The organism is Shewanella sedimentimangrovi (genome assembly GCF_017354965.1).
Lineage (GTDB): Bacteria > Pseudomonadota > Gammaproteobacteria > Enterobacterales > Shewanellaceae > Shewanella > Shewanella cyperi.
The window spans coordinates 2350030-2407700 of record NZ_CP071502.1 but is presented as its reverse complement, the minus strand read 5'-3'; the positions used below and the strand labels follow the sequence as shown (position 1 = coordinate 2407700).

General features: G+C 55.0%; 47 protein-coding genes, 8 tRNA genes and 1 pseudogene (1 of these 56 running past the window's edge). 32 read left to right on the top strand and 24 right to left on the bottom strand.

Going from position 1 to position 57671, the window contains the following annotated elements:
• Positions 1-38 precede the first annotated feature (38 nt).
• From upp to JYB85_RS10450, 3 genes are all read left to right on the top strand, one after another.
• On the top strand, positions 39-665 hold the full coding sequence (gene upp / locus JYB85_RS10460; protein ID WP_207325978.1) for a uracil phosphoribosyltransferase: 627 nt from the start codon (positions 39-41) through the stop codon (positions 663-665).
• 184 nt (positions 666-849) lie between these two features.
• Positions 850-2418 (top strand): glutamate synthase-related protein, encoded by a 1569-nt coding sequence (locus JYB85_RS10455; protein WP_207379256.1) that lies wholly within the window; start codon positions 850-852, stop codon positions 2416-2418.
• Positions 2419-2506: 88 nt separating this feature from the next.
• Positions 2507-3799: a cytosine deaminase gene (locus JYB85_RS10450; RefSeq protein ID WP_207379255.1), complete on the top strand. Its 1293-nt coding sequence runs from the start codon at positions 2507-2509 to the stop codon at positions 3797-3799.
• A gap of 77 nt (positions 3800-3876) precedes the next feature.
• On the opposite strand, the gene JYB85_RS10445 is transcribed toward JYB85_RS10450, so the two are convergent.
• Positions 3877-5202, bottom strand: coding sequence for a Na+/H+ antiporter family protein (locus tag JYB85_RS10445; protein WP_207379254.1), 1326 nt, complete (start codon positions 5200-5202; stop codon positions 3877-3879).
• Between the two features lie 286 nt (positions 5203-5488).
• On the opposite strand from JYB85_RS10445, the gene JYB85_RS10440 reads away from it, so the two are divergent.
• Complete coding sequence (locus tag JYB85_RS10440) at positions 5489-6094, top strand: peroxiredoxin (protein WP_207322766.1); 606 nt, start codon at positions 5489-5491, stop codon at positions 6092-6094.
• 78 nt (positions 6095-6172) lie between these two features.
• Here JYB85_RS10440 and rnt read toward each other — a convergent pair whose 3' ends face one another.
• Positions 6173-6850, bottom strand: a complete 678-nt coding sequence (gene rnt / locus JYB85_RS10435) for a ribonuclease T (protein WP_207379253.1) — start codon at positions 6848-6850, stop codon at positions 6173-6175.
• Between the two features lie 142 nt (positions 6851-6992).
• Here rnt and JYB85_RS10430 point away from each other — a divergent pair, with 142 nt between their 5' ends.
• The 17 genes from JYB85_RS10430 to JYB85_RS10350 all read left to right on the top strand — a co-directional run bounded on the left by JYB85_RS10430 (position 6993) and on the right by JYB85_RS10350 (position 16023).
• Positions 6993-7862 (top strand): flagellar protein MotY, encoded by an 870-nt coding sequence (locus JYB85_RS10430; RefSeq protein ID WP_207379252.1) that lies wholly within the window; start codon positions 6993-6995, stop codon positions 7860-7862.
• Positions 7863-8592: 730 nt separating this feature from the next.
• Positions 8593-8994 (top strand): tol-pal system-associated acyl-CoA thioesterase, encoded by a 402-nt coding sequence (gene ybgC, locus JYB85_RS10425; protein ID WP_228730077.1) that lies wholly within the window; start codon positions 8593-8595, stop codon positions 8992-8994.
• Positions 8984-9673, top strand: a complete 690-nt coding sequence (gene tolQ / locus JYB85_RS10420; protein ID WP_207379250.1) for a protein TolQ — start codon at positions 8984-8986, stop codon at positions 9671-9673. Before ybgC ends, tolQ begins: the two co-directional genes overlap by 11 nt.
• Positions 9670-10107, top strand: a complete 438-nt coding sequence (tolR, locus tag JYB85_RS10415) for a protein TolR (RefSeq protein WP_207379249.1) — start codon at positions 9670-9672, stop codon at positions 10105-10107. Before tolQ ends, tolR begins: the two co-directional genes overlap by 4 nt.
• A 3-nt stretch (positions 10108-10110) precedes the next feature.
• Positions 10111-11088, top strand: coding sequence for a cell envelope integrity protein TolA (tolA, locus tag JYB85_RS10410; protein ID WP_207379248.1), 978 nt, complete (start codon positions 10111-10113; stop codon positions 11086-11088).
• A gap of 9 nt (positions 11089-11097) precedes the next feature.
• Positions 11098-12423, top strand: coding sequence for a Tol-Pal system beta propeller repeat protein TolB (gene tolB / locus JYB85_RS10405; protein ID WP_207379247.1), 1326 nt, complete (start codon positions 11098-11100; stop codon positions 12421-12423).
• A gap of 24 nt (positions 12424-12447) precedes the next feature.
• On the top strand, positions 12448-12990 hold the full coding sequence (gene pal / locus JYB85_RS10400; RefSeq protein ID WP_207379246.1) for a peptidoglycan-associated lipoprotein Pal: 543 nt from the start codon (positions 12448-12450) through the stop codon (positions 12988-12990).
• Positions 12991-13020: 30 nt separating this feature from the next.
• Positions 13021-13758 (top strand): tol-pal system protein YbgF, encoded by a 738-nt coding sequence (gene ybgF / locus JYB85_RS10395; RefSeq protein WP_207379245.1) that lies wholly within the window; start codon positions 13021-13023, stop codon positions 13756-13758.
• Positions 13759-13895: 137 nt separating this feature from the next.
• Positions 13896-13971: transfer RNA gene (locus tag JYB85_RS10390), tRNA-Lys, on the top strand.
• 23 nt (positions 13972-13994) lie between these two features.
• A tRNA-Lys gene (locus JYB85_RS10385) sits at positions 13995-14070 on the top strand.
• A 35-nt stretch (positions 14071-14105) separates the two neighbouring features.
• Positions 14106-14181, top strand: a tRNA-Lys gene (locus tag JYB85_RS10380).
• A 28-nt stretch (positions 14182-14209) separates the two neighbouring features.
• A tRNA-Lys gene (locus JYB85_RS10375) sits at positions 14210-14285 on the top strand.
• A gap of 36 nt (positions 14286-14321) precedes the next feature.
• A tRNA-Lys gene (locus JYB85_RS10370) sits at positions 14322-14397 on the top strand.
• A 20-nt stretch (positions 14398-14417) separates the two neighbouring features.
• A tRNA-Lys gene (locus tag JYB85_RS10365) sits at positions 14418-14493 on the top strand.
• Positions 14494-14526: 33 nt separating this feature from the next.
• Positions 14527-14602, top strand: a tRNA-Lys gene (locus tag JYB85_RS10360).
• A 36-nt stretch (positions 14603-14638) separates the two neighbouring features.
• Positions 14639-14714: transfer RNA gene (locus tag JYB85_RS10355), tRNA-Lys, on the top strand.
• Between the two features lie 124 nt (positions 14715-14838).
• Positions 14839-16023, top strand: a complete 1185-nt coding sequence (locus tag JYB85_RS10350) for a DcaP family trimeric outer membrane transporter (RefSeq protein ID WP_207379244.1) — start codon at positions 14839-14841, stop codon at positions 16021-16023.
• A gap of 51 nt (positions 16024-16074) precedes the next feature.
• Here JYB85_RS10350 and JYB85_RS10345 read toward each other — a convergent pair whose 3' ends face one another.
• From JYB85_RS10345 to JYB85_RS10320, 6 genes are all read right to left on the bottom strand, one after another.
• Positions 16075-17601: an HD domain-containing phosphohydrolase gene (locus tag JYB85_RS10345; protein ID WP_228730076.1), complete on the bottom strand. Its 1527-nt coding sequence runs from the start codon at positions 17599-17601 to the stop codon at positions 16075-16077.
• Between the two features lie 14 nt (positions 17602-17615).
• Complete coding sequence (locus JYB85_RS10340) at positions 17616-18965, bottom strand: ATP-binding protein (protein ID WP_207379243.1); 1350 nt, start codon at positions 18963-18965, stop codon at positions 17616-17618.
• A 108-nt stretch (positions 18966-19073) separates the two neighbouring features.
• Positions 19074-19331 carry a GrxA family glutaredoxin gene (locus tag JYB85_RS10335; RefSeq protein WP_207322778.1) on the bottom strand — a complete coding sequence of 86 codons (258 nt, stop codon included), beginning with the start codon at positions 19329-19331 and terminating at the stop codon, positions 19074-19076.
• Positions 19332-19388: 57 nt separating this feature from the next.
• Positions 19389-21161, bottom strand: coding sequence for a DEAD/DEAH box helicase (locus JYB85_RS10330; protein WP_207379242.1), 1773 nt, complete (start codon positions 21159-21161; stop codon positions 19389-19391).
• A gap of 334 nt (positions 21162-21495) precedes the next feature.
• On the bottom strand, positions 21496-22341 hold the full coding sequence (locus JYB85_RS10325; RefSeq protein ID WP_207379241.1) for a DUF4886 domain-containing protein: 846 nt from the start codon (positions 22339-22341) through the stop codon (positions 21496-21498).
• Between the two features lie 38 nt (positions 22342-22379).
• On the bottom strand, positions 22380-23078 hold the full coding sequence (locus tag JYB85_RS10320; protein WP_207379240.1) for a class I SAM-dependent methyltransferase: 699 nt from the start codon (positions 23076-23078) through the stop codon (positions 22380-22382).
• Positions 23079-23278: 200 nt separating this feature from the next.
• On the opposite strand from JYB85_RS10320, the gene JYB85_RS10315 reads away from it, so the two are divergent.
• Positions 23279-25453: a winged helix-turn-helix domain-containing protein gene (locus JYB85_RS10315; protein WP_207379239.1), complete on the top strand. Its 2175-nt coding sequence runs from the start codon at positions 23279-23281 to the stop codon at positions 25451-25453.
• Positions 25454-25565: 112 nt separating this feature from the next.
• On the opposite strand, the pseudogene JYB85_RS10310 reads toward JYB85_RS10315, so the two are convergent.
• Positions 25566-26640, bottom strand: a pseudogene (locus JYB85_RS10310) (IS3 family transposase).
• A gap of 634 nt (positions 26641-27274) precedes the next feature.
• Positions 27275-29227, bottom strand: coding sequence for an acetate--CoA ligase (gene acs / locus JYB85_RS10305; RefSeq protein ID WP_207379238.1), 1953 nt, complete (start codon positions 29225-29227; stop codon positions 27275-27277).
• Between the two features lie 176 nt (positions 29228-29403).
• Here acs and JYB85_RS10300 point away from each other — a divergent pair, with 176 nt between their 5' ends.
• Together JYB85_RS10300 and JYB85_RS10295 are read left to right on the top strand one after the other, a co-directional pair.
• On the top strand, positions 29404-32832 hold the full coding sequence (locus JYB85_RS10300; RefSeq protein WP_207379237.1) for a hybrid sensor histidine kinase/response regulator: 3429 nt from the start codon (positions 29404-29406) through the stop codon (positions 32830-32832).
• A 164-nt stretch (positions 32833-32996) separates the two neighbouring features.
• Positions 32997-33452 carry a YaiI/YqxD family protein gene (locus JYB85_RS10295; protein ID WP_207382031.1) on the top strand — a complete coding sequence of 152 codons (456 nt, stop codon included), beginning with the start codon at positions 32997-32999 and terminating at the stop codon, positions 33450-33452.
• Between the two features lie 37 nt (positions 33453-33489).
• Here JYB85_RS10295 and JYB85_RS10290 read toward each other — a convergent pair whose 3' ends face one another.
• From JYB85_RS10290 to ppsR, 4 genes are all read right to left on the bottom strand, one after another.
• Positions 33490-34152, bottom strand: a complete 663-nt coding sequence (locus JYB85_RS10290; protein ID WP_207379236.1) for a response regulator transcription factor — start codon at positions 34150-34152, stop codon at positions 33490-33492.
• 129 nt (positions 34153-34281) lie between these two features.
• Complete coding sequence (locus JYB85_RS10285) at positions 34282-34716, bottom strand: acyl-CoA thioesterase (RefSeq protein WP_207319968.1); 435 nt, start codon at positions 34714-34716, stop codon at positions 34282-34284.
• Between the two features lie 265 nt (positions 34717-34981).
• A complete protein-coding gene (locus tag JYB85_RS10280) occupies positions 34982-36049 on the bottom strand; it encodes a 3-deoxy-7-phosphoheptulonate synthase (protein ID WP_207379235.1) in 1068 nt (355 codons plus the stop codon).
• A 152-nt stretch (positions 36050-36201) separates the two neighbouring features.
• Positions 36202-37014: a posphoenolpyruvate synthetase regulatory kinase/phosphorylase PpsR gene (gene ppsR, locus JYB85_RS10275; RefSeq protein ID WP_207379234.1), complete on the bottom strand. Its 813-nt coding sequence runs from the start codon at positions 37012-37014 to the stop codon at positions 36202-36204.
• A gap of 124 nt (positions 37015-37138) precedes the next feature.
• On the opposite strand from ppsR, the gene ppsA reads away from it, so the two are divergent.
• From ppsA to JYB85_RS10255, 4 genes are all read left to right on the top strand, one after another.
• Positions 37139-39508: a phosphoenolpyruvate synthase gene (gene ppsA / locus JYB85_RS10270; protein ID WP_207379233.1), complete on the top strand. Its 2370-nt coding sequence runs from the start codon at positions 37139-37141 to the stop codon at positions 39506-39508.
• A 90-nt stretch (positions 39509-39598) separates the two neighbouring features.
• Entirely contained in the window at positions 39599-42616 is a 3018-nt protein-coding gene (gene ydiJ, locus JYB85_RS10265; RefSeq protein ID WP_207379232.1) for a D-2-hydroxyglutarate dehydrogenase YdiJ, read from the top strand.
• 5 nt (positions 42617-42621) lie between these two features.
• Positions 42622-43068, top strand: a complete 447-nt coding sequence (locus JYB85_RS10260; protein WP_207319963.1) for a DUF1285 domain-containing protein — start codon at positions 42622-42624, stop codon at positions 43066-43068.
• A 129-nt stretch (positions 43069-43197) separates the two neighbouring features.
• Positions 43198-43611: a MarR family winged helix-turn-helix transcriptional regulator gene (locus JYB85_RS10255; RefSeq protein WP_207319962.1), complete on the top strand. Its 414-nt coding sequence runs from the start codon at positions 43198-43200 to the stop codon at positions 43609-43611.
• A gap of 91 nt (positions 43612-43702) precedes the next feature.
• Here JYB85_RS10255 and JYB85_RS10250 read toward each other — a convergent pair whose 3' ends face one another.
• Together JYB85_RS10250 and JYB85_RS10245 are read right to left on the bottom strand one after the other, a co-directional pair.
• On the bottom strand, positions 43703-44047 hold the full coding sequence (locus tag JYB85_RS10250) for a hypothetical protein (protein WP_207379231.1): 345 nt from the start codon (positions 44045-44047) through the stop codon (positions 43703-43705).
• 204 nt (positions 44048-44251) lie between these two features.
• Positions 44252-45286 carry a Glu/Leu/Phe/Val dehydrogenase dimerization domain-containing protein gene (locus JYB85_RS10245; RefSeq protein WP_207379230.1) on the bottom strand — a complete coding sequence of 345 codons (1035 nt, stop codon included), beginning with the start codon at positions 45284-45286 and terminating at the stop codon, positions 44252-44254.
• 259 nt (positions 45287-45545) lie between these two features.
• Between JYB85_RS10245 and JYB85_RS10240 the strand changes: the two genes are divergently transcribed.
• Positions 45546-45989, top strand: coding sequence for a DUF4826 family protein (locus JYB85_RS10240; RefSeq protein ID WP_207379229.1), 444 nt, complete (start codon positions 45546-45548; stop codon positions 45987-45989).
• Between the two features lie 84 nt (positions 45990-46073).
• Here the strand turns inward: JYB85_RS10240 and JYB85_RS10235 are convergent, their stop codons facing one another.
• The 6 genes from JYB85_RS10235 to JYB85_RS10210 all read right to left on the bottom strand — a co-directional run bounded on the left by JYB85_RS10235 (position 46074) and on the right by JYB85_RS10210 (position 51646).
• Positions 46074-47204: a cupin domain-containing protein gene (locus JYB85_RS10235; protein WP_207379228.1), complete on the bottom strand. Its 1131-nt coding sequence runs from the start codon at positions 47202-47204 to the stop codon at positions 46074-46076.
• A gap of 85 nt (positions 47205-47289) precedes the next feature.
• A complete protein-coding gene (purB, locus tag JYB85_RS10230) occupies positions 47290-48660 on the bottom strand; it encodes an adenylosuccinate lyase (RefSeq protein ID WP_207379227.1) in 1371 nt (456 codons plus the stop codon).
• A 47-nt stretch (positions 48661-48707) separates the two neighbouring features.
• Positions 48708-49328, bottom strand: coding sequence for a high frequency lysogenization protein HflD (gene hflD, locus JYB85_RS10225; RefSeq protein WP_228289585.1), 621 nt, complete (start codon positions 49326-49328; stop codon positions 48708-48710).
• A gap of 4 nt (positions 49329-49332) precedes the next feature.
• Entirely contained in the window at positions 49333-50445 is a 1113-nt protein-coding gene (mnmA, locus tag JYB85_RS10220) for a tRNA 2-thiouridine(34) synthase MnmA (protein WP_207319956.1), read from the bottom strand.
• A gap of 146 nt (positions 50446-50591) precedes the next feature.
• A complete protein-coding gene (locus JYB85_RS10215) occupies positions 50592-51068 on the bottom strand; it encodes an NUDIX hydrolase (protein WP_207379226.1) in 477 nt (158 codons plus the stop codon).
• Positions 51068-51646 carry a pseudouridine synthase gene (locus tag JYB85_RS10210; RefSeq protein ID WP_407695857.1) on the bottom strand — a complete coding sequence of 193 codons (579 nt, stop codon included), beginning with the start codon at positions 51644-51646 and terminating at the stop codon, positions 51068-51070. Before JYB85_RS10210 ends, JYB85_RS10215 begins: the two co-directional genes overlap by 1 nt.
• 437 nt (positions 51647-52083) lie before the next feature.
• Between JYB85_RS10210 and JYB85_RS10205 the strand changes: the two genes are divergently transcribed.
• Positions 52084-54309, top strand: a complete 2226-nt coding sequence (locus tag JYB85_RS10205) for an NADP-dependent isocitrate dehydrogenase (protein ID WP_207379224.1) — start codon at positions 52084-52086, stop codon at positions 54307-54309.
• A 117-nt stretch (positions 54310-54426) separates the two neighbouring features.
• On the opposite strand, the gene cspD is transcribed toward JYB85_RS10205, so the two are convergent.
• A complete protein-coding gene (cspD, locus tag JYB85_RS10200; protein ID WP_207319952.1) occupies positions 54427-54633 on the bottom strand; it encodes a cold shock domain-containing protein CspD in 207 nt (68 codons plus the stop codon).
• 195 nt (positions 54634-54828) lie between these two features.
• Here cspD and clpS point away from each other — a divergent pair, with 195 nt between their 5' ends.
• Both clpS and clpA read left to right on the top strand, forming a co-directional pair.
• The gene (gene clpS, locus JYB85_RS10195; protein WP_207319951.1) at positions 54829-55137 is read left to right on the top strand and encodes an ATP-dependent Clp protease adapter ClpS; all 309 of its coding nucleotides are present in this window, start codon (positions 54829-54831) and stop codon (positions 55135-55137) included.
• Positions 55138-55185: 48 nt separating this feature from the next.
• Positions 55186-57444, top strand: a complete 2259-nt coding sequence (clpA, locus tag JYB85_RS10190; RefSeq protein WP_207379223.1) for an ATP-dependent Clp protease ATP-binding subunit ClpA — start codon at positions 55186-55188, stop codon at positions 57442-57444.
• Between the two features lie 63 nt (positions 57445-57507).
• Here the strand turns inward: clpA and infA are convergent, their stop codons facing one another.
• A protein-coding gene (infA, locus tag JYB85_RS10185) for a translation initiation factor IF-1 (protein ID WP_006081934.1) crosses the window boundary here: on the bottom strand, positions 57508-57671 show its 3' portion. 55 nt of this gene lie beyond the right edge of the window; the window shows 164 of its 219 coding nt (coding positions 56-219); its start codon lies off the right edge, out of view; it ends in the stop codon at positions 57508-57510.

Sequence of the window (57671 nt, the reverse complement as noted above, 5' to 3'; positions counted from 1 at the left end):
AAATTTGCCTAAAACGAGTCAAAAAGCAGGAGAATGACATGAAAGTTGTCGAAGTGAAGCATCCTCTGGTGCGCCACAAGATCGGACTGATGCGCGAAGGTGATATCAGCACCAAGCGTTTCCGCGAACTGGCAGCGGAAGTGGGCAGTTTGCTCACCTACGAAGCCACCGCCGATCTGGAAACCGAAAGGGTGACCATCGAAGGCTGGAATGGTCCTGTGGAAGTAGAGCAAATCAAGGGCAAGAAGGTGACAGTGGTGCCTATCCTGCGTGCGGGTCTGGGCATGATGGACGGCGTGCTGGAGCATATCCCCAGCGCCCGCATTTCTGTGGTGGGCATCTACCGTAACGAAGAAACCCTGGAGCCAGTACCTTATTTCGAGAAGCTGTGCTCCAACGTTGACGAGCGTCTGGCGCTGATTGTTGATCCCATGTTGGCCACCGGCGGCTCCATGATTGCCACCATCGACTTGCTCAAGCAGCGCGGCTGCAAGCAAATCAAGGCCCTGGTGCTGGTAGCAGCTCCTGAAGGCATTGCCGCCCTGGAAAAGGCCCATCCTGATGTGGAGCTTTACACCGCTGCCATTGACAGGTGCCTCAATGAGCACGGCTATATTCTGCCGGGCCTAGGCGATGCCGGTGACAAGATTTTCGGCACTAAATAAGCTGTCAAGAATGTAAGCCGTAAAGCATTTTAAAAAGGCGCCCAGGGCGCCTTTTTTATTGCCCGCATATCGACTTGCCCGCCCATTTGGGCTCCTTCGGGATTTCACGCAAGGGACAGATTTCAGTGGCCTTTCGGGAGAAGGGCCTACACTTGAGTGGACAGTTTCCATTGGAAGTCCGCCCATGACCAAACCCGTAATCGCCAACAACAGGCCGGCCAAGGTGAATCTTGAGGCCGGTAAGGAATACCTTTTCTGTGTCTGCGGCCGCTCCGCCAGCCAGCCCTTTTGTGACGGCTCCCATGCCGGCAGTGGCCTGACGCCCAAGCGCTTTGTTGCCAAGACCAGCGAGACCGCTTACCTGTGCCAGTGCAAGCACACGGGCAATGCTCCATTTTGCGACGGCACCCACAAGCAGTTTGATGACGACATGGTGGGCAAGGAAGGACCGGGCATTGCAGTGAAAGCTGGCGGCAAGGTGGTGGCCAACGTTGCGCCCAAGGCCCGGGCCACGGCGGAGGAGCCCACGGTGGAGTTTATTCACCAGTTGGCGCGGGAAGGATTGGAGGGCGTGGGCCGCCATGGCCCCATGACCGCCATGGGAGTGCCGAGGCAGCAATTGCCCCACTGGGATCAGCTACAAATTATGGTGGCCCAGATGGCCACCAAGCCGCTGATGGAAAATGTGCCTGTGGCGACCGAGCTGGTGATTGGCCCCGAGGCCCGCAAGCCGCTGGTGCTGAAGATGCCGCTGCTGGTGTCGGACATGAGTTTCGGCTCTTTGTCGGAAGAAGCCAAGGTCGCCATGGCCATGGGGGCCGAGTTGGCCGGTACCGGCATTTGTTCAGGTGAGGGCGGCATGTTGCCCGAAGAGCAGGCGGCCAATTCGCGCTATTTTTATGAACTCGCCAGTGCCAAGTTCGGCTTCAGGGAAGAATTGCTGCAAAAGGTGCAGAGCTTTCACTTCAAGGGCGGCCAGGGGGCCAAGACAGGGACCGGCGGCCATCTGCCGGGAATAAAAAATCACGGCAAAATCTCCCTGGTGCGTGGTATTCCAGAGGGACAGGACGCCATCTCACCGCCCACCTTTAAAGATCTGGTCACTGTCGCCGATTTCCGCCGCTTCGGTGAAAGAGTCAGGGAGATCAGCGGCGGTATTCCCATTGGTTTTAAACTCAGCGCCAATCACATAGAGCAGGATATCCAGTTTGCCCTGGATGCCGGGGCCGATTACATCATTCTCGACGGTCGCGGTGGTGGCACCGGGGCGGCGCCGGCGATGTTTCGCGATCATATCAGCGTGCCCACCATACCGGCCCTGGCGCGGGCGAGACGTTATCTCGACAGTCAGGGCATGAGCGGCCGGGTGACGCTGATCATCACCGGCGGTCTGCGTATACCTGTGGACTTCGTCAAGGCCCTGGCCCTGGGGGCCGATGGGGTGGCCATAGCCAACAGTGCCATGCAGGCCATAGGCTGTGTCGGCGCCAGGATCTGTAACACCAACTTGTGCCCGGCGGGCATAGCCACCCAGGATCCCGAACTGCGTAAGCGTTTGAACGTGCCCCAGGCGGCGCAGCAGTTGCAGCGCTTTTTGGAGTCCTCAGTAACCCTGATGCAGGTGATGGCCAGGGCCTGTGGTCACAGTGCCCTTAAAGGCTTTAACCCCAATGATCTGGCCACCTGGCACAGGGACATGGCCCTGCTGAGCGGCGTGGCCTACGCCGGCTATACGCCGCTGCAACGGGAATAGCGCCGGTGGCCTTTCTGTACAGGGCTATAAGTTTGTAACATACTGGCGTTTATGAAAATTTCAGGACTCAGCCCAAGGGGATGCGGGTATGCAGGATTTATTGATCACCAATGTGATACTGGAAGAGGGCGGCGAGCTTAAGCAGATCCTTATCGAGTCTGGCCGCTTCAAGGCCATACTCCCTGTGACAGACAGCTTGGACTTCCAGGGCGAGCGGCTCGATGGTGAGGGTGGACTGGCCATGGCGCCATTCTGTGAACCCCATATTCATCTCGACACCACCCAGACCGCGGGTTCGCCCAGTTGGAACCAGTCGGGCACCCTGTTTGAAGGCATAGAGCGCTGGGCCGAGCGCAAGGCGCTGCTGTCTGCCGAAGATGTGAAGGCCCGTGCCATCGCCACCCTTAAGTGGCAGATTGCCAACGGGGTCCAGCATGTGCGCAGTCATGTGGATGTGTCGGATCCCAAACTGGTGGCCCTCAAGGCCATGCTGGAGGTGCGCAGCGAAATGGCGCCCTGGGTGGACTTGCAGCTGGTGGCCTTTCCCCAGGAGGGCATACTCTCCTATCCCAACGGCAAGGCATTGCTGGAAGAGGCGGTGCAGCTTGGCGCCGACGTGATAGGCGCCATTCCACACTTTGAATTCACCCGTGAATACGGAGTGGAATCGCTGCATTTCGCCTTTGAACTGGCACAGAAATACGACCGCCTGCTGGATATTCACTGCGATGAGATAGACGATGAGCAATCGCGGTTTGTGGAAACCGTGGCCGCGCTGGCGCTGCGGGATGGCATAGGTGAGAAGGTGACCGCCAGTCACACCACCGCCATGCACTCCTATAACGGCGCCTATGCCTCGCGGCTGTTCCGGCTGCTGAAAATGTCCGGCATTAACTTTGTCGCCAACCCGCTGGTGAATATCCACCTGCAGGGCCGTTTCGACGACTACCCCAAGCGCCGCGGCATCACCCGGGTCAAGGAAATGCTCGCCGCCGGCATCAACGTCTGTTTTGGTCATGATGATGTGTTCGACCCCTGGTATCCGCTCGGCACGGCCAATATGTTGCAGGTGCTGCACATGGGGCTGCACGTATGCCAGCTGATGGGGTATGAGGATATCAATCAGGGACTCAGGCTTATCGGCAGCCATTCTGCCCGCACCCTGAACCTTTCCGACTATGGCATTAAGGAAGGCAACAGCGGCAATCTGATCATCCTGCCGGCCAAAAATGGCTTCGACGCCCTGCGCCGTCAGGTGCCGGTACGCTTCTCGGTGCGCCGTGGCAAGGTGATTGCCAGCACAGTGCCGGCCAGTACCCGGCTGTTTCTGGAAGGTGAGGAGCGGGTGGATTTCAGCCAGCCTGTGCCGCCCAGCCTCTGAGTTAACTCCACTCAGTAGACTGGATTGAGCAATAAAAAAGCGCGGTATTAACCGCGCTTTTTTGGCCCTGTGACGTGCTAAAGCACCATGGCCGCTATCCAGCCGAAGATCAGCAGCGGAATATTGTAGTGAATAAAGGTTGGGATCACGCTGTCACGCATATGATCGTGCTGGCCGTCGGCGTTAAGCCCTGCGGTGGGGCCAAGGGTAGAGTCCGATGCCGGCGAGCCGGCGTCACCCAGGGCCGCGGCCGTGCCCACCAAAGCTATGGTGGCCGGTACCGAGAAGCCGAAGGACAGCGCCAGGGGCACATAGATGGTGGCTATGATGGGAATGGTGGAGAAGGACGAGCCTATACCCATGGTGATCAGCAGCCCCACCAACAGCATTAAAAAGGCCGCCAGCGGCTTATTATCACCTATGAGTTCACCCAGGGAGCTGACCAGGGTCGCCACTTCGCCGGTTTGTTTAACTACTGCTGCAAAGCCTGCGGCTGCAATCATGATGAAACCTATGCTGGCCATCATGCGCACGCCCTGGCTGAAGAGGTCCTGATCGCCCACGTGTCTCAGGGCGCCGGAGAAGCTGAAGATCATAAAGCCCACCAGGGCGCCGAAAATCATCGAGTCGGTCTTAAGCTGCACCGCCAACGTGGCGGCAATGGCCAGCAGGGCCGTGATGATGGAGCGGCGATTCAACTCGGTGGCTATCTCGGGTTCCGCGGCCAGGATCTCCTGCTCCCGGTAGTCCCTGGGCTTGCGATAGCTCACCAGTACCGCCAATGCCAGACCCAGTAGCATGCCAAGTGCCGGAATGATCATGGCGCCGGGTACCTGTTCGCGTACGGCGTTGAGACCATTGGTATTGAGATTGGCCAGTAATATGTCATTGAGGAAAATGCCGCCAAAGCCCAGCGGCAGCACCATATAGGTGGTAACCAGGCCGAAGGTGAGCACACAGGCCACCAGGCGCCGGTCGAGGCGCAGCTTGGACATCAGGTGCAACAAGGGCGGCACCAGGATAGGTATAAAGGCGATATGAATTGGCAGCAGGTTTTGTGATGATACCGCCATGGCCCCCAGTGCCAACAGCAACAGGCGCCGCATCCAAATCAGTTCTTTGGCATTGGCATCTCGTCCCAAACGACTTATCACGGTGCGGGAAATCAAGGTGGTCAGCCCCGAATGGGACAGGGCGACGGCAAAGGCACCGAGCAGGGCATAGCTCAGGGCAATCTGCGCGCCACCGCCCAAACCATCGTTGAAGGCACCTATGGTGGCGTCCAGGGTCATGCCGCCCAACAGACCGGCCACCAGGGCACTCAGGGTCAGGGCAACAACCACGTTAACCCGCGCCAGGCTCAAACCCAGCATCAGGCACACGGCAATCACAACAGAATTCATGTTAAGGTCAACACCGGCTAATTAACAGAAGGGCTATTGATGACAGGCTTTGACGCCACTGTCCAGTATCAGGATTTCGATTGCGGCATAGGTGGTCAATTGCGGCTTATTCCGGCTGCCGTGGCAGCACAAAGGCCAAGTTCAGGCTCGCTGTCCAGTAGAACGCTGCAAAAATGTGATATTGATCCTAAATGGGTTGTAAGGCGCGTGGCAGCACTTATAATGCTGAATATCTGAAAGGATTTGTCATTTTATCCCTAGCTCAATCCATAGATGGAGGTAACAAATGAGCGTATTAGTAGGCCGTCCGGCCCCTGACTTTACCGCTGCGGCAGTTCTGGGTTCCGGCGAAATCGTTGACAGCTTTAACCTGACTGCAGCCATCAAGGGCAAGCCTGCCGTAGTCTTTTTCTATCCTCTGGATTTCACTTTCGTGTGCCCATCTGAGCTGATCGCCTTCGATCACCGCATGGATGAGTTCAAGAAGCGCGGTGTGGAAGTGATCGGTGTATCCATCGATTCTCAGTTCACCCATAACGCCTGGCGTAACACCCCGGTAGAAAAGGGCGGTATCGGCCAGGTGCAATACACCCTGGTTGCCGACGTTAAGCACGACATCTGCAAAGCCTACGATGTTGAGCATCCTGAAGCCGGTGTGGCCTTCCGCGGTTCTTTCCTGATCGACAAGAATGGCATGGTACGTCACCAGGTAGTGAACGATCTGCCACTGGGTCGTAACGTTGACGAAATGCTGCGTATGGTTGACGCGCTGCAGTTCCATGAAGAGCACGGCGAAGTGTGCCCAGCCGGTTGGGTAAAAGGCAAGAAAGGCATGAGCGCCAGCCCAGACGGCGTTGCGGCTTACCTGGCCGAGAATGCTGAAGAGCTGTAATAGCCGCTGGTGTTAATAAAAAAGCCGCCCAATGGGCGGCTTTTTTTATGCGACGGTTCAGCTGTCTTATTCTATGGATCAGCTGTCGCTGCCCGCCTCGTTGTCGGTATCGTCGGTTAAAGACGCGGCCAGGGGCCAGCCGCCCAGGGCCTTCCAGCGGTTGACTATATAGCAGAACAGCTCGGCGGTACGCTCGGTATCGTACAGGGCGCTGTGGGCCTCGCGGTTGTCGAACGGAATGCCTGCCATCTGGCAGGCCCTGGCCAGCACTGTGTGCCCCAGCGCCAGGCCCGACAGACAGGCGGTATCGAAGGTGGCAAAGGGGTGAAACGGCGAGCGCTTGATGTCGTTGCGCTCAATGGCCTTGCTGACAAAACCATGATCGAAAGAGGCGTTGTGGGCCACAATAATGGAGCGATGGCAATCGGCGGCCTTCTGGGCCTTTTTGACCGTCTTGAAGATTTCCAGCAGGGCTTCTTTCTCGCTGACGGCGCCACGCAGTGGATTGGTGGGATCTATACCGTTAAAGGCCAGGGCCGCAGGTTCCAGGTTGGCACCTTCGAAGGGCTCGATATGAAAGTGCAGTGTCTGGTCGAGGCCAAGATTTCCTTCGGCATCCATTTTCAGCAGGGTGACGGCAATTTCCAGCAAGGCGTCGGTCTGGGCGTTGAAACCTGCGGTTTCCACGTCTATGACAACCGGGAAATAGCCCCGGAAGCGGTACTTGAGCAGGTTGGCCTTGTTAGCGTCGGTCATCGGAAATCCAGGGAAATGAACAAGGGCGCTATTATGCTAAATGCCATCGGGCCTGTCATGTCCGATTGCTGTAAAACTGAGCTAAAGAACCCAAGTAAATGGCCGATACCACAGAAGTAACCCGGAACGGACGAGAATGGCTATGTGGCGAAAACTTCTTTTGTTGTCTTCTTTGCTGATGCCCGCCATGGCAAGCGCGGAATTACGCCACTATGTGGCTAACCTGGATGAATCCCAATGGCGTCTGAGTGCTGCCAGCCCCATCATGTGCCGCCTGGAACATGATATTCCGGCCTATGGCAAGGCGGTGTTCACCAGTCAGGCCAGCAAGGAGCTGAACCTGGCCTTCAGCCTCGACATGTGGTCCAAACCCGATGCCGCCACCTCGGCTACCTTGATGAGCAGGGCACCGGCCTGGCGTCCCGGGGTGAATTCCCATCCCATTACCGAGCTCAGGTACCAGAAGTATTTCAGTGGCGAGGTGCCCAAGAAGGCGGCCTGGTCCATGCTGACCGAACTGGAGCGGGGCATGGAACCCACCTTTTATTATGCCGATTGGTACAATAACGAAAGCAAGGTGGCAGTGGGCCTGTCTTCCGCCAACTTCAAGCGCAAATACAATGAATTCAAGGCGTGTCTGGCAAACCTCTTGCCCTACAGCTTTGAGGACATTTCCTTTACCGTGCTCAACTTCGAGTCCGGTGGCAGCGAACTGAGTCGCTTTTCCAAACAGCAACTGTCACGTATTCAGGAATACCTGAGCTATGACCCCGAGGTGCAACTGGTGCTGATTGATGCCTACACCGACAGCTACGGTGGTCGCACGGTCAACAAGAAGGTCAGTGATCAGCGGGCCGACAGTATCAAGAGCTATTTCCTGGAAAAAGGCATTCCCGATGACAGGATCATGACCATGGGACACGGCGAAAGTCGTCATGTGGCATCCAACGACTCGGTGGATGAGCGGGCCCGTAACCGCCGCGTAGTCATCCGCATCAGCAAGCCCATGTAATACAGGAATAAATGAAAAAAGCACCGCCATTGAGCGGTGCTTTTTTTTGAGTGCAGAGTCTGTCCCGGAGGATAAGGTCGGGTGGAAAAAGGTTGTGACGACAGTGAAAATCGACAGATAAAAAAATGCCCGCTTGGTTTCAAGCGGGCAGCAAAAATAATGCATTGCAATCAACAAATTGAAGGAAGGAAGTCAAGCATAAGAACCAGGGATAGAACCGACGTCGTGGACACCGGTTCAGGTGTTCTTGTTTTCAATACCCGTTGGGGAGGGCACTTCCTGAAAACGCGCTCATTCTAGCCTTGGTTATCAGGTCGGACAAACTAGAAAAATTGCCCTGATTCATTAGTAAAACTAATCATTGTAATGAGCGAATAGCCTATTATGCGGGGTTATGCGGCATGTTGTGATGTTTTAATCAGTTATTCGGCATAAAAAATCATATCTTGAATGGCGTCCGGCTTTAAACGGGCGTTTGCCTTTTTTATAGCCGGTCTTGCGGGTTTTATCTGTTGTCTTGCCCGATGGTAGGCTTGAGCTTACCGATTGCTGCGGGAGATGGCCGACGAACCTGAGCCTATCTGCATAATTCAATATGACTGGCAAGGGGGCGCAGGCCATTTTGCTGCTTTTATTTCTTTGCATGTGGGGCTGGACCTGCCATTCACAATCTGGCGGGGGATCGGTATAGTAGGGCTCAATTTTGTATGTCCGGAAAATGGTTTTGACCGTGTTTAACTGGCCAATTTCAGTCTATTACGAAGATACAGACGCGGGTGGCGTGGTGTATCACTCCAATTATCTCAATTTTTTTGAACGGGCCCGTACCGAATGGCTGAGATCCCTGGGGATCAGTCAAACCGCCTTGTTGCAGGATGACATCGCCTTTGTGGTACGGCGTGCGGAGCTGGATTTTCGTAAGGCCGCGAGATTTGAGCAGAACCTTATGGTGCAAACCAGGGTCATAGAGTTGAAAAAGGCGTCGCTGGTGTTTCATCAGCGACTGATTGATGGTGATGATATTTGTTACTGCGAAGGTACCATTTTGGTGGCCTGCGTGGCTTTATCGAAAATGCGTCCCCATGCAATTCCCCCATTCATAGCGCAGGAGTTTACCCAAGGTGCAAGCTGATATTTCTTTTATAGGGTTGTTTCTTCAGGCCAGTGTGCTGGTTAAATTGGTGATGTTGGCCTTGCTCGGCTTATCCGTGATGTCCTGGGCCGTCATATTGCAGCGCCGTAATCTGCTGAACTCCGCCCGCAGCAAATCACTCAAGTTTGAAGACAAGTTCTGGTCCGGTGTTGATCTCAACCGTCTGTATCAGGAACTGTCGGCCCGTACCGAGCACAACTCGGGGCTGGAAGCCATGTTTGTGGCCGGTTTCAAGGAATATTCGCGCCTGTCACGTCTGAGCGGCAAGGTGCCCGGCGCCGTGATGGACGGTAGCTACCGCGCCATGCGCGTGACCCTGTCCCGTGAATTGGAAAAGCTGGAAACCCATTTGCCTTTGCTGGCGACCATAGGTTCCACCAGTCCCTATATCGGCCTGTTCGGCACAGTGTGGGGGATTATGAACTCCTTTATCGCCCTGGGCGCGGTGGAAAATGCCACCCTGGCCATGGTGGCTCCCGGTATCGCCGAGGCCTTGATTGCCACCGCCATGGGTCTGTTTGCCGCTATCCCGGCCGTTATTGCCTATAACCGCTTCTCAACCCAGGTGGAGAAAATTGAGGGCAGCTACGCCAACTTTATGGAAGAGTTTTCCAGCATTTTGCACCGTCAGGCCTACAGCGAGAAGGAATCGGCATGATGCAGGGCTACCAGCGCAAGCGGCGCCGCCCCGTGGCCGAGATTAACGTGGTGCCCTACATAGACGTGATGTTGGTGCTGCTGATCATCTTTATGGTGACGGCCCCCATAGTCACCCAGGGTGTCAAGGTGGACTTGCCCACCGCCAGTGCCGAACCACTGCCGTCCGACAGCAAGCCACCGGTTATCGCTTCCATCGATGCCGAAGGCAACTATTACCTGGATGTGGGCAGCACCAGCAATTATCAGATATTGGAGTTGGATAAACTGGCCGAAGAAGTGGCCGCCATACTCCTGATTGACCCTGAGCGTCCGGTGGTGGTCAAGGGCGATCGCAGCATTCCCTACGAGAAGGTGATCCAGTTGATGACCACCTTGCAGGGCGCCGGTGTGCCTTCCGTCGGCTTGATGACAGACTCACCCAAAGAGAAATAAGGTGTGGCAGTGAATTCAGACTTTAAGCTTCCACTTATCATTTCAGCTGCAATTCATGGCGGCGTGATACTTATCCTGGCGCTGGGCATAGACTTCCAGCACACACCGCCGCCGATGCCGGCGGCCAGTGCCCCCGCGGTCCAGGCCGTGGTCATTGACTCGGGCAAGGTGGCGGCGCGGGTGGAAGAGCTCAAGCAGCAAAAGCGTGATGAGGAAAGGCGTGAACGTGCCCGTCAGGAAGAGCTGGAACGCAAGGCCGATGAAGCCAAGCGCGCCCGTGAGCTGGAGCAGGAACGGATCCGCAAGCTGGAAGCCGAGCGCAAGCAGAAAGAAATTGAAACCCAGAAGGCCGCCGACGCTGCCAAGGCTGCCAAGCTGAAGGAACAGCAGGAAAAGGAAAAGGCCCAGAAGGCCGAAGCCGAACGCAAGCAAAAGGAAAAGGAACGTCTGGCCGAGGAGCAGGCCGCCAAGAAAGCCGCCGACAAGCGTAAGGCGGAGGAAGAGGCTGCCCGTAAGGCCGAGGAAGAGCGCAAGCGTAAAGAAGCCGAACGCAAAGCCAAGGAAGAAGCCGAGCGTAAACGCAAGGCCGAGGAAGATGCCAAACGCAAGGCGGCCGAGGAAGCCAAGCGCCGCGAGCAGGAATTGGCCGACATGATGGCCTCTGAGCAGGACACCATCAATGCCGCCAAAAACCAGCAGGTGATGTCTGAACTTAGCCGTTATCAGGCGATGATTGCCAGCACACTGCAGCGCAACGTACAGAAAGAAGACAGCATGCGCGGCAAGAGCTGTGAAATGGTGGTGAAGCTGGCAAAAGACGGCTTTGTGATCAGCAGCCGCGTCAAGCAGGGCGATGCCCAGGTTTGCCGGGCCACCCAGGCCGCCATCCAGAAGCTGCAACGCTTGCCCGTGTCGCCTCAACCCGAGGTGTACGAGAAGATGAAAGAACTGAACATTATTTACAAACCCGAGTTCAATTAAGGGAGCTACATGAAACTTTTGCTTAAATGCGCGCTGCTGCTCGCGGCAGTGCTGAGCGTACCGGCCCGGGCGGCGCTGGACATAGTGATCACCGACGGTATCGATGCGGCCCGCCCCATCGCCGTCATGCCCTTCGTCTGGCAGGGCACAGGCCCGGTGCCATCACAGATTTCCGATGTGGTGGCCTCGGATCTGACCCGCAGCGGCACCTTCAAGCCACTGGATGAACTCAATCTGCCACAACGTGGCTTGACCTCGGTGAAGCAATTCAACGCCAAGGCCTGGAGTGGTATGAATGCCGAGGCCCTGGTGGTCGGCGCCATCAAGCCCTTTGGTCCGGATCAGTATATGGTGACCTTTGACCTTATCGATCTGGTCAAGGCCCAGCTGCCAGGTAATGGCCCCCGCGCCATGGAAGAATTGTTGCTCGACAGTCGTGAGACTGTGATAAGTGCCGCGCAGTTCCGCCAATATGGCCACAGGATCAGTGACATAGTCTATGAAAAGCTCACAGGGATCCGCGGTGCCTTCCTGACCCGCATCGCCTACGTGGTAGTCAATCACAACGAGAAATTGCCCTATAAGCTCATGGTTGCCGATTATGACGGCTACAACGAGGTCATGTTGCTGCGCTCGCCCGAGCCCTTGATGTCACCTTCCTGGTCTCCCGATGGTCGTCGTCTGGCCTATGTCAGCTTCGAAAACCGGAAAGCGGAAATCTATGTGCAGGACATTTACAGCCAGAACCGGATCAAGGTCAGCAGTTTCTCCGGTATCAACGGGGCTCCGTCCTTTTCTCCCGATGGCAAGACCCTGGCGGTGACCCTGTCCAAGGACGGCAATTCGGAAATTTACACTATTAATATCGACACCAAGGCCATCAAGCGCGTGACCAACCATTACGCCATTGATACCGAACCTTCCTGGTTCCCTGATGGTCGCTCGCTGCTGTTCACGTCAGAGCGGGGTGGTCGTCCACAGCTCTATAGCGTAGAGTTGGCATCAGGAAAGATCAGTCGCTTAACCTTCGAGGGCGAGTGGAACCTGGGTGGCTCCATCACTCCCGATGGTCGCAGCCTGGTGTTTGTAAACCGTACCAACGGTAAGTTCAACATAGCCCGGATGGATTTGGAGACCCGCTTTATGCAGGTGCTGACCTCCACCCGTCTGGACGAATCTCCCAGTGTGGCGCCCAATGGCACCATGGTGATCTATGGCACCACACACCAGGGCCGGCAGGTGCTCGCTGCCGTGTCCACAGATGGACGCTTCAAGGCAAGATTGCCGGTGGGGCAGGGTGACGTGAAATCACCCGCTTGGTCACCGTTTCTGTAACAGTTATCAAAGAAGGATTAGTAAATGGAACTCAACAAATTGCTCAAAGCCATGCTGATTGTGGTACCTGCCCTGGCGCTGGGTGCCTGTAGCTCCACCGATTCTACCACTGACGCCACCGGCGGCAGCGGTTCCATGGGCGGCAGCGACAGCAGCATGATGGGCGGCGGCGTTGAAACCGGTGGCGTATCTCCCATTCTGTCCCCCGAAGAGCAGCAGCGCCAGATGGCAGAACAGCTGCGCCGCGAGCACATCATCTACTTCGATTTTGACCGCAGCGAAGTGCAGGGTGAATACGTGGACATTCTCAATGCCCACGGTAACTACCTGTTGGAAAACCCAAGCGTACGGGTGTTGATAGAAGGTCATTCCGACGAGCGCGGTACTCCCGAGTACAACATTGCTCTGGGTGAGCGCCGCGCCAAGGCTGTGGCCAAGTATCTGCAGGCCATGGGCGTGCAAGCCGGTCAAATCAGCATAGTGAGCTATGGTGAAGAGAAGCCACAGGACATGTCACGCACAGATGATGGTTTTGCCAAAAACCGCCGTGCGGTACTGGTTTACTGAGGATAACCCCAAGAGACAGGATAGAGATTGATGAATAAAAGCGTATTGGCAATGGCGTTGTTGCTGGCCGGCACTGTGGTGCAGGCGGCTCCGGCGCCGGTGGAAGATCTGGGTGGTGGCAGCCTGGACGAGCGTATCGCCCGTCTGGAGCGCATGGTCAAGGCCAAGCAGCAGACCGAATTGGATTTGCTGCGTCGGGTGGACACCCTGCAACAGGAAGTGCTGGATCTGCGCGGCTTGACCGAACAGCAGAACTATCAGATCAATCAGATGCTGCAGCGTCAGCGTCAGCTCTATGATGAGATTGCCAATCTGTCTGCCCAGCCGGCCCAGGCCAGCAGCAGTGCTGCGGCGACGCCGGCGGCGGCTGCAGCGCCGGATGCCAGCCTCGACGAGACGGCGCTGTATGAGCGGGCGGTCAATCTGGTGCTCAAGGAACGTCAGTATGACGAAGCCACCGATGCCTTCCGCGGTTTCATCAAGCAATATCCTGACTCCACCTATGCTGCGAATGCCAACTACTGGCTTGGACAGTTGCTCTATAATAAGAACCAACTGGATGAAGCCAAGCAGGCGTTCACCGCTGTGGTCAATCGTTTTACCGATTCAAGTAAGCGTGGCGACAGCATGGTTAAGCTGGGTCTGATTGCCGAAAAATCCGGCGATAAAGCCGGCGCTAAAAATTGGTATCAGAAGGTACTGAAAGAGTACGCAAACAGCGCTGCGGCGCGGATTGCACAGCAGCAGCTAAGTGCTTTAAAAGGTTAATTAACTAAAAAACATACTCTTAGTTTGTTTTTCATGCAGACGGCAAAAAATAGGGAATTTGCGCTTGCATGCAAAGATGAAAAAGGTATTATAGGCGCCCTCGGAGCGGCTCAGACCGTGACGGGGGCAAATTGAATGGGTCGTTAGCTCAGTCGGTAGAGCAGTTGGCTTTTAACCAATTGGTCGAAGGTTCGAATCCTTCACGACCCACCACTTCAACTTGTCCGTTTATCCGCGGGTCGTTAGCTCAGTCGGTAGAGCAGTTGGCTTTTAACCAATTGGTCGAAGGTTCGAATCCTTCACGACCCACCACTCCAAGTGTTGTTCCGGATAAACCATTGCCTAATGGGTCGTTAGCTCAGTCGGTAGAGCAGTTGGCTTTTAACCAATTGGTCGAAGGTTCGAATCCTTCACGACCCACCACTTTTGGTGGGCCAGGCAAACACAAAATGGGTCGTTAGCTCAGTCGGTAGAGCAGTTGGCTTTTAACCAATTGGTCGAAGGTTCGAATCCTTCACGACCCACCACTCTTTTTAGAGTGCACATTCCGCGGTACCTCAGATGGGTCGTTAGCTCAGTCGGTAGAGCAGTTGGCTTTTAACCAATTGGTCGAAGGTTCGAATCCTTCACGACCCACCATCATCGCCGGAACACAATACGGGTCGTTAGCTCAGTCGGTAGAGCAGTTGGCTTTTAACCAATTGGTCGAAGGTTCGAATCCTTCACGACCCACCACCCTTGCGCCGGGGTACAGGCCAAATCTTTTGCGGGTCGTTAGCTCAGTCGGTAGAGCAGTTGGCTTTTAACCAATTGGTCGAAGGTTCGAATCCTTCACGACCCACCACTCTTTCAAGAGTGCACATTCCGCGGTACCTCAGATGGGTCGTTAGCTCAGTCGGTAGAGCAGTTGGCTTTTAACCAATTGGTCGAAGGTTCGAATCCTTCACGACCCACCATTATTTCTGCTTCCAACATCCGTTGTTTTCTACTTTGGTCTCATAGACCTATTGCTAATATAACCCTGCTGTTTATTTGTTCATATTGCTGTTGACCAATAATAACAATCAGGGAGCAAGCTCAATGAAACAAGCACCAGTATCAATTGCACTGGCAGCAGCACTTATGACGCTGGCCGGTGGCGCCAATGCCGAAGCGGGCAAAACCGACTTTAAGTTTGGCGGTTACATTAAAGCTGATGTGATGTTCAGTGATTACAGCAATGGCGCACCGGATTCGGGATATTTATCCCGGCAGTTTTATGTGCCAGGCACTATCTATGGCAAGGCCGGCAACGGTGAGCAGGTGGTGGATTTCCATGCCAGAGAAAGCCGGTTTAACTTTAAAACCACCACGGATTTGGATGGTCATACTCTAAGTGGGTTTATTGAACTGGACTTTATGACCCATACCGATGGTGACGAGCGGGTATCCAACAGTTACTCGCCCCGCATTCGCCATGCCTTTGTCAGTTACGATAACTGGACCATGGGTCAAACCTGGACCACCTTCCAGAACCCGGGCGCTTTGCCTGAAAACCTCGATTTCGTCGGTGCCGCCGATGGCACGCCCTTCGTGCGCCAGACCCAACTGCGCTATACCAATGGCGGCTTCCAGTTTGCGATAGAAAACCCTGAAACCACGATCAGCGGCTCCGAAGTGAAGGAAAATGGCAGCCTTGTAGGCTATGCCAACGGTAAAGACAGGATAGTCGGCGGTACTGGCATGCTCCCCGACATGGTTGCGCGCTATAACTTCAAAACAGAGGGTGGCGCTTCATTTTCCGTGGCGGCGATTGGTCGGCAGCTGACCCTTGAAAAACTCAACATCGATGACACTGTGTTGGGCTATGGTGCCAGCTTCTCAGGTGTTATTCCTGTGGGACAGGATGATATTCGCTTCACCGCTACCTGGGGTGAGGGTCTGGGACGTTATCTGGGGCTCAATTTTGCCAATGCCGCCATGATAGATGCTGATGGTGATCTCGATACCATTGGATCCTACGGCGGCTTCATTTCATATCGCCATTGGTGGAATGACAAGTGGCGCTCCAGTTTCACTGTCTCCGGCATGTCGGTCGATAACGATGTCGATATTACCGGCAGCAACATCAATAAGGATGCCTATTCGGGCTACGTCAACCTGTTGTATTCCCCAAGCAAGCCGCTGACCTTCGGTGTGGAATACATGTCTGCCACCAACAGCAAGGAAAATGGTGTTGATGGTGATTTGAACCGGGTTATTTTCTCGGCCAAGTACGTGCTTTGACAGGGTAGGATAGAAAATAAAAAACGAAGCTTAGGCTTCGTTTTTTTCTGTCTAGTAATCGGGGTAGCGGCTGCGTACCTCCTGGCACAGGTCGAAATTGTCCAGCAGCACCTGCACCAGTGACGGATCAAATTTTTTGCCGCTCTGCTCCAACAGATAGGCGCGGATCTTGGCAGCAGGCCAAGGGGTCTTATAACTGCGTTTGGAACCCAGGGCGTCAAACACATCCACCAGGGCCATAATTCTCGCCTCCATTGGGATATCTTTGCCCTTGAGGCCTTCGGGATAACCGCTGCCATCCCAGCATTCATGGTGGTAGCGGGCCAGGGTGGCCCCCATGCGGGCAATGGGCAGGGAGGAGCGTGACAGCAAGGAGCCACCCACGGTGGCATGACTTTGCATAATGGCCCATTCTTCGGGATCCAGCGGACCGGGCTTGTGCAAAATCGCTTCGGGTGTGGTGACCTTGCCGATATCGTGCAGCGGCGCGGCAATTTTGATGGCATGGACGAAGGAGGGCGGCAGCCCCAGTTTTTCGGCAATGAGTTCGCACAGCAGGGATACCCGTTTCACGTGTGAGCCGGTTTCCTTGCTCCTGGCCTCAATGGCGTCCCCCACTATGTACATCAGTTCGTGCTGGGTCTGCTCCTGCTGGGCATGGGTGACCAGGCTTTCCAGTACCAGGGCCAGATTGTTGGCGAACAGCTCCGCCAGGGAGGAATTAAAACTCTCACTGTGTTCGTTGTACTCGATATACAGCACCGAGGAGGTATCCTGACTGGTGGCAAACACCCCGACAAAAATGCCGTTTTCATTGCTGCTCTTGCCGTTGCGAAAGGCGTTATCGATTCTGTTTCGGACTGCGCCTGGCAGGTTATCGACCTGTTCCCCCTGATCAAAGCGGCCACAACTGGCCAGGGCCACTTCCTGCTCTTCCTGATAGAAGTTTTTCTCCCGCCGCACTATGTAGAGTGCCGAACTGTCCATGTCCATCAGGGATAACAGATTGGCCAGTGCTGCGCTGGCAAACTTGCTCAGGTCACGGATCTTCAATATGTCGGTGGAGCATTCTATCAGGCGGCGGAAGGCTTCCAGGCTGCGCTGTATTGTGACTATGTCGCGGTAGCCCCGGATAGCAGTATACACAGCGGTGACCAGCTTCTGGGCCGTCAGCTCGGTCTTGGTTTTATAGTCATTGATGTCGTAGCGGGTGATCACCTGATCCTCTGGTGCCAAACCCGCCTGGCCGGTTCTGAGGATCAGGCGTATGGTGCTGTTTTTCAGCTCGTTACGTATCCAATCCACCAAGGTCAGGCCGGCGTCGTCCTGCTCCATCACCACATCGATAAAGGCCATGGCAAATTCGGTGTCGCCGCCAAGCAATTCCCTGGCTTCGGCCGCCGACATGGCTGAGTGCAGCTGCAAGGGTCTGCCGAGCACCTGCTTGCGGGCCAGCACCAGGCGTGAGATCTGATGTATGGCGATTTCATCATCCACTATCAGGATATGCCAGGGTTGCTCCCGGAATGCTGTGGCTTCCGGCATCTGCTTGGTTTTGAAATTGGTTTTGAACTTCACTGTTGACACTCCAATCAGGTTCCGACGGCACGTTCTGGCTCGCCTGTCATGGCAAGATCGGCAAAGCTGTAACTGAGGCCAAAGCCGGGGGCATCATCGAGCAACCTCACCCGTCCCTTGAGCTGTTGATTGACCAGATTGAACACAATTGACATGCCCAGCCCCACTCCACCCTTGTGCCTGGCCGTGGTGTAGAAGGGTTCGAACAGGTGCTTTTTGCTTTCGCTGGTCAGGCCGCAGCCATTGTCGCAGTAAATGATTTCGTACAGGCCATCGGGACTGCGCCGGCCCTGGATGCTGATCCTGTGGGGACCCGGGCCATTGAAGCCATGCTGGACGCTGTTGCTGACAAGGTTGGTGAGGATCTGGGCGTGTGTCCCGGCGATGGTTTCCAAATGCCAATCCTCGGGAATATCGAGCTCAAGCTCGGCCTGAACCTGCTTCAACAAAGGCTTGAGGGTCAGCGTGGCCTGTTGATAGTAAGTGGCGATATCCAGCAGACTGCGCTCGCTGGAGTGCTGATCGGCGGCGGTGCGGCGGAAACTTTGCACCAGTTCCACCGCCCGCTCCAGATTGAGCCGCAGCAGCGGCATGGCCTCCTGGGACAGAAGCAGGAAATCGCTCAGATCCTGCTCGCTCAGTTCCTGGCTGGCAAACTGCCTGGCCAGGTTTTCCAGTTGCTCTTCCAGCAGGCTCTGGGTGGTGATGGCCACCCCAAGGGGCGTATTGACTTCATGTGCCAGCCCGGCCACCAGATTACCCAAGGCGGCCATTTTTTCCGACTCAATCAGATGATGTTGAATTTCTTTTAGCTCTTCGGTGGCCTGAGCCAGATGGGCGGTACGTTCGCGGATGAGTTTTTGTAGTTGCTGCTGGGCGCTGAGGGCCTTTTCTTCCTGGTCAACCCGCTCCATTTCGGCCTCGATTCGGCCGGAGAAAAGTTTAAACAGCGCCAAAGTCTTTTGCTCATCTTCTATGGGCTGGTGATACATGGCGACTATGATGCCCATAACAGTGCCGTCGAGGCTGTGCAAGGGCGTGCCTATGTAGCCTTCCACCTTCATCTCCAGCAGCAGGGTATCGGCCGGGTAGGCGGCACAGACATCGCTTGGGTAACAGCAAATGCTGTCATCTGCGGCATTGGCGCAGGGGGTACCCACCAGGCTGTAGCTGATGTTGTCCACCAGGGTGTCACCCGCCGCCAGCGCCAGGGTATGGGCGCAGTTATTGACCCGGTCGATGCGGGCCACCAAGGTAAAGTCAGCCTTGACCGCCTGGTGCAGGGCCTGGGTAATGGTATTGAAAAACGCCTGACCGCGGGTATTGGAGACGCTTTCAATAATGGTTTTCAACAGTGTTTCCATTGATGCATTCCAATGGTGACGACACAGTTAAAGCATAGACCAAGGTATTGTGATCAGAGGATACAAAAAGGCCTGCACGGGGCAGGCCAATCAAGGATCCAGACAGGCTCAGAGCAGCTGATTGCTCATGACATAGGCTTCGAAATCGGTGCAGCCGCCAACGTGCTGATCGTTGAGAAAAATCTGTGGTACTGTCGCCACGGGTTTACCTATGGTCTTTGACAGATCTTCCTTGCTGATCCCTTCCTCATACATGTCCACATAACGGAATTTGAAATCGTCACGCTTTTCGGTCAACTGCTCAGACAGTTGCACGGCGCGGACACAATAGGGACAGCCGGGGCGGCCAAAAATGACTACGTTCATGTCAGCTCCTCAAATAAATGTGCGCAATTTATACCACAGCCACAGCGCAATTGATATTCACCCGGTAAAACGCGCGGCGCTGCTGTAGTGGCCCTGATAGTCGAAGAACTTGCGCACCAGCTCCCAGCCGTATTTGCTTTTTTTCAGCAGCAACAGATCGGGGCTGCGAAAACACGCCCTCGCCGCCACCAGTTCCTCCGGGCGACTGAACCTGGGCATGGCAGTGCCGGGCGCGCGGCTGTGGGGCTGGATAAACAGGGCATAGAGCGCGCGCCTCTGGGCGGCGGTGATCATATGGAATTTCTCTTTGAAAGGGGTGCCATCCACGTCGCTGTAAATCACTTCCAGCACCTCATCCTTTGCCTGCAGCTGCATATCGCTGACCTTGAACAGGTGATGGTGCCTGTGACCGAGCACGGCCTTCAGGTGTTTGTCCGGGTCCACCAAGGCCGAGCGGCATTGCTGGCATTCCCGGGCCGCCACATCGTTTTCGGCGCCGCAGTCGGGACAGATGCGGGCACGGAAGCGGAAGCTGCACTGCCGCGGTGGCTCAACACTTACCATTCCCTGGCAGCGGCGGCCGTAGTGCTCGACTATGTCGCCGTCGCCATCCAGCTTGCCCCAGAAGGTGTTGGCAAAGCCGCACTCGGGGCAGGGCACCTGCACAGGCACACTGCGACTGTCGGGCCTGGGTTTGCCCACCTCGGGATAAAAGAGGCTGTAGCCATTGGCGGCGTAATCTATGATAAGGCAGTCTTTTTTGCCCTCGGCAATGCGCAGGCCGCGGCCCACCATCTGCTGGAACAGGCTGACCGAGGCCGTGGGGCGGAGGATGGCAATCAAGTCCACGTGCGGCGCATCAAACCCCGTGGTCAACACGGCTACATTGACCAGAAACTTAAGCTGTCGGGCCTTGAAGGCGCTGATGAGTTGATCGCGTTCCTTGCCATCGGTGTCGGCGGTGATGAGGGCCGCGCTCTCGCCCTCAAGCAAGGTGAGGATTTCTTCACCGTGGCGCACCGAGGCGGCAAAGATAATCACCCCGGCGCGGCTTCGGCCAAGGTCGATAAGCTGTTTGATGATTGCCGTGGTGGCGCGGCCGCTGCTGTCCAATATGTGTTCCACCTCGGCGCCGGCGTAATCGCCGCCTTCGCCGGGTGTCAGGGCACTGAAATCGTACTGGGCCGCCAGGCCATCGAGCAGCAGCGGCGGGCTGAGAAAACCTTTTTTTATCAGGGGCCGCATCGCCAATTCGAAGATACAGCGCTCGAAGCTCGGATCTTTGTCATTGCCCACCTTGCCATGCACGTGCCAGCGATAAATAAAGCCCGAGCCAAGGCGATAGGGGGTCGCGGTCAGACCCAGCAGCAAGAGGTTGGGATTGCACTGTTTCAGTTGGTTCAGCAGCTGCTGATATTGGCTGTCCTGGTCGACACTCACCCTGTGGCACTCGTCTATGATGACCAGGGAAAAGGGCGTGTCGAAAGCCGCGGGATTACGGGCCGCCGACTGCACCGAGGCCACCACAGTCTTGTCGTTGGCCTGTTTTTGCCCAAGACCGGCGGAGAAGATCCCCGGCGCATTTGTGAGCACAGATACCTTGTCGGCATTCTGGGCCACCAGTTCCTTCACATGGGTCAGCACCAGCACCCGACCGCGGGCAAGCCGCGCCAGCTCGGCGATCACCAGACTCTTGCCGGCCCCGGTGGGCAGCACCAACACGGCAGATTCCTTGCTGCTACGAAAATGGCGCAGCGCCGCATCGACGGCATCTTGCTGATAATCACGGAGTTTCAATAGACTTTGTCTGGCAAAGATTAAAGGGGCCATAGTGTAACAACACAGAGACCTGATCGGCTATGGCGAAAGCAAGCATGACCCACGGCCTATTTGCGCCTGGCACTGAAGGGTCTTGATAGCGAGTGGTTTTAAATGATGCAGGCATGAAATCCATGTTCAGTTGAAAGAAACGTTTGTTTAATAGAAACCTGTCGACTAAATCATCGACTTAACTCCGGACACCACCGATACACATGTAACGAATGGCGGATGTTGTCTGTAAAATACAACAACAGAACCTGGGGCAATCCCCTGCTGGCATGTCGACAAAGCTTAAACAGCTGATTGAATAAAGCTGCACACCATAATGTGTGCAGCAAATAGATTAAATCCTACAGCTTTCGTTTCGTCCAAGCACAGTGCTAATCGCAGAGCACATTGCCTGAGCTTGCGTTTTTGACACGCTGATCAGGATTTGCTCATTCATTTTGGTTTGATTACGTACACTGTTAACCGACAGCGGCCATTTAGCGGGCAATTCGCCAAACAATGCCTGATAAAAGACCGTTGCCGTCAGATAGGTACCCAATACAGACGGGTGAGATTTATCTTTGCCATAAAGTGGCATACCCGGTGCCTGTTGTTTTAGTGCCTGCCAAATCTGGCCCACCGGCACAAGTTCTGCCTTGCTTTTTTGTGCCAGCTGCTGGTACAGAGCGTTGGTACGCTCATACATAACAGGCACAAAGGCGCTCAGTTGCTGACGCTGCTGCTCGTCTTTGATCCCTAATACCCAATCAGGAACGCCATTATAGGCCCAGGTATTGAACAGCAAGGTGCGGGCAAGATGTTGCGTTGCCAGATCGCTGAACAGCTTGCCGTAGTGCAGTGTTTCCTCCGGGTGTTCCTCTGCACTGGCACTGGCATCCTGTAATACCACGTAATCCCACCGTTCAGCGGTGATCTTTTGTTGCGCAATTTTCTGCTGCCAGTGTTGGTTCAAGGATGTACCATTTTGGATCACCGCATCCACCTCCAGGGCTTTATTGTTGGCATCGGCCAGCGCCTTTAGCACATAGGGCAGGTAGTTTGCCCCTGTATAGCTGTTGCCGATAAACAGCACCCGCAATTCTTGCTCGGCGGATCCTTTATGGCCAGTTGGTTCAGCTGCCCGGCTCACTGGACCTAAAACGGCCGACATAATGAGCAAGCAGGTGATAATCAGCTTCATATTATTCCCCTAAAAATTAGCCAATAAGTTTCCGGTTTTTAGCCTTTTTTCTTAAAGCGGAAGACAAAACGATCGGTTTTTCCCTTGGTGCTGTCCTGCCACACATCCAGTGCGAAGTTGTCCTCGGGGTTGGCCAATATGCTTAAGGATCTGTCCAGCTCGAAACCGGCTGCCAGAATTTCGTTCAACACAAAGGTACTCTCTACCCTGTGTTTGGTCTTGGTGTCGTTAATGCCGTGACCGGGCGAGGCGTTATGATCGATGACTATTAGGTAGCCGCCATCGGCAAGCTGATGGTGCATACGATTAAGCAACTGCCGGCGATCGATTTCGGGCTTGTTGATTAAATCGTGGTAATTGAGTGCGGTAAAAATACGATCAACGCGGCCATCAATATCCCCTAACAACAGGTCCTGGGTTACCTTGATGTTACTAAAAGTGGACAGTTCACGATCTTTGAGCTTGCCCTTAACGCTGTAAAGTACGCCTTGGTTATCCAGTATCCTGGCGAATAATTCGCTGTAATATCCTTGCCCGGCAATGTAATCCACCACCGACATGCCCGGCCGAATATCGACCAGGGCAAGAATCTCGGTAGGTTTCCTGTTATCGTCTCTGGCCTTGTCGTTTGCCGGCCGCTGCTGATGACTAAGCGCCATGTCGATACTGACCGCCAGAGCAGGTTGTTGTGCGTTGGCCAAAAGTGCAAGCAGCACAAATTTCGTCATATTTTTCATAGTAATTACTCCATAGTTTGTGGAATTACATTTGTAAAAGGTCTGTAAATGGCGAACAATATTGGCCGCTTGATTTAACAACGATTAATTGATGATGTTTTGTTGATGTTTTGTTGATGTTATTATTTTTCATAGACTTAAAAGAAAGCCATCACGCCAGATTTGGCCCTCAAGAATACGAATAAAGGAAACATAACCAGGTGACAGTAAGGATCACCGGCAATTTTCGGGTCGGTAATTTTGAAGTAAACAGAGATCTCAATACCATAGCCTTGGGCGACAAGGTGCAGAGCGTCGAACCCAAGGTAGTCGACGTACTGCACTATCTTGCCTGTCATAAAGACCAAGTGGTGAATCGCGAGCAGCTGATGAGCGAGTTATGGCCCGCCAAGGTAAGCGATGGTGCAGTAAGCCGGGTTATAGCCCTGCTGCGTAAAGCGTTGGGTGACAATGCTGACATGCCGCGTTATATCCAGACTATTCCGAAAAAAGGCTATCGCCTGATTGCCGAGGTTGAGAGCCTGGCAAGGCAACCGATAGAGGGGATAGTTGCGCAAAACGCCGGCCTCCAGGAGGCTACGGGGCGCTTCAGTAACACAGGGGCGCAGAACACTGCTCCTCGGGACGTGGCGAATAAGGGCATGCTGTGGCGTATTAACCGCTGGCTTGTGCTCCTGCTGCTCTTGGCACTGGGAATTGCCGTGCTGTGGCAATTGCCTTGGCAGCAAGAATTCAAAGCGTTATATATTGGAACACCGAAATTTATACAGGTAACCAGCGAAGTCGGCTTTGAGTATGATGCCACCTTGTCGCAGGATGAAAAGTGGTTGCTCTATCGCCATCGTCCCACTGTGGATGCCCCCTACAATCTATATCTCAAAGTGCTCGATAGTGGGCAGCGAATTCGGTTAACCGAATCAATGTTCAACGATCGCAGCCCCAGCTTTTCCCCGGATGCGCGACAAATAGCGTTCTTTCGCAAGGGCAGCGGGCAATGCCATTTGATGTTGCTGAGCCTGGATGCCCTGGGCAATACCATAGACGAGAAGCAACTCTATCAATGCGGCGCCGTTGAACACTATAGCAATGTGGTATGGGCTCCGGACGCTAAAAGTCTGTACTTTACCGACAGGCGTAATCCACAACAGCCGTACCAGATCCATCGTCTTGATTTGGCAACCGACCGACTCACCACTATCACCGCCCAAAGTGACAATTATTACGGTGACAACGAGTTGGCCATGTCGCCAAGCGGACGCTACCTGGCTTTCTTGCGCAATAAGTACTGGGGTAATAACGAGGTCTATATAAAAGATCTGCAAAGTGGCCAGGAACGCAAACTGGTAGAACTGGGGTTTCTAGCCTGGAATATCAGCTGGACCGCTGACGAACAATTCTTGCTCTACAGCGATAATCGTACCGGTGGTGAGCTGAAACTAATCAATGTTGAAACGGGTGAGCTGAGTTCCCTGTACCACGCGGCAATGCCGATGCAGGCACCGGAACTCAGCAGCAGCGGCAATGCCATTGTCTATGCCATCCAAAGTGCCGAAGTCGACCTGTGGCAACAAGCACTGAGCCCGAAGGCAGCAGCGGTCAAACTCGATGCCAGTTCGAGCCGCATTGACAGCCAACCCTGCTATTCGCCCGATGGACAGTCCCTGTTATTCCTGTCCGATCGCAATGGTCTGATGCAGCTGTGGCTTAACCACAGGGGCGAGTTGACTGTGCTCGATGCTCTGCCACAAGATGTGCAAATCGACAGCTATGCCTGGCATCCGGATGGTAATCGCATCGCGGTCGCTACCAGCGACAAGAAGCTTTACCTGCTTAATGCACAACAAAATCGTCTCGAGCCCTTGCCGCTTGACGATATGACGGCTGCTTATCCGCAGTTTTCCCGCGACGGCACCACCCTGTATTTCACCTCTGATAACAGCGGCGACTGGCAGCTGTGGGCAAAGGATCTGGCCTCACAACAAACAACGCAATTGACGCAAGGTGGTGGCTATCAGATGCGCCAGGCAGAGAGTGGTGCGCTTTACTTCACTAAATTTCACCAGACCGGCATTTGGTATCTCGACCTGGAAACGAAAAAAGAGCACCTGCACCTTGCCGACGTGCTTCGAAGTGACAACTTTGCTGTATGTAACGACGCCCTGTATTACCTCAAACGGGATCTTGAGCAGAACAGGGGCATTAGCCTTATGCGTCATTCCTTTTTACAAGGAACAGAAAGCGAGCTGCTTTCGCTTGCCGGGGATGCCAAGTTGAAATTCGACCTGACACCAGAATGCGACGGATTGGTGTATTCCAAATGGCGGGACCAGCAATCGGATATCATGCTGATGCGCATCAACCAGGGTGGGATGTAGCACTGACCGAAAGCACAGGTAACTCATTGGCAGGAAATAATATCTTATTGGGCGATGACGCTATTGACCTTTCCCCGAGATTAGTACCAATCTCTTGATGAGATTTTCCAGCTTATGCTGCCTGCTTGGCATACTTAACAGGTGGCATATGGTTCAGTGAACTATGTGGGCGAACATGGTTGTAGTGTTCACGCCATAGTTCGATTTCGTATCTGGCTTCGTCTAAGGTTCTGAACCAGTGCTGGTTCAGGCATTCGTTCCGGAATTTGCCATTCAGGCTTTCCACAAAGGCATTTTGCGTCGGCTTTCCTGGCTGGATAAAGGCCAGTGTGACGCCCGTTTCCTTACTCCAGAAGAACATTGCCTTGCTGGTAAATTCTGTCCCATTGTCGCAAGTAACCTTGTTTGGCTTGCCTCGCTCTTCCATCAATTGGTCCAAGAATCTGGCGACCTGCCTACCACTAATGGCCTCTGAGACTAATTGACTGACCATTTCCCGCGAATAATCATCCACGACATTCAGTACCCGAAAGCGCCGACCACTGCTGAGTTGGTCTGACACAAAGTCCATAGACCAGCGTTGATTGGGTGCCGTTAACACTTTCATGGGCTGCTTTGGCCGGGTTAGCTTCTTGCGTTTCTTCGTCCTGACCTGCAAGCCTTCCTCGGTGTAGAGCCGATAGGTACGTGTACGGTTCTGGACCAAGCCTTCACCTCTGAGCAAACCATGCAGCATCAGATACCCCTAGCGGGGATATTGAGTCGTCAGCGCCTTCAGCCGCTGTCAGAGCCCAGTGTCTGGCGTTGTCCTGGGCTGATAGCGAAATGCAGTCCGGCTCAGCCTGCCAGCTTGTAGGCCACTCGCTCACTGAGGCTGAAACCCTCAATCAGGTGTTGAGCAACAGACATTTTTGCCGCTGGCGTTACCACTTTTTTGACAGCACATCCTTCATGGCTTCGACTTCCAGCATCTTGTCGGCCAGCATCTTTTTTAGCTTGTTGTTCTCGGCCTCCAACTCCCTCAGCAGCTTCGCTTCATTCACTTCGAGCCCGGCATACTTGCTGCGCCAGTTATAGAAAGTGCCCGTGGATATGCCCATCTCTCGGCAAATGTCATCGACCTTTGCCCCTGCCTCATGCTGTTTGATGGCCTTAATGATTTGTTCTTCGGTGTAGCGTTTCTTCATGTTGAGATCTCCATTGGCTCCAGTGTATTGGAAATCTCATCAATGTCATGGTCTTAAATTGGGGGGATAGGTCACATTGAAGGCGTTGATTTCTTTCGATAATAGCCACGTTAACCCTATGAAACCGTGCCATGAAATGCAGAAAACCGTGCTTGCGTTTTGGCCATTGGCAATAACACTGAGAATCTTTGCTGAACAGTGGAAACGGGTTGGCATTTAGGCAGCAAAGGAGTCGGCAAGCGATAATTTCATGCTTTGGGGTCTTTTGACTGAGACAACCATTAGCCGGAGAGGAACACCATTGAACAAGCACTGCCGCACCAGTGACCATCGGCGACATGGAAGTCGCCGTTGAGTCTCCAGGGAGGGACTCGCGGCGTGTCACAGGGGTGGCAGTGCGAAAGCGCACCGCAGGTGATTTAGTACTTCCCATGCCGGAAGTTACATCAAGGGCAAAACCAATGCCGTCTTGCAAGCGGCAGAAAGTCGTGGGCCTTCAGCCGGGAGCGATTGGCTAATAACTTGGCAAGGGGGAATTTACCCGCTGCCTGCTGCCCGGCTTTTCAGCATAAAAAAAAGCCCCTCAATGAGGGGCAAGCGAGGAGAAAGACCGGGTGAGGGTCATTTAAGGTACTCAGTTGTTGCGATTGAGACGGCTCTCGATGAGGGTATCAATCACGGCCGGATCGGCCAGGGTAGAGGCATCGCCCAGGTTGGTGACTTCGTTGGCGGCAATCTTGCGCAGGAAGCGGCGCATGATCTTGCCGGAACGGGTCTTGGGCAGACCGGTTGCCCACTGGATGAGATCCGGTGTGGCCAGGGCGCCGATTTCTTTGCGTACCCATTGGCGCAGTTCCTGACGCAGCTCTTCGGTGGCTTCGGTTCCCTTGGTCAGGGTCACATAGGCATAGATACCCTGGCCCTTGATGTCGTGGGGATAACCCACCACGGCAGCTTCGGCAACCAGCTCATGGGACACCAGGGCACTTTCCACTTCGGCGGTGCCGAGGCGGTGACCGGAAACGTTGATCACGTCGTCCACCCGGCCTGTTATCCAGTAATAGCCGTCTTCGTCACGACGGGCACCGTCGCCGGTGAAATACATGCCGCGGAAGGTTTTGAAGTAGGTGAGGGCGAAGCGTTCATGGTCACCATAAACGGTGCGCATCTGTCCCGGCCAGGAGTCCAGCATCACCAGGTTTCCTTCGGTGGCGCCTTCGAGGATATTGCCCTCGTTGTCCACCAGGGCCGGTTTCACGCCGAAGAAGGGACGGGTGGCCGAGCCGGGCTTGGTGTCTGTTGCGCCCGGCAGCGGGGTGATCAGTATGCCGCCGGTTTCGGTTTGCCACCAGGTATCCACTATCGGGCAATGGCCGTGGCCTATCACCTCGTGGTACCAGCGCCAGGCTTCAGGGTTGATGGGTTCACCTACAGAGCCCATTATCCGCAGTGACTTGCCGCTGAAGCTGTCAAAATGCTCCTTGCCTTCGGCCATCAGGGCTCGGATAAGGGTAGGGGCGGTATACAGGGTATTGACCTGATGTCTGTCGATCATTTCGCCCAGACGTTTGGGACTGGGATGATTGGGCACACCTTCGTGGATCAAAATGGTGGCACCGTTGGCCAGCGGACCATAGACCATGTAGCTGTGGCCGGTGATCCAACCCACGTCGGCGGTACACCAGTAGATTTCACCGGGCTTGTAGTCAAACACGTATTCATGGGTCATGGCGGCATACACCAGGTAGCCACCTGTGGTGTGCAGTACGCCCTTGGGATTGCCGGTGGAGCCTGAGGTGTACAGCAGGAACAGCGGATCTTCGGCGCCCATTTCCTCAGCCGGGCACTGATCGGCCATACCTTCGCAGGCCTCGTGCCACCAGAGATCGCGACCCGCTTGCCAGTTGACGTTGCCACCGGTGCGTTTCAGCACCAGCACACGCTCCACTGTGGTGACATCGGGATTGTTCAGGGCCTGGTCTATGTTGGCCTTGAGCGGAATTTTACGGCCGCCACGCACGCCTTCATCGGCGGTGATCACCAGTTTGGACTTGCCGTCAATGATGCGTGAAGCGATGGAATCCGGTGAGAAACCGCCGAACACCACGGAGTGCACGGCGCCAATGCGGGCACAGGCCAGCATGGCCACGGCGGCTTCGGGCACCATGGGCATGTAAATGGTGACCACATCGCCACGGGCAACGCCCTGGGCCTTGAGGGCATTGGCAAAGCGGCACACTTCGGCATGCAGTTCGCGATAGGTCAGGGTCCGCTGCTCGCTGGCGTCATCCCCTTCCCAAATGATGGCCTTGGTGTCGCCCTTGGTTTCCAGATGGCGATCGAGGCAGTTGGCGGAGGCGTTGAGGGTACCGTCGTAGAACCAGTTGATTGACAGGTCCCTGTCGTCGAAGGAGGTTTTCTTGATCTGGGTATATGGCTTTATCCAATCAATGCGCTGGCCGTGCTTGCGCCAGAAGCCATCGGGATCGGTAATGGATTCCTGATACATCACCTGATATTGCTCGTTGTTTACAAGTGCCTTGGCGGCAAAGTCGGCATCGACCTTGTAGAGAGACTGCGTGCTCATGGGACTTCCCTTTTTATCTATAGCGTGGAATGAGTATGGTCATGGGGACTTCTCTACTCCATTAGACCTTGGTCTAGTTTATAAATTCCTTTATTTTTCAGTCTGGTGCATCATGTTTCTTGGCTGGATTTTGACCGCTTTCCGGTGCACAATAGACCAAAAAAAATGAGCTTACTATGAATCTGACCCTGTTTGTTGCCGTTATTGCGGTTTTTTACGTCTTTCTGCTGTTCCTGCTGGCCTGGGGGGCTGAGCGCTGGTTCAGCGGTGTCACCAAAAAGCTGCAGGTGTGGATCTATGGCCTGAGCCTGGCGGTCTATTGTTCCTCCTGGAGCTTCCTCGGCACCGTGGGTCAGGCGGCCTCCGATATGTGGTCCTTCCTGCCGATTTTTATCGGCCCCATTCTGGTGTTCACCCTCGGCTTTGGCCTGCTGCGCAAGATGGTGCTGGTGTCCAAGGCTCAGAACATCACCTCGGTGGCCGACTTTATCGCCGCCCGTTACGGCAAATCTCAGCTGCTGGCGGCCCTGGTGACCCTGATAGCCCTGTTCGGCATCATGCCCTATATAGCCTTGCAGCTTAAAGCGATGATCGCCAGTCTGGATTTGTTCCAACGCCCGGATGATCCCCTGGACGCCGGCAATGTGGGACTGATGATCTCCGCTGTGCTGGCGGTGTTTGCCATTCTGTTCGGTACCCGCAAGCTCGATGCCACCGAACACAATCCGGGCATGATGCTGGCCATTGCCTTTGAATCCCTGGTGAAGCTGGCGGCCTTTTTGCTGGTGGGTGCCGTGATAAGTTTTGGGGTTTTTGATGGTTTCGGCGATATCTGGCAGCAAGCCGTGGCCCGGGATCTGGTGGCCAATCCCACCGTCAGGCTGGAGGCCATATTGCCGGATCTGTTGGTGGGCATAGCCGCGTTTCTCTGTATGCCAAGGCAGTTTCATGTGATGGTGGTCGAGTGCGCCGGTGAGCAGACCTTGAGCCGTGGCCGCTGGCTGTTTCCCGTTTATATCGCCTTGTTTGGCCTGTTTGTGGCGCCCTTGGCGCTGGCGGGCAAGGTGCTGCTCGGTGACAGCGTGCCCGCCGATTCCTATGTGATTAACCTGCCGCTGGCGCTGGAGCAACCGGCCCTGGCCGTAGTGGCGCTGCTCGGCACCCTGTCCGCCGCCACCGGCATGGTGATAGTGGCAGTGGTGACCATATCTGTGATGGTCAGTAACGAGTGGCTGGTGCCACTGATGCTCAAAACCGGCCGCATCCGTGAGAAGAATTTCAGCCAGTTTTCCACCTTTTTGCTCAATGCGCGCCGCCTGACCATAGTGCTTATTCTGGCCATGGGCTATTTGTCCTACCTGAATTTGTCCAACAGCGACTCACTTTCGCACCTGGGCATGTTGTCCTTCGGGGCCTTTGCCCAATTGGCGCCGGCGCTGGTGGGTGGCCTGTATTGGAAATACGGCAACCGCAGCGGCGTGTTCCTGGGCCTGGTGGCGGGCTTTGGCCTCTGGGGCTATGTGCTTATCAAGGGCGCCATGGGTGAGGCTGGCGGCGCCGGGGAAGGCCTGCGGCTGCTGGCCTATATCAGCCCCAATGTCAGTGATACCCTGCTGGCACTGCTGGTGAACAGTGTGGCCTATGTACTCGGTTCACTTTGGTTTCGCGCCGGGGTGGTGGAACGTATTCAGGCCAGCGCCTTTGTGTTGCCAGGTGAGCTGAAGGGCAGTGGCAATCGCAAGACAGTACCCATCAGTCAGCAGGATTTGCTCATTCTTGCCAGCCGTTTTGTCAGCCCCACCCGGGCCTATGAAAGCTTTTCCCGTTTCTCTCCCGAAACCGTCAATCGCGACAACTGGAACAAGGCGGCGCCCCCTGAGTTGATTGCCCACACAGAGCACATGCTGGCCGGTGTGCTGGGGGCCTCCAGTGCGGCACTGGTGATGGATTCGGTATTGCAGGGACGGGATCTGGCCCTTGATGAGGTATTCAGCCTGGTGGATGAGGCCTCAAGCAAGGTCATGCTGAGCCAGGAGATCCTCCGCGGCGCCATTGAACATGCCTACGAAGGGATCAGTGTGGTCGACAAGGATCTGAACCTGGTGGCCTGGAATTTCCGCTATGCCGAGCTGTATCAGTATCCGAGCAATTTTTTGCAGGCGGGTATGCCCATCAGTGAAGTGATCCGCTTCAACGCCGCCCGCGGCTATTGCGGTGAGGGCGACATTGAGGAGCAGGTGGCGCGCCGGGTGCAACATATGCGTGATGGCACGCCCCATACCTCGGAGCGGCAACGCAGCGACGGCAAGGTGATCAAAATTCAGGGTAACCCCATGCCGGACGGCGGTTTCGTGATGACCTTTACCGATATTACCCAGTACCGGCAACAGGAAAAGGCGCTGCTGGAAATTAACGAAACCCTTGAAAGTCGGGTGCGGGAGCGTACCTATGAACTGGCGCTGCTCAACAGCCAACTGCTGGAGGCCAAGGCCCAGGAGGAAATGGCCAATGCCTCCAAGAGCCGTTTCCTTGCCGCCGTGGGCCATGATTTGATGCAGCCCCTCAACGCCGCGCGGTTGTTTACCGCCAGCCTGTCCCAGTACCCCAAGCTCGATCAGGAGGCGCGCACCACCTTGTCCCATGTGAACAGTTCGCTGCGCATTGCCGGTGAACTGCTGACGGATCTGTTGGATATTTCCAAACTGGATTCGGGGATGGTGGAAGTCAATCGCCGTGATTTTGCCGTGGCCGATCTGCTCAATGGCCTGGCGGTGGAGTTTGACGCCATGGCGACCGACCATGGTATCCGTTTTGCCATGGTGCCGAGTACGGCAACCATCAACTCGGATCCTGCGCTGCTCAGGCGGGTGCTGCAAAACTTCCTCACCAACGCCTACCGCTATGCCAAGGGGGGCAGGGTGCTCCTCGGTTGTCGCCACAGGGACAAGGCCCTGGAAATTCAGGTGCTGGATACCGGCTGCGGCATAGATGAAAAAGAGCTTTATGAAATATTCAAGGAATTCAAACGGCTGAACAATCCAAACAGTCAGGGTGTCAGCGGCTTGGGACTGGGACTGGCCATTGCCGACAGGATAAGCAAGGTGCTGAACCATGAAATCCGGGTCACTTCGGTGCTGGGTAAGGGTTCCTTGTTTTCCATCCTGGTGCCGCTCGGAGAAACCGTCAGCCAGGTACAGCCCAGGGCCACTCCAGCTGTGCTTAAGCCACTTGCCGGCGTCAAGGTGCTGTGCATAGATAACGAGGAGGCCATTTTGGCGGGGCTGGAGAGCCTGCTCAGCCGCTGGCACTGCGAGGTGATCTGTGCCCGGGATCTGGGGGATGCGCGCATCAAGCTCGGTCTCAAGGGCGTGGCGCCGGACATAGTGCTGGCCGACTACCACCTGGATGATGGCCAGAACGGCGTGGACGCCATGGATGGGATCCGTGCCCTCTACGGTCAGCAACTGCCGGGGATCCTTATCACCGCCAACACCCGCAAGGAATTGGTTGAGGATGTGCAACGCCGTGGCTATCACTACATGGCCAAGATGATCAAACCGGCCTCCCTGCGGGCACTGATCTCCAGCCTGGTGAAGGCGGCCTGAGGCTTGCTGCGATTGGGATGGCAAGGTATAAAGGCGCGCCGGATGTGTCCGGTGCCTGAATTGAGATAAGGATTAAGATGACAGTGGTGGACAACCCTACCCCAAAAGCCGATGGCCAAGAACACAGTACCCAGGAAGCTCATACCCAAGAAGCCCATGAGCCAGTGCAAATTTGGGTCGATGCCGATGCCTGCCCCGTGGTTATCCGCGAGATGCTGGTGCGCGCGGCCTTTCGCAGCGGCATAGTGGTGACCTTTGTCGCCAATCAGGCGCTGCGGATAACAGGTGCCGCCTCCATTCGTTGCCTGCAGGTGCCCAAGGGCTTTGATGTGGCCGACAATGAGATAGTCAGAAGGGTAAATGTCGGCGATCTGGTGATAAGCAACGATATTCCGCTGGCGGCGGAGGTAATAGACAAGGGCGCTTTTGCCCTAAACAGCCGCGGTGAGCTCTTGACCCGGGACAACGTCCGCGCCCGGCTGAATATGCGGGATTTTCTCGATACCATGCGGGCCAGCGGCGTCGATACCGGCGGCAGCCCCAAATTGAGCCAGGCCGACAGGCAGGCCTTCGCCAATGAGTTGGACAAGTTTGTGCTTAAGTTTCAGCGCAGTCGCTGAGCAGATAAGAACACGCCTGCATTTGCAGGCGCGGGTTTCAATTTAATTCGACCTTATCCATTTCCAGCTGCTGCAGGGCGATGACAGCCTGGGTGCGGTTGCGAACTCCAAGCTTTCTGAAAATGGCGGTGGCGTGGGCCTTGATGGTGGCTTCGGACACGCCCAAATCATAGGCTATCTGTTTGTTCAGCAAGCCTTCGGCAAACATCTGCAGCACCTTGTACTGCTGGGGCGTCAGCTCAGCCAGCTTACCTGCGGTTTGATCCGTGCCACTCTCATCCAGGGCTATCAGTTCTATGCCCTCCGGCAGCCAGATATCACCGTACAGCACTGAGGTCATGGCCTCGGTGAGGGTATCCATGGAGGCTGATTTGGGGATAAAACCGGCGCTGCCATAGTGGATGGCACGGCTGATGGTCTGAACATCCTCATGGGCAGAAATCACCACCACAGGCAATTCGGGATAGTGGGCCCGTAGATGGATAAGGGTGGAATAGCCGTGGGCGCCCGGCATTTGCAGATCCAGCAGCACCAAATCGTAGGCCTCGGCGTCCTGGTCCAACAAGGTTTGCAGCGCCTCGGCGCTGTCGGCTTCAAACCAACGGGTGTCGGCAAAGGCACTTGAGAGCGCCTGGCGCAGGGCGTTGCGGAACAGCGGGTGGTCGTCGGCTATGATGACATTCAGATTTTCGAGCTTCATGGCGTTTATGGTTATCTTGGTTGCACGTGAAGATAAGCCAATGTAGCAGAAAAGTAATGCCGGTTCCTACCGCTTTATTACCCCGCCAATCGACAAATGCCCTTGATTAGCGGGGGACTAGACTAAAGTCTAACTGGCTTGGGGCTCCAGCCACACCCGGGTAGGCTGTCGCTGGTCATCAATGGCCACAAAGGTAAAGACGCCGCGGATGGCATGCTCGCGTCTGTCCTGATACATGTCCTCAATATAGATATTCACTTCCACCTTGAGTGAAGTATTGCCCACGTGGATCACCCGGGCTACCAGTTCCGCCAGGCTGCCGGCCGGGATGGCCTTGTTGAAGTCGATGCGGTCGGAACTCACAGTGACCAGGGTTTTGCGGCAAAAGCGGGTGGCGGCAATAAAGGCAGTTTCATCCATCCAGGCCAGGGCTTCACCACCGAACAGGGTATTGTGATGATTGGTGATGGACGGAAATACCGCCTTGATCACCCGTGCTTCGGATTGTTCGATGCGTGCGAGCATGGCGTCGGACAGGGTGGAGACGGTTTCGGTGGGGGACATGGGCAACCTGCGGTTTGAGCTGAAAAAGGAGCCGGATTATAGCCATCCGGGTGGCCAATAAATAGCGACTCTGGCCGAAATTTGCCCGCTTGGCGCAGGTTTTACATCGCCATGGTTATTCTGTTACACCCGGGTCATTGCGGGGTTACAGGCTGTTAACTTTGCCTCTGATAAGTGGAACAAAGCGGAAAACAAAAAAGCCCCGAATGTCGGGGCCTTTTCAAGGAAACCCGGCGCTGAAAGCCGGGTTCGGAAAACACGGGACTCAGCGTTTGGCCAACAGGGCGCGGCGATCGCGCACCGCAGCCGCCAACTCCCGCAACAACTGTTCGGAATCTTCCCAGTGCAGACAGGCATCGGTGATGCTCTTGCCATAGCACAGGGGCTCACCGGCTTTGACCGCCTGATTGCCTTCTTCCAGGAAACTTTCGGCCATGATGCCGGCGATGGCCGTGGAGCCACTGCGCAGCTGTGCCATTATGTCCTTGGCCACTTCCAGCTGGCGCTTGTGCTGTTTCTGGCTGTTGCCGTGGCTGAAATCCACCACCAGACCTGTGTTGATGCCAACGGACTCCAGCTTTTGCTTGGCGTCATTCACATGCTCGGCACTGTAGTTGGGAGCCTTGCCACCGCGCAGAATGATGTGGCCGTATGGGTTGCCATGGGTGCGGTACACCGCCATGGCGCCATCCTTGTCCGGTGAGTAGAAGATGTGCGGCACCTTGGCAGCACGCACTGCGTCCACGGCGATACTGATGTTGCCGTCGGTACCGTTCTTGAAGCCCACGGGGCAGGAGAGGGCCGAAGCCATTTCCCTGTGTACCTGACTTTCGGTGGTGCGGGCACCGATGGCGCCCCAGGTGATGAGATCGGCAATATACTGACCGTTGACCATGTCGAGGAACTCGGTGGCGATGGGCAGCTTGAGTTCGGTTATCTGCTGCAGCAACTGCCGCGCCAGACGCAGGCCCTTGTTGGGACTGAAACTGCCGTCGAGATCCGGATCTGAAATCAATCCCTTCCAGCCCACTATGGTCCGCGGCTTTTCAAAATACACCCGCATCAGGATGCACAGATCCTCTTTAAGCTCATGGTGCAGCTTCGCCAGACGACCGGCGTATTCCAGTGCCGCCTTGGTGTCATGGATGGAGCAGGGGCCGATAACCACCAACAGGCGCTGATCTTCACCCGTCAGTATGGCTTCCACCTCGCGGCGCTGGGCCACCAGATAATCGGCTGCTTCCTGGGTCAGAGGATATTCAGACGCCAATTGGGCGGGTGAAATAACTTTACAAAGAAGGGATGTTCGCAGTTCGTCTGTTTTAATGGTCATTCATCATACCGGTATTCGTGCGGGCTTATCGCTGGATTGAACCGGATTATAACCAATAGTGTTTCGCTGCACAGCGGCAATTGCTGCATTTATCGACAACCGTGCAATGAAATTGATTTAAGTTAGATCTGAAATGGAAATCCCTTGCACTATCAGAACATATGCCGTTCGAGTCCGGTGACATCGATGATCTTGGTGGAGATCTCTTCCACCGAGTGGTTGGTGGTGTCGATATAGGGGATGCGTTCACGTTTGAACAGCATTTCCACTTCCTTAACCTCAAGTCGGCACTGGCGCAGGGAAGAGTAGCGGCTGTTTTCCATCCGGCTCTGGCGGATTTCATGCAAGCGCACCGGATCTATGGTCAGGCCAAACAGCTTGTGCTTGTTGCGTTTAAGCGCCTCGGGCAACTTCAGGTTATCCATATCATCTTCGGTGAAGGGGTAGTTGGCCGCCTTGATACCGAATTGCATAGACAGATACAGGCTCGACGGGGTTTTACCGCAGCGGGATACGCCGAGCAGGATAAGGTCTGCCTTGTCCATGTGCTTGAGGGTCTGGCCATCATCGTTTTCCATGGCGAAGTTGATGGCATCTATCCTGGCTTCGTAGCTGTGATTGGCCTTTCCGTGGGTTCTGTGGGTGACCGGCTTGGCGCTGACCCCCAGTTGTTGCTCCAGCGGCGCCACGAAGGTGTTGAGAAAGTCGTAATCCAGGCCTTCACTGGAATAGATGATGTCGCGGATATCGGCGTTAACTATGGAATGAAATACCAGAGGACGTTCCCCTGTCGTAATAAAACTATCATTGATCTGCTTTTTTACCGCCTCGGCCCTGCTGATAGTTTCAACAAATGGGATGGTAAGCGCTTCAAATTCCATCGGAAATTGTGAAAGTACCGCGTGACCGAACACCTCGGCCGTGATCGCTGTTCCGTCGGAAATGTAGAAAACTTTACGAGCCATACTTACCCCATGTAGTAATAAAATTACAAAGAAAATTATAGATTTACGCTAACCCTGCCGAAGTGTAAAATGCCGCTGCCCTCGTGTGAAGGGGCCACTTAAATAAACTTGCGGAGATAGAACAGTGCAGCAATATGTACTCTGGTATCAGGAATTAGGCATGGGCGACGTCAACAAGGTTGGCGGTAAAAATGCCTCTCTTGGCGAGATGATAAGCAATCTGGCCAATGCCGGCGTTCAAGTACCTGGCGGCTTTGCGACCACGGCTCATGCGTTCAATGAGTTTCTTGAGCAAAGTGGAGTTAACCAGAAGATTTATGACATTCTTGACACTCTGGACGTCGACGATGTCAATGCACTGGCAAAAGTGGGTGCACAGATCAGACAGTGGGTGATTGAAACCCCATTCCAACCCGAACTCGAGCAGGCCATCCATGAGGCCTACAACAAGCTGTCTGGTGAGACCACAGACGCGTCCTTTGCGGTACGTTCTTCCGCAACCGCCGAAGACATGCCCGATGCCTCTTTCGCCGGTCAGCAGGAAACCTTCCTGAACGTTAAGGGTTACGATGCCGTGCTGGTGGCCATCAAGCACGTGTTTGCTTCTCTGTTCAACGATCGCGCCATCTCCTACCGTGTGCACCAGGGCTACGATCACCGTGGTGTTGCCCTGTCTGCCGGCGTGCAGCGCATGGTGCGCTCCGACAAGGCCGCTTCAGGCGTAATGTTCACCATAGACACCGAATCCGGTAACGACGATGTGGTGTTTGTGACTTCTTCCTACGGTCTGGGTGAAATGGTGGTGCAAGGCGCCGTTAACCCTGACGAATTCTACGTTCACAAGCCAACCCTGACCTCAGGCCATCAGGCCGTGGTGCGTCGCAACATTGGTTCCAAGCTTATCCAGATGGTCTACTCAGACGATCTTTCACACGGTAAGCAGGTCAAGATTGAAGACGTTGAGCTGGCCAACCGCCGCCAGTTCTCCATCAGCGATGCCGAAGTGATGGAACTGGCCAAGCAGGCCATGATCATCGAGAAACACTACGGTCGTCCCATGGACATCGAGTGGGCCAAAGATGGCAACGACGGCAAGCTGTATATAGTACAGGCCCGTCCCGAGACTGTGCGTTCACGTGAAGACGTACAATTGATTGAGCGTTATCACCTCAAGAGCCGTGGCGCCGTGATCTGTGAAGGTCGCGCCATTGGTCACAAGGTCGGCAGCGGTGTTGCCAAGGTACTGAAGTCCATCGACGAGATGGACAAGATCCAGCCCGGCGACGTGCTGGTGACCGACATGACAGACCCTGATTGGGAACCCATCATGAAGCGCGCCAGCGCCATAGTCACCAACCGTGGCGGTCGTACCTGCCACGCGGCCATCATCGCCCGTGAACTGGGCGTGCCAGCCGTTGTGGGTTGTGGTGATGTGACCGACCGTATTCAAAACGGCCAGATGGTGACCGTATCCTGCGCCGAAGGCGACACAGGCTACATCTACGATGGCAAGCAGGAGTTTGAAGTGGTTTCCAGCCGTGTGGATGCCATGCCCACACTGCCGATGAAGATAATGATGAACGTGGGTAACCCCGACCGCGCCTTTGACTTCGCCCGTCTGCCAAACGAGGGTGTGGGCCTGGCCCGTCTGGAATTCATCATCAACCGCATGATAGGTATTCATCCCAAGGCGCTGCTGGAATTCAATCAGCAGGATGCGGCGCTGCAGGAAGAAATCAACGAGATGATCGCCGGTTACGAATCACCCGTTGAATACTATATCGCCCGTCTGGTGGAAGGTATTGCCACCATCGCCGCCGCCTTCCATCCGAAGAAGGTGATTGTGCGTATGTCTGACTTCAAGTCAAACGAGTACGCCAACCTGGTGGGCGGCGATCGCTACGAGCCCGAGGAAGAGAACCCTATGTTGGGCTTCCGCGGTGCCAGCCGTTATATCTCCGAGTCTTTCCGTGACTGTTTCGCCCTGGAATGTGAAGCCATCAAGCGCGTTCGCAACGACATGGGTCTGAAAAACGTTGAGATCATGATCCCCTTCGTCCGCACCCTGGGTGAGGCCGAGCAGGTGATTGAACTGCTGAAGGAAGAAGGTCTGGAGCGTGGTAAAGACGGTCTGCGCGTCATTATGATGTGCGAACTGCCATCCAACGCCCTGTTGGCGGACAAGTTCCTGGAGCACTTCGATGGTTTCTCCATCGGCTCCAACGACCTGACTCAGCTGACCCTGGGTCTGGACCGCGACTCCGGCATCATCAGCCACCTGTTCGATGAGCGTAACGAAGCGGTTAAAGCGCTGCTGGCCATGGCCATCAAGGCCGCCAAGGCCAAGGGTGCCTACGTGGGTATCTGTGGTCAGGGCCCATCGGATCATGCCGACTTCGCCGCCTGGCTGGTGGAGCAGGGCATAGACACTGTGTCTTTGAACCCAGACACTGTAATCGACACCTGGCTGTACCTGGCTGAAGCCCACGGCTAAGCAATTTACCTTTGTGTCACAAAAGCCGCTTTTTAGCGGCTTTTTTTTGTTTATAATGCCGAAACTAGAATAATCGACCAGAAGCCCCTCATGTTACCCCAGCTTTCACATCAACAAACCCTGGACCCCGTCTATCTTGCGTTTCTCGATGCCTTGTCCCATTGCGGTTTTCAGGGCGACATAGACAAACGCTACAGTGCCCGTCTGGTGCAGGCCACTGACAATTCGGTATACCAATTTTTGCCCCAGGCAGTGTTGTATCCCAGGAGCACGGCCGATGTGCAAAAGGTGATGCAGCTGGCGGCACAGGAGCAATTCCGAGAAGTGGTATTCAGCCCCCGTGGCGGCGGTACTGGTACCAATGGCCAGTCGCTGACCCATGGGCTTATCCTGGATTTGTCCCGTTACATGAACCGGGTGCTGGAAATCAATGCCGAGGAAGGTTGGGCCCGGGTTGAGGCCGGTTTGGTGAAAGATGCCTTCAACGATGCCTTAAGACCCCACGGCTTCTTTTTCAGCCCGGATTTGTCCACCTCCAACCGCGCCACAGTGGGCGGCATGATCAATACCGACGCCTCCGGTGCCGGCTCCCTGGTGTATGGCAAGACTTCCGATCATGTGCTGGGTCTTAAAAGCGTGCTGGTGGACGGCACTGTGCTCGATACCATGCCCATGTCTGCCGAGGCGATTGACTCAGCAGGCCTGCACTCCAAGGTGGCGGCGGTATGCCGTGACAAACGTGAGCTTATCCTGAAGCGTTTTCCGCGCCTCAACCGGTTTCTGACCGGTTACGATCTCGAGCATGTCTGGGACGATAGCTTAAGCAAGTTTGACCTGAGCCGCATTCTTACCGGCTCAGAAGGCACCCTGGCGGTGATCACCGAGGCCAAACTCAACCTGACTCCGCTGCCGAAAAGCCGAGCCATGGTTAACATCAAGTACGACTCCTTCGAGTCGGCGCTGCGGCACGCTCCTGCTTTGGTGCAGGCCAAGGCAACCGTGGTGGAGACAGTGGATTCCAAGGTATTGAACCTGGCCCGCGAAGACATAGTCTGGCACTCGGTGAAAGATCTTATCCAGGATGTACCGGGCAAGATTATCGAAGGCCTCAACATGGTGGAGTTCGCCGGTGAAGACCATGAGGTCAGCGCCAAGGTGGCGGCGTTGGAAGCTGTGCTCAGGGCTCAGATAGCATCTAACGAGTGTGGGTTGATGGGGTTCCAGACCACCCATGACAAGGACAGCATAGAGAAAATTTACGCCATGCGTAAAAAGGCCGTGGGCCTGCTGGGCGCCACAAAGGGCAGTCGCAAGCCCATCGCCTTTGCCGAAGACACTGCGGTACCGCCCGAGCAGCTGGCCGACTTCATCATGGAGTTTCGCGCCCTGCTCGACAGCCACAAGTTGCAGTACGGCATGTTTGGCCATGTGGATGCCGGTGTGCTGCATGTGCGCCCGGCGCTGGACATGTGCGATCCCGCCGATGAAAAGTTGCTCCGTACCGTGTCGGATCAAGTGGCAGCCCTGACCCTGAAGTACGGCGGCCTGATGTGGGGCGAGCATGGCAAGGGCGTGCGCGGTGAATATGGTCCGGCGGTATTTGGTGAAGAACTTTACGGCGTGCTGCAGGACATCAAGAGCTGGTTTGATCCCGACAATCGCCTCAATCCCGGCAAGCTGGTGGCCCCAAGGGACAAGGGCCCACTCTGTTATGACGTTGACAGCACCAAGCGCGGCAGTTTTGACCGGCAAATCCCCGTCAAGGTACGGGAGTCCTTCCCCGATGTGATGAACTGTAACGGCAATGGCTTGTGCTTTAACTACAGCACGGCATCGCCCATGTGTCCGTCGTTCAAGGTGACCGGCGATCGCATCATGTCGCCCAAGGGCCGCTCATCCTTGATGCGCGAGTGGCTGAGATTACTGGAGGCCGAAGGGGTCGATGTGCTTGAACTGGCCAAGGCTAAGCCACTGGGCTTGCTGCAACGGGCCCAGAACAGCCTCAAGGCCAAGGACGAGTACGACTATTCCCACGAGGTGATGGAATCGCTTCAGGGCTGTCTTGCGTGCAAGGCCTGCTCCAGTCAGTGTCCGGTGAAGGTGGATGTGCCCAAGTTCCGCGCCCAGTTCTTTAATATTTACTACCAACGTTACCTGAGGCCGCCAAAAGACTATCTGGTGGCCGGTATCGAGGATTCGGTGCAGCTGCTGGCCAGGGCGCCAAGGCTTGCCAATGCCGTGACCCACAACGGCCTGAGCAAGTGGGTGATTAAAAAGGCCCTGGGTTATGTGGACTCCCCCAAGCTGTCGGTGCCGACGCTGAAAGAGCGCCTCGATGGCCATGCCAGCCGGGGTTATGATTTACAAGTGCTCAAGGCCATACCCCAAGAGGAGCGCAGTCGCTATGTGCTTCTGGTACAGGATCCTTTCAACAGCTTCTATGATGCCAAGGTCGTGTACCGCATGGTGCAGCTGGTGGAGCAGTTGGGACTGAAACCCGTGTTGCTGCCCTTCAAGCCCAATGGTAAGCCGGCACACATCAAGGGCTTCCTCGATAAATTTGCCGCCCAGGCGGCGGACAGTGCAGCTTTCTTAAACGAGTTGCATCAATTGGGTATGCCCATGGTGGGGATAGATCCCGCCCTGGTGCTGGTATACCGGGATGAATACCGTGAGGCCCTGGGTGACAAGCGCGGTGACTTTAATGTCCTGCTGGTGAATGAGTGGTTGGTTAAAGTGTTGCCGTCACTTCCTTCACGAACCGAGAGCAAACACAGTTACACCTGGTTCAGCCATTGCACCGAGGCGACCGCCAGACCCGGCACCGCCAAGGAGTGGCAGCAGATATTTGCCCAACTTGGTGCCAAGCTGGAGGCTGTCAACCTGGGTTGCTGTGGTATGGCCGGCACCTATGGCCACGAACTGGACAATCAGCAGCGCTCTCGTATGCTTTATGGTATGTCCTGGGAAGCGCAGGTGGCTCAGCGGCCACAGACGCAGATCCTGGTGTCCGGCTATTCCTGCCGCACCCAGGTGCAACGCTTCTCGGGTTTCAAGCCGCGCCATCCTCTGGAGGCGGTGCTGGAGCTGTTGCAAACACAGGAGTGAGGGCCATGAGTGACAATGAATTGGAACGCCTGCTGGGAGAATTGCATTTGGGTTCGGACATGGATGAAGCAAAGGCGCTTTGTCAGGACGAGCCCTTGTTTCATATCGATTCCGAGGGCATGTGGCATTATCGCGATGCACCCTTGCCGGAGAAGTTCGCCCGGTTGTTCGCCACTGTGCTGGTGAAAACCCCAGACGGCTATGAATTGCGGACGCCAGCGGAAAGATTGCCAGTCAGTGTTGCTCTGTATCCTGTGCTGGTGTTTGATTTTTGCCTGTTGGCCGATGGTCATTATTTGCTTAATTCGGTAGTAGGTGAGGATTATAAAGTGCCGGAGACTGCCATACAGATGAAAGATAAAGGGGTTGAAATTCATCTGGAAAACGGTGTGGTTGCCGGTATGACCCGGGCTTGCTTCTACCGCTATGCGGATATGATACTGGTCGATTAAGCCGCCTGGTGCGGCTTTTTTTATGGTCAGGCCTGCTAGTTTATTGTGCTTTAGGTGGTAGTATTAAAAGGACAGGAAGTTGCCCGAAGCCAGGATGGCGGAAGTTGCAGTTGTCAGTGGGGGTGACGTTTGAATCGTCAGGAAAGCCTGGGCTATCTTATCTCGCATCTGAATGTAGCCATAGCCAATGATCTGGATGCACGCCTTAAGCGCTACGACTTGGATATCAAGTTGTGGCCTGTGTTGTTTGCACTTTGGCAGGAAGAGGGCATTACCCAGACCGAGCTTTCCCGGCGTTGTGACGTGGCCAATTACACCATGACCCGCTTGCTGGATCAGTTGCAGGTGGCCGGCCTTATCACCCGACATCAGGAAGCGGATAATCGCCGCGCATTCCAAATCTTTTTGACCGATAACGCCAAGGCGCTCGAGCAGGACCTTATCCGGGAGGCCGAGCGGGTCAATGAAGCCTTTCTCTCTATTCTCGATACCGATGAGCAGCAGCAGCTGATGGCACTGCTGTGCAAGATAAACCGCTTTTAAGTCTTATTGGCATCCGCGTGTTGGCTTGTGGTTCACATTTGAGCCGCGATAGCCTCAATTCAGAATGACCTCAGTTCAGAACAACAGCAGGTCAGAACAATAGCAGGGCCACCAAAACCAGGCTGCAGCACATGATCATGCCTTGCTGGAGCAAGCGTTGGCTCTGGATCAGGTTTTGTTTACCCTGTTTCAGACTGGCAACCAATTCATTGCGCTTGTAGATGCGGCACATGAGCTCTTCGGTTTGTGGGTCAATAAGTAGTTGAAATTTGCAGGGATTACCGTCACCCAAAGGCACGGCGTGCTCGCTTTGTTGGCCAAAGTTGAGTTTGCTGGACACCATTTGACCGTCTACAAAAACCCGTTCCAGTCCACACCAGTTGCTGGCCTGCAACTCGACCCTGTGCTGATTCAGATCATATTTGAAACTGACCATGGCTCTGTCCTTGAAAGGGGAACGAGTGACTAATTCAAGCAGAGAGAGGGGGGCTTTTCCACGTCAAATTGATGAAATTTGTGTGTCGGTAAGCTATCTGACTGTTGACGTTGGGAATAAATTTTTTCGTCTAAAAAATGGAAAAAGGGAAGTGTTTGGACACTTCCCTTTTTGCTGCAATCCGGCTATGACAGCGGACTAAACTCAGGCTTTGGCGCCGTCAATGATGGCTTTGGCCATCTCATCGGCCACTTCACCCGTGGTGCGATTTTGCTCGTCAGCCTTGGCGAAAATGGTCAGCAGGGTGTTGTAGATCTGCTCAACCTTGGCGGTGGACTTGGCCGCATCGTAATCTTTTTCGAAAGACACGTTGATGATACCGCCGGCGTTAATCACATAGTCAGGCGCATAGAGTATGCCCATGTCCTTCAGCTGTTTGCCATGACGTGGCTCTGCCAGCTGGTTGTTGGCACAACCGGCGACTATGGAAGCTTTCAGCAAAGGCAGGGTGGCATCGTTCAGAGTGGCGCCCAGGGCGCAAGGTGCATAAACGTCAACGTCCTGAACGTAGATATCCTGAGGGGCAACGACCGTGGCGCCAAATTCGCTGGCAACGCGATCCAAAGAAGCCTGATGGATATCGGTCACCACCAGTTCGGCACCTTCTTCATGCAGGTGCTTGCACAGGTAGTAGCCCACATGGCCAACACCCTGTACGGCAATTTTCAGGCCCTTGAGGCTGTCCAGACCACGCTGATGTTTAACGGCAGCCTTGATACCCAGATAAGTGCCCAGAGCGGTGAATGGAGAAGGATCGCCACTCTTGCCTTCAAGACCGGCCATGTAAGGTGTTTCCTGATGGGCAATCATGATGTCGGCTGTGGTGGTGCCCACATCTTCGGCTGAGTAGTATTTGCCACCCAGGGTATTGATGAAACGGCCGAAGGCGCGGAACAGTTTTTCCCTGTCCTGAGTCTTGGGATCGGCGATGATCACTGATTTGCCACCACCCATTTCCAGACCGGCCAGGGCGTTTTTGTAGGTCATGCCACGGGACAGGCGCAGAACGTCGGTCAGTGCTTCATCATCCGAGTGGTAATTCCACATACGGCAACCACCGACGGCAGGGCCGAGGTTGGTGTTGTGGATGGCGATAATGGCTTTTAAGCCACTTTCTTTGTCATGACAGAAAACAACCTGTTCATGTTCGTCATAAGATACATGATTGAATACAGCCACGTGCAGATCTCCGCTATGCGCTTAAAAATACCGCAGGCCAGGGGCCCGCGGTCGACTTGTTATATTTATTGCAGAACGATAGCATTTAGCGCTACTCTCGACCAAGCCTGAATGCGGATTAATTGTGATCGGCATGGCAATTTTGCTTTCCACTTTACGTCAACGTAAGCTTTGACTGAGGTGAGGGTGAAACTGTCAGCAAGACAAATAACAGATAGTAGGTATAATCCGCAGCATAACAATAAGATAGGAAAGAAGTATGACTGAACAAGCTGTAGAGCCACAAGTCAATGACACTCAGATGGATGCTGAAGCCATGCGTCAGGAGTGGGTCCGGGCTCATTTTCAAAAGGCCAACCGTTTCCTGGCCGAGAAGGGCATATTGCCCGGCAAGGTGCTGGTGGATGAATGCCGTTACCTGCCTCCCTATGTTGCAGTGTGGAAGATGGAAGCCCAAAAGCCTGCCAAGCAGACTTTCTGGGTCATGTCCGGCGATTTGCCCACCGATTATGTGGATGTCAAAGTCGCAGGTACCGCGCGCGAGGCCCTGCGCCATTTCTCCATGATGTGGCAGCTGAAAGCAGAAAATCTCATTAAGTCAGGTGCGGTGAAAGATCCCACCCAGGCCAAGTTTGCCAATCTGTTGATCTCCCGAGCCCAAAGTCTGTATCAGATGCAGGCCGACGAGAAACTCTGGGGCTAAGTGTGGCTCGAGCCCAGTCGATTAAGGCTTGCTCAAATAGAAAAGGCACCTCAGGGTGCCTTTTTTAATGGGTGCGACCTGGGCTTATTCACCCAGGTACCAGTAGCCTTTTTCCAGCATGGTCAACCAGAAGCTTTGCCAGCAGGGCTTGGCCAGCAGGGGAGCCACAGCGTCGGCATCCAGGCAAGTGGCATTGGCAACCAGTAATAGCTCGTCAGGGCTGGCCTCGGTTATTGGCAGGCTTTCACCGGCAATAAACAGACGGGCCTCGGGATCCGCTTCCATTCGCAACACTTTCAAGCCGCCAATGCGCACCAGATTGGCGCCATCGTCGAGCGCGTCGGTCAGCTCGGTCAGATCCATCGCCGATTCGTTTTCGCAGATATCGAGTTCAAAGCGGTTTTGACTGAGCAACTTGCCAAGCACAGGTATGTACTGGGACGGCGTATTTGCCAGCTCGGCCAACAGGTTCATGATCCCAGTCTGTTCGCTGCAGGATACCAGGCCTTGGCTGCCGGCTTCACTGCTGCTGATAAAACGCTGCTGCCCCTGATTGGCATCGATAAGGAAATCTGCCAATTCACTTACCAGTTCCTGCTGACTCGGTGCCCGAAATCCCATGGAATAGGACAGGGCCAGACTCAGGGTTTCGCCCTGATGGGGGAATCCCGGAGGAATATAGAGCACATCCCCGGCTTCCAGCATCACGTCAATGATGGGTTCAAAGTCTTCAATCAGCGGTGATTCGGGATTATTGCCACGGCGCGCGTACTGGCCTTTGGGACCCACTGTCCAGCGACGGCGGCCTTCACCCTGGATAATGAACACATCGTAGTTGTCTATATGGGGACCTACGCCGCCCTGGGGCGTGGCAAATGACACCATCAGATCATCAAAACGCCAGTCGGGCAGAAAGCGAAAGGCTTCCACCAGCGGTTGGGCGTCGGGGTACCAGTGATTCACCGCCTGTACCAGCAGTTGCCAGTGGCTCTCACCATAGGCGTCGTAGTCTTCAAAGGGGCCGGATATCACTTCCCAGTCATTGCCCTTGGTGACCACTATGCGTGAAGAAACCTCCTCTTCGCAGGCCAGACCCGCCAGTTCATCGGCGGCGATGGGGTCGACGAAGTCCACAAAGGCGCGGGGGAAAACCTTGGGTTGCTGTTGCCAGACATCCCGCAGGAATTCGGCTTTATCTATATTCAACTGATACATGGTGGAAGATCCATAAGCGGGTAATGACAGGGTGAAAAAAGGCGGTACTGGAAACCAGTGCCGCCTCTTGTGACCGGAACTCGTGTTACTTGAGGTCGTCCACGAAGGCTTCGGCGCGGCCTATGTAGTTGGCCGGAGTCAGCAGTTTCAATTCTGCCTTGACTGCCTCGGGGAGTTCCAGGTTATCGATGAACTGGGCCAATTGGGCTGCATCGATGCGCTTGCCACGGGTCAACTCCTTGAGCTTCTCGTAGGGCTTTTCGATACCATAGCGACGCATCACCGTCTGTACCGGCTCGGCCAGCACTTCCCAGTTGTTATCCAGTTCCTTGGCCAGGCTGGCTTCGTTGACTTCCAGCTTGCTGATCCCCTTAAGGGTTGCCTGGAAGGCGATGATGCTGTGGGCAATACCCACACCCAGGGTGCGCAGTACTGTGGAGTCGGTCAGGTCGCGCTGCCAGCGGGAAACCGGCAGTTTGGACGCCAGATGCTGCATCAGAGCGTTGGCAATCCCCAGGTTGCCTTCGGAGTTTTCGAAGTCGATGGGGTTAACCTTGTGCGGCATGGTGGACGAACCGATTTCACCGGCCACTGTCTTTTGCTTGAAGTGACCCAGGGCTATGTAGCCCCAGATATCACGATCGAAGTCAATGATGATGGTGTTGAAGCGGGCCAGGGCATCAAACAGCTCGGCAATGTAATCGTGGGGTTCGATCTGGGTGGTGTAGGGGTTCCAGTTCAGGCCCAGGCTGGTGACAAAGCGCTGTGACAGCGCGTGCCAATCCACTTCGGGATAGGCGGACAGGTGAGCGTTGTAGTTACCCACGGCACCGTTGATCTTGCCCATGATTTCCACGGCCTGGATCTGCTTGAGCTGGCGCTCAAGGCGCACCACCACGTTGGCCATCTCTTTACCGAGCGTGGTAGGGGAGGCTGGCTGACCATGGGTACGTGACATCATGGGCACGCTCTTGTTGGCCTTGGCCAGCGCCTTGATGGCATCGATCAGCTTTTGGCAATAAGGCACTATAACCTGCTCACGGGCTTCCTTGAGCATCAGACCGTGGGACAGGTTGTTGATGTCTTCGGAGGTACAGGCAAAGTGTACGAATTCATCAATGGCGACCAGCTCGGCATTGCCGGCAATCTTTTCCTTGATGAAGTACTCGACCGCCTTTACATCGTGGTTGGTGGTGCTTTCAATGGTTTTCACCCGCAGGGCATCGGCTTCGTTGAACTTGTCCTTGATGCCATCGAGCAGCGCCAGGGCGTCCTCGCTGAAGGGGGGGACTTCTTCAATTTCTGGACAGCTGGAGAGCAGCTTGAGCCAGTTGATTTCGACCTGAACACGATACTTGGTAAGACCGTACTCGCTGAAAATCCCACGGAGTTCGACAGTTTTGCTGCCATAACGGCCGTCTACCGGAGAGATAGCAGTCAGTGCGGAAAGATCCATTGTAAGCTCCTTGATGAACTTGCTTTATTGTTTATAGGGTAAGCTGTTTAAAAATTTAGATTTTTTCTGGCGACATCCACTATTGCCTTACGGGCAAACACCAGATGACGGCGTTTGCCGCCGAGCTGGCGCCACAACACGGCGCTGCGCATGGCAGCCAATAACAGGGCGCGGATTTTCTGCTGCACCTGGGGCCGTTGCAATACCAAGGGGTTGCCTGTGATCTGCAGCTTGGGCCCAAGATTGCTGATGATGTCGCTGTAAATACTGGCCAGATTGGCGATGACCTGCTCATCGGTAATGGCAAAGTGATTGAGCTGGCGATGAATTTGATTGATGCGCTCCGCCAGCATGCCCAGGGCCTGACGATTGCGGCTCAGCTTGCGCTCCAGGGCCAGCAAGCCCACCAGGTAGCGGGTGATTTCCACGTCTTTGTCGCTGCCGTCACCGAGCTGATTGATAATCCACTTATAGCCGCTGTGCAACTGCTGCTTATCCTGATACACATCGTCCGGCTGATCCGGATTGGTCACCAGAATGGTGTTCAGGCTGGCGGCCATGGCGTCTTTGTCGCCGTCACCATGGCGGGCCAGGTATTGTACCTGGGCCAGTGCCTGCAATATACCGGCAAAGGCCATGGTTCTTGCTTCCAAAGCTGCTGCAGACACGGCGTTACTCCTTGATAAGACTGTCGATAATGCCGCCACCGAGGCACACTTCGCCGTCGTAAAAGACCGCGGATTGCCCCGGGGTGACCGCCGCTACGGCTTCATCAAAGATGACGCGGATAAGGCCGTCGGCAACATGTTCGACACGGCAACCTATGTCCTGCTGGCGATAACGGGTCTTGACCGTGATGGCTGCGCCATCGGCGGGACCGACTCTGTCTACCCAGTGCAACTGATTGACCATCATACCGACCGACATCAGCCTTGGGTGGTGACCGCCCTGGGCGACCACCAGTACATTGCGCTCTATGTCCTTGTCGACCACGTACCAGGGATCGTCATTGGCGTTTTTCATGCCGCCTATGCCCAGCCCCTTGCGTTGACCCAGGGTGTGATACATCAGACCTTCGTGACGGCCGACCACTTCGCCCTCGGGGGTTTCAATGTCACCGGGCTGCGCCGGTAGGTAGGTGGCGAGAAAATCCTTGAACTTGCGTTCGCCGATAAAACAGATGCCGGTGCTGTCTTTCTTGTCATGGGTGATCAGTCCCTGTTCCTCCGCGATGCGGCGCACCTCGGGTTTTTCCAGTTCACCGACCGGAAACAGGCTGCGGGCCACCTGCTCGTGACTCAGGGTATAAAGGAAGTAACTCTGATCCTTGTTGCCATCGATACCGCGCAGCATTTCGGTCTTGTCACCTGTGTCGCGGCGGCGCACGTAGTGGCCCATGGCGATGTAATCGGCGTCGAGGATCTCGTCGGCGAATTCCAGGAAGGCTTTGAATTTGATTTCCTTGTTGCACATGATGTCCGGATTCGGGGTCCGGCCGGCCTTGTATTCGGCGAGGAAATACTCGAACACATTGTCCCAGTACTCGGCGGCAAAGTTGACCGTGTGCAGTTTGATCCCCAGTTTGTCGCATACCGCCTGGGCATCTTTGAGATCCTCGGCGGCGGCACAGTATTCGTTGGTATCGTCTTCTTCCCAGTTTTTCATGAACAAGCCTTCCACCTGGTAACCCTGCTGCAGCAGCAGGTAAGCGGATACGGAGGAGTCCACGCCGCCGGACATGCCGACGATGACTTTTTTGGCAGAAGAAGGGCTAGTTGACGTCATACTTTCCTGAAAACCATAAAAACTGTTGGATGGTGCACGGCCCCAAGGGCGCTATCGGCATTAATCTGCCGGCTCTGAGCTTAGCTCTTAACTTTAGCTCTTAACCTTAGCTCTCAACATAGTGGCCGTTTGTGCGGGGCCGTATTCTAGCACGCCTTGGCCTCAGCGGCTATCGCCAGCATGCTGCTGTCAAGCAGATCAAGGCTGAAGCGTTTGCCGGCCAGGTAATCCTCAATACATTTGCGAACCAAGGGGCTGCGAAGGGCGAGGGGGCTGTTATCCAGTTGCGCCGGACTTAGCCAGTGCAGGTCCTTGATGACCTTATCCTGGGGGCGGCCCGTAAGGGGCGCCGGCAATTGGCTATAAAAGGTGAATCGCAGAAACGCCAGCTCAGGTGAGGCGCTGAACTGATAAATACCCACCAATCCCTGCGGCATTAATTGCAGACCGGTTTCTTCCAGTACCTCGCGGCTGCAGGCCTGCAACAGGCTTTCAGCGGCTTCCAGATGCCCCGCCGGTTGGTTGAGGATTGCGTGACCGTCGATAGTTTCTTCCACAAACAAGAACTGGCCCGCAGCCTCGATAACGCAGGCCACTGTGACATTGGGTCTGTATCTGTCCATTAGCTGTTCCTCTCGCCTGTGGCAGCCTTTTCCAAGCGGGCCAATTCTTCCGGGCTCAGCAGTCGGTATTCGCCGCTGGCCAAATCCCCCAGACAAAATTCGCCTATTTGCCAGCGGATTAACCTCAGGGTTGGGTAACCCACATGAGCTGTCATGCGTCTGACCTGACGGTTGCGACCTTCGCAGATCTGAATTTCCAGCCAGCTGTCGGGCACAGATTGCCGCTCCCGTATGGGAGGATTACGGGGCCAGACATCGGGGGCCGCCATGGGGCGCACCCTGGCGGGCGCGGTCATGCCATCTTTAAGCACCACGCCCTGTTGCAGGGCGGCAACGGCGGCGGCATCGGGAATGCCTTCCACCTGCACCCAGTAGGTTTTCCAGGTTTTGCGCTTGGGCTCGGTCAGCCTGGATTGCAGGGCGCCATTGTTGGTCAGCAGCAATAAGCCTTCGCTGTCCCTGTCGAGCCGACCAGCGGCATAGACATCGCTGATGGGGATAAAGTCCTTCAGGGTTTGACGACCATCCTCATCGGTAAACTGGCACAGCACATCAAAAGGTTTATTGAACAGTACCACCTGGGTCGGCCCCTTTGGCTTGGACTTAGGCTTTTGCGTAGGTGTTAGCCTGGGTTTGGCCGTGGGTATAGCTTTGGGCTTTGACCGCCCGGAGAGGGGGCGGGGAGCGGTAGCGGTACTTTTATTGCCGCGGGTGCTGCGGTCACTTCTGGCCCTTGGGGTGGAAGTCGGCTTTGGCACTGAAATTTCCGGTTTGTTTGCAGATCTGTACAGTCTACTTGGCATTCGCCGTTAGTGGAATTTGAATATTGGCGTGGATGCACTATGATGTCCGCCATTAAAATGCCGTGGCCCAAGGGGGAGCGGGGACGATTATCGGGCCTCGAATACCGCAGGGCTTAGCGGCGATGGGACTGGCAGCCCACCAGGAAAATGCGGCGCCATTCCGGACAGAATAAAAATAATAATTCTTATTTTACAATAATGTAGGAAATAAAATGAAAGATAATTCTCCAACGATTATTTACACCGAAACCGATGAAGCACCAGCACTGGCAACCCTGTCACTGCTGCCCATCATTCAGGCGTTTGCCAAGCCTGCGGGAGTGAAAATCGAGACCCGTGATATCTCTCTGTCCGGCCGCGTTATCGCTGCATTTCCCGAAAAGCTGACCGATGCCCAGCGCATTGGTGATCACCTGGCTGAGCTGGGTGAGTTGGCGACCCAACCCGAAGCCAACATCATTAAGCTGCCTAACATCTCTGCTTCCATTCCGCAGCTCAAAGCCTGTATCAAGGAATTGCAGGCCAAGGGTTACGATATTCCCAACTATCCTGAAGAGCCAAAAAGCGACGAAGAAAAGGCGATTCAGGCCCGTTATGACAAGATCAAAGGCAGTGCGGTAAACCCTGTGCTGCGTGAAGGCAACTCTGATCGCCGTGCGCCTCTGTCCGTTAAAAACTATGCCCGCAAGAACCCACACTCCATGGGTAAGTGGAGCAAGGATTCCCAATCCCATGTGGCTCACATGAGCGAAGGTGACTTCTACGGCTCAGAGCAATCCGTAACCCTGGACGCGGCCGACGCGGTTAATATAGTGCTGACCAACAAGGCCGGCGAAGCCAAGGTGCTCAAGCAAGGTCTGAAACTGCAGGCCGGTGAAATCATTGACTCTGCTGTGATGAGCAAGAAGGCTCTGGTGGCCTTCTTCGAGCGTGAAATCAACGCTGCCAAAGATCAAAACGTACTGCTGTCACTGCACCTCAAGGCCACCATGATGAAGGTATCTGACCCCATCATGTTCGGTCACGCGGTTAAGGTGTTCTTCAAGCCCCTGTTTGACAAGCACGGAGAGCTGTTTGCCCGCCTGGGCGTGGACGTGAACAACGGTTTCGGTGACGTGGTTGCCAAGCTGCAATCCCTGCCTGAAGCCGAGCGCGCCGCCATTGAAGCGGATATCAAGGCCATCTATGCCGAGCGTCCTGCCATGGCCATGGTTAACTCCGACAAGGGCATCACCAACCTGCACGTGCCAAGCGATGTGATCATCGACGCCTCCATGCCTGCCGCCATCCGTTCTTCAGGCCAGATGTGGGGCCCTGACGGTCAACTGCACGACACCAAGTTTATGATCCCCGATCGTTGCTACGCCGGTGTTTACAACGAAACCATCAACTTCTGTAAAGAGCATGGTGCGTTCGATCCTACCACCATGGGCAGTGTGCCAAACGTGGGTCTGATGGCTCAGAAAGCCGAAGAGTATGGCAGCCACGACAAGACCTTTGAAGTGGCCGAAGACGGCGAAATCACTGTGGTCAACAGCGCAGGTACAGTGCTGATGCGCCATCAGGTGGAAGCCGGTGACATCTTCCGTATGTGTCAGGTGAAAGATGCCCCTATACAGGATTGGGTCAAGCTGGCCGTCAAGCGTGCCCGTCTGTCCAATACTCCAGCGGTATTCTGGCTGGACAAGAACCGTGCCCACGATGCCCAGCTGATCAAGAAGGTGGAAGCCTACCTGCCGCAGCATGACACCAGTGGTCTGGAAATCCATATCATGTCTCCCGAAGAAGCGACCCGTTTCTCTCTGGCTCGCATGAAAGATGGCAAAGACACCATCTCGGTAACAGGCAACGTACTGCGTGACTACCTGACCGATCTGTTCCCTATTCTGGAACTGGGCACCAGTGCCAAGATGCTGTCAATTGTGCCGCTGATGAACGGTGGCGGTCTGTTTGAGACTGGCGCCGGTGGCAGTGCGCCCAAGCACGTGGAGCAAGTAGAGCAGGAAAACTACCTGCGTTGGGATTCACTGGGTGAATTCCTGGCTTTGGCAGCCTCCTTTGAACATCTGGCCCAAACCGCCGGCGTGCCCAAGGCGCAGGTACTGGCCGATACCCTGGATGCTGCCATTGGCAAGTTCCTCGACGAGAACAAGTCACCGGCCCGCCGTGTGGGTCAGATTGACAACCGTGGTTCGCACTTCTATCTGGCCATGTATTGGGCCCAGGCTCTGGCTGCCCAGACCCAGGACGCCGAACTGGCGGTTTACTTCAAGACCCTGGCCGATGGCCTGAGCGCCAACGAAGCCAAGATAGTGTCCGAGCTGAACGGTGCCCAGGGTGTGGCTGTGGATCTGGGCGGTTACTATCGTCTGGATGCCGACAAGGCCAGCCAGGTGATGCGCCCCAGCGCCACCCTCAATCAATTTATCAATGCCTGAAGCTGATTGAATGAAAAAACGGGAGCCTTGGCTCCCGTTTTTTATTTGCCCGGGTTAAGGCTTGGCAAATAAAAAGGCAGCTTTTAGCTGCCTTTTTGGTTTCCTGTCAGCAAAATATCATTTTGCCGGCGAAATCGCTGAAGCGTGCATCCCTTTAGGGCCCTGTTCCACTTCGAACTGGACTGGTTGGCCTGCTTTTAGAGTTCGATAGCCTTCCATTTCGATAGTTGAATAGTGCGCAAAAACGTCCTCACCACCTTCATCAGGGCAGATAAACCCGAATCCTTTGGCGTTGTTGAACCATTTAACAGTTCCGCTTGCCATACTTCCACTTCCTTCTGTTGTCTACTTCCCAGTAAGATAGTAAAACCTGATTGAGCAGGGTCCGTATCTCCGCTCGATGAACAGAATGAAAGCAGCACTTGTGGATGTCAAGCGAAAATTAACAAAGAAGCAACATCTGCGTAAATTCGCGGTATCATTTGGTACTGCCAAATCCGAGAGGCTAAAATTGCTATTATGGCGAAAGCAGGAAATATCGAGCGCGTGGTCGAACGCGCTGACACCGAACTGATGCCACCCCCCATGTATAAGGTAATCCTCAATAATGACGATTACACCCCCATGGATTTTGTGGTAGAAGTACTTCAACTGTTCTTCAGAATGAATGAGCATCAAGCCACGGAAGTCATGTTGCAAATCCATCATCAGGGGAAAGCGGTGTGTGGTGTGTTTCCCTTTGGCATAGCTGAAACCAAGGTAGTGCAGGTGAACCAGTTTGCCAGACAAAATCAACATCCATTGCTGTGTTCACTGGAAAAAGCCTAACCCGAGTAGCTAGTTATTGCGCATGTGTCGTATTTTGAGGGGGTGCCTATGCTGAACAAAGATCTCGAAGTGACCTTAAATCTGGCGTTTCAGCAAGCCAGGGATGCCCGTCATGAGTACATGACGGTTGAACACCTGCTGCTGGCGTTGATAGACAACCCTGCCGCCCAGGCAGCATTGCTGGCCTGTGGTGCCGATATAGATAAACTCAGGGATGAAGTGGCGAGCTTCATCCAACAGACCACTCCACTTATCACAGATCCCGACGATGACCGGGAAACCCAGCCAACACTGGGCTTTCAACGGGTATTGCAGCGGGCCGTATTCCATGTGCAGTCATCCGGTCGCAATGAGGTGACGGGGGCCAACGTCCTGGTGGCGATTTTCAGCGAGCAGGAATCCCAGGCCGTTTACTTGCTCAGGCGCAGTGATATCACTCGCCTGGACGTGGTGAATTATATTTCCCATGGCTTCTCCAAGAACGAGGATGCGCCCGCACCTCAGGAGCAGGAGCGCATTGAAGATCACAGCGAAGGCGAAGAGCAGAGCAGTATGCTGTCGCAATTTGCCAGCAATCTCAATCTGTTGGCAAGTCAGGGCAATATTGATCCCCTGATAGGACGACATGATGAAATTGAGCGCTCCATTCAGATCCTTTGCCGTCGTCGCAAAAACAATCCCCTGTTGGTCGGGGAGGCGGGCGTAGGTAAAACCGCCATTGCCGAAGGCCTGGCCTATCGGATAGTCAACAACGATGTGCCCGAGGTGATGCAGGAAGCCACTGTATATTCTCTGGATCTTGGTGCCCTGTTGGCCGGTACCAAGTATCGGGGTGATTTTGAAAAACGCTTCAAGAATTTGCTGAAAGAGCTGAGCAGCGACAAGCACGCGATACTGTTCATCGATGAAATTCATACCATCATAGGTGCCGGTGCGGCCTCAGGTGGTGTAATGGATGCATCCAATCTGCTTAAGCCCTTGTTATCCAGTGGCAATCTGCGCTGTATGGGCTCAACCACCTTCCAGGAATATCAGAGCATATTCGAGAAGGACAGGGCGCTGGCGCGCCGCTTCCAGAAAATCGATATCAATGAGCCCAGCGTGGCAGAAACCACCAAGATTTTGCAGGGCCTCAAGAGCAAGTACGAAGAGCACCATGGGGTGCGGTACACCCTGGCGGCCCTGAGTGCTGCCGCGGAGCTCAGTGCCAAGCACATCAATGACAGGCACCTGCCGGACAAGGCCATAGACGTCATCGATGAAGCCGGCGCCAGAATGGCAATGCAGCCCCTGAGCAAGCGCAAGAAAACCATAGGTCAGGCGGAAATCGAGTCGATCATCGCCAAGATTGCCAGGATCCCGGAAAAATCGGTTTCCAGCAGTGACAGGGAAATGCTCAAGAACCTGGAACGTAACCTCAAGATGGTGGTTTTCGGCCAGGACAAGGCCATAGAAAGCCTCAGTGCCGCCATTCGCCTGTCCCGCAGTGGTTTGGGCACCGAAACCAAACCCGTCGGCAGCTTCCTGTTTGCCGGTCCCACAGGGGTGGGTAAAACCGAAGTCACCAATCAGTTGGCCAAGTGCCTGGGGCTCAAGCTGACCCGCTTCGATATGTCCGAGTACATGGAATCCCATACAGTGTCGCGCCTGATTGGTGCGCCTCCGGGATACGTGGGTTATGACCAGGGCGGTCTGCTGACCGATGCCGTCATCAAGCATCCACACAGTGTGGTGTTGCTTGATGAGATAGAAAAGGCGCACCCGGATGTCTATAACCTGCTGCTGCAGGTGATGGATCACGGTACCTTGACCGACAACAATGGCCGCAAGGCAGACTTTCGCAATGTGACCCTGGTGATGACCACCAATGCCGGGGTACAGGAAACAGTGCGTAAATCCATTGGCTTCAAACAGCAGGATCACAGCCACGATGCCATGTCGGAAATCAACCGGGTCTTTTCACCCGAGTTCCGTAACCGGCTCGATTCCATCATCTGGTTCAACCATTTGGATATGACCATCATAGCCAAGGTGGTGGACAAGTTCCTGGTGGAATTGCAGGCACAATTGGACACCAAGCGCGTGACTCTGCATGTCAGCGACGAAGCCCGAACCCTGCTCGCCGAGAAGGGTTACGACAAGGCAATGGGTGCCAGACCCATGGCCCGGGTGGTGACCGAGCTTATCAAGCGGCCCCTGGCCGATGAGATACTGTTTGGTACCCTGGAGCAGGGCGGTATTGCCCATGTGGATGCCAAAGAGGGTGAGATAGTGATCAGCACAGAGTGTGCCGAGAAGGTGACCTGACCCCGCTGTTTCAGGTAATTAAAAACCCGGCTCAGGCCGGGTTTTTGCATAATTGAAGCGGGATTAGCGGGCGCGGAAGACGATGCGACCCTTGGTCAAGTCGTACGGGGTCAGCTGAACGGTTACCTTGTCGCCGGTCAGGATCCGGATGTAGTTTTTGCGCATCTTGCCGGAGATGTGGGCAATCACCACATGACCGTTTTCAAGCTCTACGCGAAACATTGTGT

Excerpts from the sequence above, each read along its gene's own strand:
- JYB85_RS10280 (WP_207379235.1), bottom strand. The coding sequence starts at position 36,049 with ATGACCATTAAAACAGACGAACTGCGAACATCCCTTCTTTGTAAAGTT.
- JYB85_RS10240 (WP_207379229.1), top strand. The coding sequence starts at position 45,546 with ATGACTGAACAAGCTGTAGAGCCACAAGTCAATGACACTCAGATGGAT.
- JYB85_RS10215 (WP_207379226.1), bottom strand. The coding sequence starts at position 51,068 with ATGGACAGATACAGACCCAATGTCACAGTGGCCTGCGTTATCGAGGCT.
- clpS (WP_207319951.1), top strand. The coding sequence starts at position 54,829 with ATGGCGAAAGCAGGAAATATCGAGCGCGTGGTCGAACGCGCTGACACC.
- JYB85_RS10330 (WP_207379242.1), bottom strand. The coding sequence starts at position 21,161 with ATGGCCCCTTTAATCTTTGCCAGACAAAGTCTATTGAAACTCCGTGAT.
- pal (WP_207379246.1), top strand. The coding sequence starts at position 12,448 with ATGGAACTCAACAAATTGCTCAAAGCCATGCTGATTGTGGTACCTGCC.
- JYB85_RS10285 (WP_207319968.1), bottom strand. The coding sequence starts at position 34,716 with ATGTCCCCCACCGAAACCGTCTCCACCCTGTCCGACGCCATGCTCGCA.
- ppsR (WP_207379234.1), bottom strand. The coding sequence starts at position 37,014 with ATGGCTCGTAAAGTTTTCTACATTTCCGACGGAACAGCGATCACGGCC.
- JYB85_RS10260 (WP_207319963.1), top strand. The coding sequence starts at position 42,622 with ATGAGTGACAATGAATTGGAACGCCTGCTGGGAGAATTGCATTTGGGT.
- JYB85_RS10335 (WP_207322778.1), bottom strand. The coding sequence starts at position 19,331 with ATGAACGTAGTCATTTTTGGCCGCCCCGGCTGTCCCTATTGTGTCCGC.
- JYB85_RS10440 (WP_207322766.1), top strand. The coding sequence starts at position 5,489 with ATGAGCGTATTAGTAGGCCGTCCGGCCCCTGACTTTACCGCTGCGGCA.
- JYB85_RS10430 (WP_207379252.1), top strand. The coding sequence starts at position 6,993 with ATGTGGCGAAAACTTCTTTTGTTGTCTTCTTTGCTGATGCCCGCCATG.
- JYB85_RS10290 (WP_207379236.1), bottom strand. The coding sequence starts at position 34,152 with ATGAAGCTCGAAAATCTGAATGTCATCATAGCCGACGACCACCCGCTG.
- JYB85_RS10300 (WP_207379237.1), top strand. The coding sequence starts at position 29,404 with ATGAATCTGACCCTGTTTGTTGCCGTTATTGCGGTTTTTTACGTCTTT.
- JYB85_RS10340 (WP_207379243.1), bottom strand. The coding sequence starts at position 18,965 with ATGGAAACACTGTTGAAAACCATTATTGAAAGCGTCTCCAATACCCGC.
- JYB85_RS10450 (WP_207379255.1), top strand. The coding sequence starts at position 2,507 with ATGCAGGATTTATTGATCACCAATGTGATACTGGAAGAGGGCGGCGAG.
- JYB85_RS10455 (WP_207379256.1), top strand. The coding sequence starts at position 850 with ATGACCAAACCCGTAATCGCCAACAACAGGCCGGCCAAGGTGAATCTT.
- upp (WP_207325978.1), top strand. The coding sequence starts at position 39 with ATGAAAGTTGTCGAAGTGAAGCATCCTCTGGTGCGCCACAAGATCGGA.
- tolB (WP_207379247.1), top strand. The coding sequence starts at position 11,098 with ATGAAACTTTTGCTTAAATGCGCGCTGCTGCTCGCGGCAGTGCTGAGC.
- purB (WP_207379227.1), bottom strand. The coding sequence starts at position 48,660 with ATGGATCTTTCCGCACTGACTGCTATCTCTCCGGTAGACGGCCGTTAT.
- JYB85_RS10325 (WP_207379241.1), bottom strand. The coding sequence starts at position 22,341 with ATGAAGCTGATTATCACCTGCTTGCTCATTATGTCGGCCGTTTTAGGT.
- JYB85_RS10445 (WP_207379254.1), bottom strand. The coding sequence starts at position 5,202 with ATGAATTCTGTTGTGATTGCCGTGTGCCTGATGCTGGGTTTGAGCCTG.
- tolR (WP_207379249.1), top strand. The coding sequence starts at position 9,670 with ATGATGCAGGGCTACCAGCGCAAGCGGCGCCGCCCCGTGGCCGAGATT.
- JYB85_RS10350 (WP_207379244.1), top strand. The coding sequence starts at position 14,839 with ATGAAACAAGCACCAGTATCAATTGCACTGGCAGCAGCACTTATGACG.
- JYB85_RS10320 (WP_207379240.1), bottom strand. The coding sequence starts at position 23,078 with ATGAAAAATATGACGAAATTTGTGCTGCTTGCACTTTTGGCCAACGCA.
- acs (WP_207379238.1), bottom strand. The coding sequence starts at position 29,227 with ATGAGCACGCAGTCTCTCTACAAGGTCGATGCCGACTTTGCCGCCAAG.
- JYB85_RS10250 (WP_207379231.1), bottom strand. The coding sequence starts at position 44,047 with ATGGTCAGTTTCAAATATGATCTGAATCAGCACAGGGTCGAGTTGCAG.
- ydiJ (WP_207379232.1), top strand. The coding sequence starts at position 39,599 with ATGTTACCCCAGCTTTCACATCAACAAACCCTGGACCCCGTCTATCTT.
- cspD (WP_207319952.1), bottom strand. The coding sequence starts at position 54,633 with ATGGCAAGCGGAACTGTTAAATGGTTCAACAACGCCAAAGGATTCGGG.
- rnt (WP_207379253.1), bottom strand. The coding sequence starts at position 6,850 with ATGACCGACGCTAACAAGGCCAACCTGCTCAAGTACCGCTTCCGGGGC.
- clpA (WP_207379223.1), top strand. The coding sequence starts at position 55,186 with ATGCTGAACAAAGATCTCGAAGTGACCTTAAATCTGGCGTTTCAGCAA.
- JYB85_RS10205 (WP_207379224.1), top strand. The coding sequence starts at position 52,084 with ATGAAAGATAATTCTCCAACGATTATTTACACCGAAACCGATGAAGCA.
- ybgF (WP_207379245.1), top strand. The coding sequence starts at position 13,021 with ATGAATAAAAGCGTATTGGCAATGGCGTTGTTGCTGGCCGGCACTGTG.
- JYB85_RS10235 (WP_207379228.1), bottom strand. The coding sequence starts at position 47,204 with ATGTATCAGTTGAATATAGATAAAGCCGAATTCCTGCGGGATGTCTGG.
- mnmA (WP_207319956.1), bottom strand. The coding sequence starts at position 50,445 with ATGACGTCAACTAGCCCTTCTTCTGCCAAAAAAGTCATCGTCGGCATG.